The organism is Lentzea sp. NPDC037011 (assembly GCF_055607425.1).
The window spans coordinates 450,308-507,978 of record NZ_JBVJRT010000007.1 but is presented as its reverse complement, the minus strand read 5'-3'; the positions used below and the strand labels follow the sequence as shown (position 1 = coordinate 507,978).

The window sequence follows — 57,671 nt, the reverse complement described above, 5'->3', positions numbered from 1 at the left end:
CCGCGCTGGGTGGCTGGGAGGCGCCGAACTTCCCGTTCCGCACGCACAGCCAGGGCCACTTCCTCACGGCGTGGGCGCAGGCGTGGGCGGTGCTGGGCGACACGACGTGCCGTGACAAGGCGAACTACATGGTCGCGGAACTGGCCAAGTGCCAGGCGAACAACGGTGCGGCCGGGTTCAACACCGGGTACCTGGCCGGTTTCCCGGAGTCGGACTTCGACGCGATGGAGTCCGGCTCGCCGAAAGCCGTGTCGTACTACTCGATGCACAAGACCCTCGCCGGGCTGCTCGACGCGTGGCGCTACCTCGGCAACAACCAGGCGCGCGACGTGCTGCTGCGCCTGGCCGGCTGGGTGGACTGGCGCACGTCCCGGTTGTCCTACAGCGTGATGCAGCGCGTGCTGGGCACCGAGTTCGGCGGCATGAACGCCGTGCTCGCCGACCTGTACCAGCAGACCGGCGACTCCCGCTGGCTCGCCACGGCCCAGCGGTTCGACCACGCCTCGGTCTTCGACCCGCTGGCGGCCAACCAGGACCGGCTGGCCGGCCTGCACGCCAACACGCAGGTGCCGAAGTGGATCGGCGCGGCCCGCGAGTACAAGGCGACCGGCACGACCCGGTACCGCGACATCGCCTCGAACGCCTGGAACATCACCGTCGGCGCGCACACGTACGTGATCGGCGGCAACAGCCAGGCCGAGCACTTCCGCTCCCCCAACGCGATCGCCGCGTACCTCAACACCGACGCGTGCGAGGCGTGCAACACCTACAACATGCTGAAGCTGACGCGGGAGCTGTGGCTGCTCGACCCGAACAGGGCCGCGTACTTCGACTACTACGAGCGCGCCCTGATCAACCACCTGATCGGACAGCAGAACCCGGCCGACCCGCACGGCCACATCTGCTACTTCACCGGCCTCAACCCCGGTCACCGGCGCGGCAACACCGGGCCGGCGTGGGGCGGCGGCAACTGGAGCACGGACTACACCACGTTCTGGTGCTGCCAGGGCACCGGCCTGGAGAACAACACCAAGCTCGCCGACTCGATCTACTTCTACAGCGGCACCACGCTGACGGTGAACCTGTACGCGCCGTCGGTGCTGACGTGGTCAGCGCGCGGCATCACGGTCACCCAGGCCACGACCTACCCGGCGAGCGACACGACGACGTTCACCGTCACCGGCAACGTCAGCGGGTCGTGGACGATGCGGTTCCGCATCCCCGGCTGGACGTCGGGCGCGACCATCAGCGTCAACGGTGCCGCGCAGGACGTGACCGCCACGCCCGGTTCCTACGCGTCGCTGACCCGGTCGTGGACCTCCGGTGACGTGGTGGTGCTGAAGCTGCCGATGCGCGTGATCGCCCAGGCGGCCAACGACAACTCGAACGTCGTCGCGCTCACCTACGGCCCGGCGGTGCTGGCGGGCAACTACGGCAACTCCAGCCTGTCGGGGTTGCCGTCGCTCAACGTGAGCTCCGTGACGCGCACCAGCTCGTCGGCGCTGGCGTTCACCGCGACGGCGAACGGCACGCAGGTCAACCTCGGGCCGTTCCACGACGCGCACGGCTTCAACTACACCGTCTACTGGAACGCCAACGGCGGTGGTGGCACGACGAGCCACCGGTTGGTCAACGTCGCCACCGGCATGGTGCTCGGCGTGCAGAACATGTCCACTTCGGACGGTGGGCTGGCGGTGCAGTGGCACGACAGCGGCACCGCCGACCACAACTGGCAGATCGTCACCGACGGCGCCGACGTGCGGTTGCGCAACGTGCACAGCGGCAAGGTGCTGGGCGTGGAGAACATGTCCACCGCCGACAACGCCCGCGTCCTGCAGTGGTCGGACAACGGCACCGCCGACCACCGCTGGACGCTGCTGCCGCAGGGCGACGGCACCTACAAGGTCCGCAACGCCAACAGCGGCAAGCTGCTCGGCGTCCTCAACGGCTCCACCGCCGCCGGCGCCCAGATCGTGCAGGACCCGGACAACGGCAGCGCGGACAACCGCTGGCGCCTGGTGGCGAACTGACTCCCCTGCCTGCACCGGCGTCTGCAGGTACCAGCTGCAGACGCCGGTGGAGCAGGGGTCAGAGCGGACCGCCGGGGCGCCGCCCGGAGGTCAGCGCCTCGACCTGCTCGGCCGTGAACGGCGCGCCGAGCAGGTCGTCGCGCACCGCGTGGCAACGGAACATGTCGGCGATGTAGTGCATCCGGTCCGGCAGGTCGGCCCAGTCCCGCGCGGCCGTGTCGCGCAGGCTGTCCGGCGTCGGGTCGATCTGCGCGAGCAACGCCAGCAGCTCCGGGTCGGCCGGCTCCGCCAGCAGCGGAGGGAACACGGCCGGCAGGTCGTCGCTCAGGTCGAGCACTTCACCACCGGGCAACGCCAGCGTCATCAGGTGCCGGGTCACCGCACGGCGGACCACCGCACGCGCCTGGTCGGCCAGCTGCTCCGTCGCGATGCGCACGGCGGTCCGGCGGCCGAGCACGAACAACACCGCCTTGCGCAGCCACCGCACCACGCGGTTGCCGGGCAGCAGCAGCTCGAACAGCCGCCGTTCGAGCTCGCGGGGGTCGACCACGGGCGCCTGCATCGCGGCGGCGATCTCCGGCTGCAACCGCGTCTGCTCGTGCAGGCCGACCTCGATGTTGGCCAGCAGCAGCAACTCCGCGCGCTGCTTGGGGTCGCCGGTGGTCATCGCCCGGTGGTACCGGCCGAAGGCCTGGCGCAGGTACCGCTGCCCCTCCGGCGGCTCACCGGACCGCAACGAGTCGCGGAACTCCCCGATCGGCTCGTCCGCACCGCCGCTGAACCCGGCCAGGAACCGGGCGAACTCCCGCGCGACCTCCTCGAAGACCTTGAGGTTGCCCCGCGCCGCCGCGGCACTGACGTCGTCAAGCCGCGCGGTCGTCAGCACGGCCTGCCGCACCACGCCGTGCGCGTGCTCCAGCACCTCCCGCGGCACACCCCGCCGCAGCCCGCGCACCACCAGGTCCACGCCGGCGGCCACCTCGGGCGAGGCCTTGAGCAGCCGCTCGACCGTGCGCGCCAGGTCCTCCTGCCGGATCGACTGCCCCACCTGCTTGGACGCCCACACCGCGAAGGTGCACCAGTTCGCGCCCCCGCCGGTGCGCGCGGCCAGCGCCCGCGACAACCGGTGGTAGCAGTGGGTGATCTGCAGGTTGCGGACGACCGGGTCGGCGTGAGCGCAGATCCGCTCCACCTCACCGACCACCGGCGCGCTGTCGTCGCCGAGCACGTGCGCGTCCACACCGGACCGGCTCATCGTCTGACCTCTCCTCCCGGGAACCACACCTTCAGGGTGGGCCAGATCATCGCCTGACTTGCGGAAACGCTGAAGCAGGTCGTGGCGATGCTGTCGGATGCACTTGAAAGCATCTCGATCCTATTGCCTCACCTTGCCTTCTCCCAATCTCCTCCCATCGTCCTCCCATGTTCAGCCTGTACCTACCGTTGCGGGTGTCGAACGCCTGTACGCGAATCAAGTGGTCGTCGATGGTCCAGCGACGGCGTGGTGTGCGTTCGAGTCCCCGACGGGAGTACCAAAGGATGGGAACTCGGCTGACCAGCAGTTTCATCCTGGCACTCTGATAGTGGAGTCATCATTCAAGCTATCCGTGTCTGAGTAGCATCCTGGGGAAGAGTGCGCGGAGCCTATCCTCGTCTTGTTGGCCTTTGAAGCTGAGGGACGGTGGAACAAGGCTCGTCGAACTCCAGCCCGTCGCACATTAACGTCACACTGCTGAGGAGGTCGAGGAGCTGTGGCGATCTGAGCTAGATGGCCTTGCCCTGAACGGGACATCTAGCCCGTGAACCGATCTAGCTATGTGGCGTTGCAAGGGAACAATCAATGCTCGACGACGTTGAACAAGTTGAAGCTAAATCAGTACTTGGCTTCACAACTGCGCTGGTCAACGAGTGTGCTCCCCGCACGCGCGGGGGTGGTCCGACCTCGTCTATCACCTGGTGCACGAGCTCGGCGTGCTCCCCGCACGCGCGGGGGTGGTCCCGCGTGGACAGTCGAGGACGCGCGGGTCGCCGTGTGCTCCCCGCACGCGCGGGGGTGGTCCCCGTTCCTGGTGCAGCACGCTCTTCAGCACGGGGTGCTCCCCGCACGCGCGGGGGTGGTCCTGTGTGAGACGCTCGCGAAGTTGCGCGTCGCAGGTGCTCCCCGCACGCGCGGGGGTGGTCCGTCCTCATCGACTTCCTCGAGGACACCTTCGCCGTGCTCCCCGCACGCGCGGGGGTGGTCCCGCGGACACGTCCAGGGTGATCGAGGGCGTCGTGCGCTCCCCACACATGCGGGGGTGGTCCGGCGCTGGCGCGTCGACAGGTCGAGGCCGCGCAGTGCTCCCCGCACGCGCGGGGGTGGTCCGTGGACCCGCGCCGCCCGCTCCAGGTGGGCGATGTGCTCCCCGCACGCGCGGGGGTGGTCCGGCGAGCGTCAGGTTCCGGACGGTGTTCTCAGCGTGCTCCCCGCACGCGTGGGGGTGGTCCGCGAGCGCCGGACATGCGCAGGGTCGATGCCGTCGTGTTCCCCCGCCCTCGCGGGGGTGGTCCGCGGTACCACCTCGACACCTACGTGAGGATGGCGCGCTCCCCGCACGCGCGGGGGTGGTCCCTGGTTCAGCCTGTACATCCGCAAGTTCGCTTCGTGCTCCCCGCACGCGCGGGGGTGGTCCGCGCGCCATGCACGAGCTCGGCTACACCAGCCAGTGCTCCCCGCACGCGCGGGGGTGGTCTCTCAGGAAGCTCAAGCCGACCGAGTAGATCGGCGTGCTCCCCGCACGCGGGGGGTTCCATAACGTCGTCGCCGTACGAGACGACGTTGCCGTGCTCCCCGCAGACGCGGGGGTGGTCCCTCGGTCGGCGCGAGCGGCGCCAGCGCGACGTCGGTGCTCCCCGCACGCGCGGGGGTGGTTCGGAGGGAGAAGGTCTCCCCAACCTTTCCCGTTGGTGCTCCCCGCACGCACCGGGGGGTGGTCCATTCGGATTCGGGATGGTGAGCCGTCGCGGCCCGCACTCCCCGCACACGTAGGGGTGGACCCACCACGAAGGCGTTGTCCAGCTGGAGATCGATAACTCCGCATGTCACGTCGTACGCCTCTAGATTCCGAACCCGCTGAGGACCAACCGCTGATCACCGGACGGGCACTCCTGATCATAGTGGCTTTTGCGGGCATCAGCCTGATCGTCGGCGGCAGTGCCGCCACTGTCTGCTGGTTCGGAGCAATCGACCTCGCGAACCCGACTGCCGGCATTCTGGTCACAACGGCAGCCGGTCTATCAGCATCAAAATTGACCTTCATCAAGGTCATCGGCCTACTGCGTCGACTGGTCGGATTAGCCGCCGGAGTACACGGGCCAACTCGCCGCAGCGGGCGTGTTGGACCCAGCGATCACACTACGCCATTCGGGCGAACATGTGTTCGATGAGTTAACCGTGATCGTTCGGTCCGGTAAGAGATACGCCAGTACATCGCCCGCCGGCCTGTGAGAGGACGTATGCCTTACCAGATCGGCTGGTTGTCCGCATGGGCCAAGTCGCTGCGTGATGACCAGCGGCGGGTGACGCACTGGCTGCCGCTGCACCAGCATCTCGATGATTCGGCGGCGGTCGCGGGGCGGTTGGTGGATCGCTGGCTGCCGCGGCAGGTGCTGAAGCGGATCGCTCGTGATCTCCCGGATGGTCTGCAGGGTGTTCGCATTCTGGCCTGCTGGCTGGCCGCGGTGCACGATGTGGGGAAGTGCAGTCCGGCTTTTGCCGTGCAGGTGAAAGAGTTGGCCGACTGGATGCGGGAACGCGGTCTGGTCGCCCATCCGGCGCTGGCGGTCGACCCGGAGCGCCGCAGGGTCAGCCATGGCCTGGTAGGGCACCTCGCCGTGCGGGAGTGGCTTGAGCGCTGTCACGGCTTCTCCCGCAGGGGCATGGCCAACCAGCTCGGTGGCATTGTCGGCAGCCACCACGGGGTGAGCCCCGAGGACGGTCAGCTGCAGCTTGTCCGCGGCCGGCCTGACCTTCGTGGCACCGGTCGTGGGAGCAGGGCCCGGGAGTTGTTCCTGGAGCGGGCGTCTCGGGGTGTCGATCTGCAGCGGATCAGCCGGAGTTCGAGTTCTCCCCGCGCACGCGGGGGTGATCTCTGCACGGGGAACGTGAGCGGGAAGCGGATACCGTTCTCCCAGTGCATGTAGGGGTCTCCCGTCCGTCTGGTCACGCGCCATGCCCCACGTTCTCCCTGGCGGACGCGGGGGTGGTCCGTTCCGCAGCGCCAGCACCGCCTGGGCGGCCTGGTTCTCCCCGTGCACGCGGGGGTGGTCCCGTGTACGGCGTTCCGTCCGGCAGCGCGACCATGTTCTCCCCGCTCATGCGGGGGCCAAGAGGCTTGGGCAGGTCAATCGAGCGCGGCACGTTCTCCCCGGCGCATGCGGGGGCGATCCGGTCGCGCCGCGTTCTATGTGATTGATCTTGGCGTTCTCCGCGCGGGGACTGCACCGCGGGCGTGCCGCCGAGCGGTTCTCCTCGCGCACGCGGGGGTGGGTCCGTCGGTCACGAGAACCGCAGCCGCGCCAAGCTCGTGCTCCTCGCGCACGCGAGGATGGTCTTGGTCCCGACCCCGGCCTGTGGTTCACCGCATGGTGCTCCCCGCGCACGCTGGGGGTGATCCGGCATCCGCAAGTCCGACACCGGCTCTGTCCTGTTCTCCTCGCGCATGCGGGGGTTGTGTGTGAGGATCTGCAAGTTCGGCGAGCGCAAGTCGTCCTCCGCACGCACGCGAGGTGGTTCTGACCACCTCGCGCACGTCGGCGACATCGTTCCCGGCCAGCCGCGTGATCCCGTTCTCCCCGCCCACGCGGGGGTGGTGCTCAGTAGTCTGCGCTGGAGTAGACCGTCATGATGTTCTCCCCCGTACGCGCGGGGGTGTTCATCGGGACCGGCGGGGCCGGCCGCTCCACCGGTGCTCCCGCACACATGCACGGGGACGGTCTGGAGCGGCTACCACTCCGGCTTGGCTCAACGCCGTGCCGTGCGGCAAAGGGAGTCCCGCGCGAACTCACAGCGCCGGTGTCGAGCGACCTATGTGATAAGGACACAGGCCTCCGCGATGTTGCCGAGGCGTGTCCCGACGCCTGCTTGCTGACAAGTCACTGGGCGAGGCGCGGGGGCGCGATGCTGATCAGGCCGCAGCCGTAGGCTTTCGCTGGCCCGACGCCGTTGATCAGCGCGTCGGTGAACGCCTCAGTGTCGGTGACGATCAGATGTCCATCGAATCGCACGGGTTCGACCGTGATCTTGCCCTGGTCCTTCTTCTGGCCGGTGAGGGTGGGCACGGGCGAGGGTGCGACGTCGGGTTCGCCTCGGCGGGTTGTCGGGATGACGAAGCCGTGTCGTTCTCCGCGGCCGATGAGCCATTCGATCTGGGCTTCTGGTTTGCGGTGGGCGAATCGTCTGTGGACGTTGCGGCCTTGGCCGGCGTGGGTGCTCCAGGTCGGGTTGGCGAGCAGGCGGAAGGAGAACTTTCTTCCTGGGGCGATGGCGTTGAGCACTGGCTCCAACGGTCGTACTTCTGCGGGTGTCATGAGGTGCCCTGCGGGGAGCTTGTGCCAGTCGGGGACGGTGTGGCTTTGGATGTACTGGGTGTATCCGGCCTGGGTCGCGTCGAGCCGCCAGAGGATCTTGTGTTCGAGCCGTGCCGGTGTGTCACCGGTGACGTTGGGGTAGGCGCTCATGATGGTGCGGTGCATGTCGTGGACGTTGGCGTAGTCGCGGCGGAACTCGCGTGACCGCACGTTGATGGTGAGTTTGCTCAGGAACACGATGGATCTCCGGTAGTGATCATGCTGTCACGCAGGGGGACCTGGTCAACGAGCACGGTCCGGGTGGCGAAACGCCGGCGGCCCTCCGCGAGGCTGAGGGGATGGTCGTGGCGGACCTCGGCGTTGGTGGCTTGGGCCGGGCAGTCGATGACGGTGCGCAGCCCGATCCGCTCGACCTTGGCCAGTTCGTTGCCTCGCGCGGATTTCGAGGTCTCCAGCCACGGATGGCTCTCGAGTAGGTCTTTCGCGGCGAGCGTGACTGGTCCTCCGTTCGGTGAGAGCAGCGGTCGTGCGGGGACGAAGGCTCGCCGGCCGAAGAACAGAGGCCAGTATGGGCGGTCGACGACCGAGGCGATGCGGGTCAGTAGGTCTTCGTCGCCTTGCAGTACGACGAGGAATAGTGCGTCGGCGAGGTAGTAGCGTTCGCTGACGACCGTGCGTCGGCCGGTTCCCATGGTGGTGGGAACATTCTGGGTGGTGTGGTAGTCGCGTTCGAGGATGCCTTCGCGGTCGACGCGGACAGCGAGCTGCAGCTGCGCGAGCTCGGCGATGGCGTCGTCGTTTTCGCGTGAGATGCCGAGGGCGGCGGCAAGCAGGCCGACGACGCCGGATTTAGTGGGTTCGGTGGTGGTGTCTCGGATGACGCCTCGTGACCGGGTTCCCCATGACTGCATGGGTGCGTCGAAGCACAAGGCCAGTGACATCGCCATGGTCAGGCCGTTGCTCCGGTGAGGATCCGGTTGGTGAAGTCGTCGATGCTGGTGACGATGTCGGTGTCGTCGAGGTGTGGCACGTCGCCGGAGACGGAGGCCGCGGCGACGGTGCGGAGGTCGGTGGTGCCGTAGAAGGTGCGCAGCCGGTGGAAGTGCTGGGTGAGGCGGTCGGTGGAGGCGCCCATGATGTCGGGGTCTGTGACGGGTTTCTGGAAGGCGTTGGCGAGGTTCCAGGCGCCGCGGTCGCGGACGACGCCGAGGAGGGTGTCGGGCATCGTGCGGGCGGCCATGGAGTTCTGTGCGCCGCTGGGCACCGCGTGGATGAAGGAGTACAACCAGGCTCGGGCGGTGCGGGTGATCAGGTCCTGGTCGCCGGCGAGGTTATTGGCGAGTTGGTCGAGGTTGAGGTTGGCGTAGCGGTAGTAGCAGGCGGAGTTGAAGTCGATGGTGCCGATCATGTCGGCGCCGGACTCTTCCTTGGGCTTGAGGTCGTCCACTGCGGTGTAGTAGTCGAACTCGTTGACCACGGCGTGGGTGCTGATGGCGTGAGCGACCTGGGAGGCTGCTTCGACGCTGAAGTCCTTGTTGTCGGCGATCATGCGACCGAACAGGGCGACGTCGGCGACGCGGCTGGCGTCGAGGATGCGGCGTGCTTCCGCGATCGCTTCCTTGCTCGGCTTGCTCACCTTGCCGTTTATCTTCGGCTCGTCACCATCGGTTTTCCTACCTCGCTTGGCTTTCGCTGCTTCGGCATCGGCGTCGGCCTTGGCTGCGATGGCGTGCAGCGTGTCCCAGTTCGTGTCGCAGTAGCTGGTCAGGTGATCGATGGCGTGCCGGCCGACGAACAGCAGGTACTCGGTGAGGCCTTTGTTCTTGTCCACGCCGAACCCAAGCTGCTGCAGTCCGGTCGCGACGACTTTCGCCGCGACCTCGGCGTCACGCCCGCTGGTGGCCAGTGCGTCGGCGGCACGTTCGAGCAGTCGCTTGGTGCGGACCGCGGTTTCGGATTTGTCGAGGCCGTAGTCGTTGAACAGCTGGCGTGCCGCGCGCTTGAGGCACTGGCTGGAGACCCGGCCGCGGGTGTGGCCACCGAAGGTGGCGGTCTTGGGCTGGCCGACATCGTCGCGGTTGAGGTTGCTGACCGGGAACGACTGGAGCAGGTGCAGTTCGATGATCACTGGAGGTTCTCCGCGATTTTCAGTGGATGTCGGCGGGTTCGTCGGGTTGGTCGTGGTCCTCGGTGGACTCGCGGGGTGCCGGGCGGTAGTGGAATTCGCGGGCCCAGCGGAGTCGGATGCGCTGTGCGTCGTCGTCGCGGTAGCGATCCCCGAGGAGGATGACGAGGTCGGTGAGGAGCTGGTCGTAGTCGACCGGTACGTCCTCGCTGTCGAGCAGGCGGATGGTCTGGCGCAGTTGATGGGCCAGTGCGGTGCGGTCGCGGGCGAGGAGTTGGGTGAACCGGCGGTTCACCGATGCTCCGCGCTGTGTCGCGAGCTTTCCCATGGAGGCGCCGAGCGAGCGCGTGTTCCGGCGGGGCTGCGGGTGCAGGGCGAACAACCCGGCCACCAACAGCCAGATTTCTTGCTCGGACTCGGGCGGGTTGTGTGCGAAGACGATGTCGTAGGCCTCGGCCTGCTGTCGGGGTCCCGAGAAGCTGCGGCGCAGCCGGGCCAGGATCTGCCGGCACTCGGACACACGTTGAGAGTTCGACGACTGCACTCCGCGGTGCAGACTGTAGAGGTAGCTGGTGAACGCGCGGCGCCGGTCGACGATCGGGGTGCTCACGCGGCTCCTTCCGTGGTGACGTAGGCGGCGACCTCGGCGTGGAAAATGCGGGTCAGCTTGTCGAGGCGTCCGAGGAACTGACCGTGGTACTTACCCAGGACCACAAGGTCGTGCCCTTCGGCAGGACAGCCTTCCGCCCAGTGCTCGACGGCGCGCAGTGCGATCACGGCAACCCGCTTCTGCCACGTCTGCGTGGCGTCCGCCTCGGAGACGCCTGCGTCGTGCGCCCGAGCGACGTCTTTGAGGAACGTCCCGAACGGTCGGCTCAGTTTCGGCCAGTACTCGACATCGAGACTCCAAGTGGGCGTGACCCGCTTGTTCTCCCGGTTGCCCTGCTTCTCTGTCCGATAGCCGCGTTGCATCTGGCGCAGCACGGCCCCGACATCGTCGGCGTAGGCAATCGCACAGCCCAGCAGCGCGCCGAGCGTCTTGTCCTTCGCACGCAGCAAGGCGACCGGTGCGGGGACGACCTCTTCAAGCCAGGTCTCGACCACCGAGGCTTTCGAGTCCAGCTTCTGGTCGAACACGCGCAGCGTGTACTCCGCGCCGGCAGGAATGTGTCCGTGTTCGGCGAGCTCGGAGATCTGTTCCAGGGTGCGAGGTCGCTGCCGTGTTTTGCCTTCTTCCCAGAGGTTGGTCATCAGCAGTTCCACGCTGTGGCGCCACACTCCGCGTACCGGATGCAGCCGAACCGGAAGCATCGGCGCGTCCCGTTTCGGTTTGCCTTTCTGGTCGGTCGGCTTGCGGAACGCGGCCATCATCTCCTCGCTCGCGAGGTCGGCTTGCAGGCGTGTGCCTGATGTCAGGGTGACGCCGTCGACCATGACGCCGTCGTCAGTCCGCCTTGTCGACAGCAGGATGCGGCGGGCGGGCCACGTCAGGAGCTCTGTCCATCCCCGCGCCGTGCCTCTGTCGGGCCGAGGGTCTGGAGGGTCGGGCTGCTCCCACACCGGGCTGTCGTCCGCCGCCGTGTTCGGCGCTGGCTGGCCGTGCTCGGGCCGGTAAATCAGCGCGTTGAGGAGCAGCGTTTCCTTAAGTGTGTGGCCTTCCACGATGATGACGCCGAGCGAACCGCAGGGTGCGCGTTCGGAGGACTTGTCCTTCTCGAACGGTGTCTTCATACCTCCGGGATCGAAGGCTTGTGCAGTGACAAGCCAGCGCGCTGCCTCCGCGGGCGTGAGCAGGATCCGGTCGGTCGCGAGAGTTTTGTCGAACAACGTGACGTTGTTACCCACGGACCGGTAAGGCACCAGCTTGGCTGCGGTGGCGGGTGTCAGCGTGGACAGGCCTGGGCACTGCATGAACGGATGGCGATCATCGAAGAGGTTGAATCGGCTCTTCTTGTCGCGCAGGTACGTGGCCAGTGGCGCGAATGGCAACCGCGGTGCTTTCCACAGTTCGGCCCATGCGGCTTCCGAGGGCGGTCCGTAGACCCTGTGTATCAACGCGAGCAGGAGCCGGTGCAGCGCCGCGGTCATGGACGACGTCTCTCCGGCGAGACGGCGCAAGCGATGTGCGCTGGTCAGGAGACGAGCCAGGCTGACGAGTTCCTGGTGGCCGTTGAGGTCGACCACGGGTAGCCAGGGCTCGGTGCGCAGGTCGAAGGAAGCGGGTTGGGTTGTGGTCACTGGACTTCTTCGGCGTAGACGCCGATCCTCTCGTCGTAGGCGAGAACGTGGTCACCGACCTGACATCGACCGTCGACGAGGACCAGTGCTCGATGCTTGCTCAGCCAGGGCGACTGTTCGAACAACGGCGGTACCGCGGTATCCAGCAACATTTTGACCACGGCTGCCGGCACACCTGCGGGCGAGGTCAAGGTCGTGCGGGAGTCCAACAGCTCCGGGAGCACATCTGCCGGAATGGGCTCTGCCGTGGACAGCAAGACCGGCAGGCCTCCACACACCGCGACAGTACGTCCATCGTCGATGCGATGCAGCAGCACGACATCGACTCGGATTTCACGCGTCTCCTTGTCATGGTCTTCGATCACCGGTAGCGGCTTTTTCTGGTCTTGCTGGGGTTCTGAGGGCGCACGGTCATGTCGGCCAGCCGGTCCGTCGCGACCGGCAGCGGCAGATACATCAGTCGCGCATCGTGAGTGTCCTTGGCGTGCGCACGACGCAGCCGCTCGTCGGCACGCTGCCACACTTGCTCCCACCCCGGCGGACACTCAACCGCCTCGGAGGGCCCGTACACCGCGTCGATCAGCACCGGCACTTCATCAGGCGAAGTCAACTTCTTTCTGTGGCGCAGGAGGGCCCATGTCCGCAGCAGCACCATCGGCGCGTAGACGTTGGTCAGATACGGCGGGAACACCGGGCCTGCCAGCGTGTCCGTGACGCCGGTGATCGCCAGCGTGAGCGCGCCGCGTGCCTTGTCCTTGTCTCGGTCGTGGCGATGCACGCGTCCGGCACGCTGGATCAGCGAGTCGATCGGGGCCATGTCGGTAAGCATCACGTCGAAGTCCAGATCGAGACTCTGCTCCAGCACCTGTGTTCCGATTACGATCGCGCCGTGCTTGGGTCTGCTGCCGCCAGGTCCGAACGTCGCGCGCAGATCGGCTTCCACCGTCCTGCGATGACCAGCGGCAAGCTGACCGGTGATCGTGATCAACTGCGGCCGCTTCGTCGCCGGCAGCGTGGCGATCCTCTTCCTCAGCGCGTCGCTGGTTACTTTCGCCCGATTGACGAGATTGTGCACGATGGCGACGCTCTTGCCGCCGATGGCGCGTTCAAGGGCCCAGGTCACGATGTCGTCATCGTCGACCCATTCCAGCTGTACAGAGCGTTCGCGATTCAGCTCGGACACACCTGTCGGCTCGACCACGCTTGTGCCGCTGCCGACCATGGTGACCCGCGGATACGCCGTCGACGACGGCAACGCCGACACATCGCCCGGCACACAGTCCAGCATTCCGGCTCGCCACGCCGCAGTCAGCTCCTCACGTCGCCGTGACGGCAGTGTCGCCGACAGCAGCAGCACCGATACGCCCATGCGTCCCAGCCACATCAACAGCCGGTCCAGCAAGGTCGACATGTAGGTGTCGTAGGCATGTACCTCGTCGATCACCACCACTTTGTTCGACAGCGCTGCCAGCCGCACGAACACATGCCCCGACCGGATCGCCGCCTTCAACACCTGATCGACCGTGCCTACCCCCAGCGGCGAGAGCAGGCTCTTCTTGCGCGTGAACCACTCCTGAGCGGCGACATCGGAGTCCTCGGGGTGGTCCGGTCCGACTTCGGTGGGTGTGGCGGCTTTGTTGTCCAGGAACTCCTTGACGTTAGAGTGAATCAAGCGCACTGCCGTCGAGTCGCCGAGGTAGGTCAGCATCGTCTCGAACTCGGCCAGTATCTGGTGGCTCGTCGCCTGCGTCGGCATCCCCACGTAGCTGCCGACGAGGCCGAGGTCGCGGACCAAGGTCGCTATGGCTTGCAATGCCCCTTTGGACTTGCCCTCGCCGGTCGGGGCTTCGACCACGAGCATCGTGGGTTCGGTACGACCTTGGACCAGCCGCTCGATCACCGCCTGCACGGGCCGCGGGGCGGCGGTGAACAGAGCGGCAAAGCTGGTGTCCTGCGGGGGCTCCCATGGCTGCAGGTCAAGTCCATCGACAGCCTTGACCGCTCGAGCGTCGGAGACGCGGAGGTAATCCTCTAGATCGGCTTCGTGCTCGGGTGATAAGAAGTTGCGTTCGTCCGAGGCGATCCAGTCGCTGACTGTGGTCAACCCGGCCAGAGCAACAGCAGCTGCCGCGCTCAGACGCACCTCGTTCCACGGAAGCGTGCGCGGATCAGGCAGGCCGCGCGCCTTAATCACCATGTCGACCAGATCGTCACGCCAGGCCTTCCACCGTGCCCCGCCGTGATTGTTGACTTGCGCCCGCGCCTGCCCAAACTCCTGACCGGCCGGGAAATAGCCATGATGCCCGCCGAGCGCGACTGCGATCCGCTCGGCCGCGCTGCTCTCCGCGCCCCAGCCGAGAAGCATGTCTTTCATGTGTAGCGCCGTGACAAGTCCATGCGGTGTGTCCAGACGCGGGAGGCCGCGTTGCCGTTGCACTCGTCGCAGGTCGGCCTCCGCTACCTCACCGAAACGCTGTTCTGCGAGATCCACATGCAACGCCTGGAACGTCGGCGAGTACTTCCCCAGGTCATGCAGACCACAGAGCAGAGCTATCCAGCCAACGGCATCACCCAGCACCGAGAACGCATTCCGCAGCTCATCGCGGCTACGTGGCCCCAGCACCAGATCGAACAAGCGCGAAGCCACACTCGCCGTGTCCACCACGTGGCACAACAGCGGATGCGGAACACCGCGACCCGCAGACTTTCCCCAAGCCGCCCAGGTCGACGGCTTGTGACCATCAACGCTCACCGCACTCCACACCCGATCAGAAGACTCACCACCACGACAAGCGAGAGCGGCCATAAAAGCAGATCACGAAGCACCGATCGACGAGATTCGGAGGCAGTACGCCATTCGGATCAAGAATCACCCACTTGCAGTAAAGGCGCTCTGATCTCCAGGTAATTTCGACTTATCGACAGTTCAGTCGGCTGGCCCGGAGCCTCCAGAGACCGTCGGCGGTTAGGTACAGCTATCTTGTTCCACTGTCACTCGCCCCAAGGACCCCCTGGACGCCCAACCGATCTTTGACAACTCCACAACGGATAAGCAGTCGACCTTCGCTTACACCTCGGTGACTCATACGCCTGGCAGGCCTGAAGACCGGTGACGCCGGCCTGCGAGGTGCTTCCACGCACGCAGGGGTGACCCCTATGGACGCCGCCGGAATAGCCACCGTTCTCCCCGCGCACGCGGGGGTGGTCCCACCGCGCTCTGGCGGGTGCGGTTCGCGCCCGGCGTCTCCCTGGGCACGCAGGGGTGGTCCGCACAGCGGGGTGATGTCGGCCTCCGGCTTGTGGTGCTCCCCGCGCACGCGGGGTGGTCCCGTCCGCACCGCCACCGCGACGCCCACGTTGGTGTGCCCCCGCGCACGCGGGGGTAGTCCCGTGACTTCCGGCTTCTCGGTCTGGCGTGCGGTGTGCTCCCCGCGCACGCGGGGGTGGTCCGTTCCGCGTCGGCTGGCAGGTCGCGAACACCATGTGCTCCCCGCGCACGCGGGGGTGGTCCCGGCACGGTGTGGCTCACCAGGTCGGCGAGCGGGTTCTCCCCGCGCACGCGGGGGTGGTCCCAGCCTCGCCGCGTTCGCCGCGAGTTCGGCCCGTGCTCACCGCGCACGCGGGGGTGGTCCCGCCCGCGGCGACCTCACCGCGAGCATCCCGATGTGCTCCCCGCGCACGCGGGGGTGGTCCGTCGACTGCGTCGTCCCGGTGGAACTCGAACGGGTGCTCCCCGCGCACGCGGGGGTGGTCCCAGGCAGAGCAGGAACATGGCGCACCTCCTTTCGTGCTCCCCGCGCACGCGGGGGTGGTCCGCCCTCCCACATGAGCAGGATGCTTCCGCCGAGGTGCTCCCCGCGCACGCGGGGGTGGTCCGCCCTGGCAGGGCCACGAAGCGTGGATCGCGTCGTGCTCCCCGCGCACGCGGGGGTGGTCCTACCCCACTTCCACCCGATCCGGACCTACGCTCAGTGCTCCCCGCGCATGCGGGGGTGGTCCGTCGAACGACCAGCTCGCGAACAGCCTGTCGTCGTGCTCCCCGCGCACGCGGGGGTGGTCCGTGGCCGGTCTTGGTCCGAGCCTGCTCGTTCGAGTGCTCCCCGCGCACGCGGGGGTGGTCCCTCACTCGGGGCATCCGGGCCCCGAGGCTCGACGTGCTCCCCGCGCACGCGGGGGTGGTCCGTCGACGAGCGCCTGGTCGGGACCGGTCACGGCGTGCTCCCCGCGCACGCGGGGGTCCGTCATCCGCACTGCCGACATCAACCTCACCGATGTGCTCACCGCGCACGCGGGGGTGGTCCCGAACACTGACGAAGCCGGCCCGTCACCACCACGTGCTCCCCGCGCACGCGGGGGTGGTCCGTGGGATCCCGGCTACGCACCAGGCCAGACGATGTGCTCCCGCGCACGCGGGGGTGGTCGCGGTTGAGCCAACCATTGAAGGCTGCCAAGTGATCATGATGGCCACACAGCACCAAGCAACCTGAAGCTAGAACAACGCTAGACTCCACAACGCCCCTGGTCAGCAAGTGTTCTCCCCGCACGCGCGGGGATGGTCCCTCGATGGAGCGAATGGCGGCATCGGGCATGACGTTCTCCCCGCACGCACGGGGATGGTCCGTCAATGAGCTGCGGAAGGTCGTGCAACGCCTTGTTCTCCCTGCATGCGCGGGATGGTCCCCCGGCGACCTGTGCACCCGCGGGCACACAGGAGTTCTCCCCGCACGCAGGACGGTCCGTACACGGCTGCCTCCAGTTGAACCGCACGGGCGTTCTCCCCGCGCATGCAGGAGGCCCGCAAGTTCTCCCGCGCACGCGGGGGTGGTCCGTCGTTGCTCACCCGGCCCTGGATGCGGGAGTTGTGCTCCCCGCGCACGCGGGGGTGGTCCGTTCCCGCCGTCGATCTGGCGGCTGATCAGCGAGTGCTCCCCGCGCACGCGGGGGTGATCCCTTGGGCTTCGTGCTCATCCGCTCGGCCGCCCGATGCTCCCCGCGCACGTGGGGTGGTCCCTGGAAGTGGCCGAACCCGGCGCTGGACCAGTTGTTCTCCCCGCGCACGCGGGGGGTTGGTCCGTCACGAAGCTCGGACGGAACGGCGATGCCGATGTTCTCCCTGCGCACGCGGGGGTCCGCGCCTACCTGGCGTGCGGCCCCTCGCCGAGGAGTGCTCCCCGCGCACGCGGGGGTGGTCCCTGGTGCGCGAAGTGATCGCGCGGCACGGCGCCGTGCTTCCCGCGCACGCGGGGGTGGTCCCAGGTAGCCCACCTCGTTGCGGCGCACGAACATATGCTCCCCGCGCACGCGGGGGTGGTCCGCCGAGGCAGTGGTGGCGGAAAGGAACGCGATGGTGCTCCCGCGCACGCGGGGGTGGTCCCGCGGCGGCGAGCACCGTCTCCGCCGTCGTGTCGTGCTCCCCATTCCCGCGGCGGCGAACACCGTCTCCGCCGTCGTGTCGTGCTCCCCGCGCACGCGGGGGTGGTCCCATGCGCCGCACGGCGACGCCGTCCGGGCCGACGTGCTCCCCGCGCACGCGGAGGTGGTCCCCCGATCCGGAACTGATTCCCGACACGGAGTACGTGCTCCCCGCGCATGCGGGGGGTGGTCCGGACTGTGGAATCGCCTCGTCGAGCCGTTCGAGGTTCTCCCCGCGCACGCGGGGGTGGTCCCAGCGCCATTTCCATGACGCCGAATAGCAGGACGGTTCTCCCCGCGCACGCGAGAGGTCCCTCGGCCTCGTACCGGAGCACTGGGCAGCGGTGGTGCTCCTCGCGCACGCGGGGGTGGTCCCGCGCCGTGGCTGCTTTCGATCTCGATGAAGCGGTGCTCCCCGCGCGGCGGTGGTCCCGACAGGGGAAGAGTCACGCTCGGCACAACCAGGTTCTCCCCGCATGCGCGGGGGTGGACCCAAGGTCGCGTTGCGCTCCAGCGACCCGCAGCTGGTTCGCCTCGCACGCGCGGAGGTTCCGGCTGGCCGTAAGCAGATTCTTGTCCGGCGTGGCGTGCTACGGCACGAGCACAACCACCCGATCGGGGCCGCGCTGTCCGCGGTGGTGATGTCGCAGGCCAGTTGTAGTGCGTGCCGGATTCGTGGTGGATCGACAGCCGGTTCCCGATCTGGTGTAGGGCGAACGGGCGGAGGTTGGCTGTGTACCCGTTCATATGACGGGTTCCAGTCACCACGAGGAAGTCGCATGTTGTCACGAGGGACCACAGCGAGAAGCCGCGAGTTCGGGCATGCCTTGCGAGCCGCGGTCGCGGCTACCACCTTCTCCGGCCGCGAGATCGCCGCCCGGTTGGGGTGAGACCCGTCCAAAGTGTCGAACCTGATGCACGGCAAGGTCGGGGCCAGTCAGCTCGATCTGGCGTCGCTGCTGGGAGTTTGCCGGGTCGATCCCACTGAGCGTGACCGGTTGCTGGCCTTGGCCAAGAACATGTTCGACGTGAGTTGGTGGCAGCCGCACGAGGCGGGCATGCCGGCGCGCACCATCGTGGAGCATCTCGCGCGAGCCAAGAAGCTGGTCAGCTGGCAGCCGTTGCTCGTGCCGGAGTTCCTGCAGACGCCCGCGTACACCAGTGCGGTACGCGCCGCTGCGGCCGCCACGTCGATCACGGACACCCAGTCGCGTCCGCGCCTGCGGTCCGAGCACCGTTCGAATCCTGTGTGGAGGGACATGGAGTACGTGTGTTTTCTTCACGAGTCGGTGTTGCGGCTGAACGTGAGTGGATCCGATGTTCACAGCGAGCAGCTCCATCACCTTCTTCGGATGGCCGTGCGTCCCCAGGTCGACCTGCGGGTGCTGCCCGCCGCGACGGGTGCGCACGCGGGCATGCGCGGGCCGTTCACCATGCTGACCTTTGCCGGGTGCGCACCGCTGGTGTACGTGGAGTGCGAAGGTTCAACCTCATTATCGAAGGCGAGACGGCCACCCGTGGCTACGAGCCGGTCATCCGCGCGCTCGATCGAGCCAGCCTCGACACGGAGCGGTCCACGGCGCTCATCGCGCTGCTCGGCCGGGAGTTGGCCGGGCGCAACCTCGCCGGCGATCACAGCACACTGTAGGCAGCGTGGTGATCCAGGGCCCAGAAGCCGGTGTGCTCGATCTAGGGTCGCGGTCGTAGCACGTGAAAGGGAACCAGTTGGTCGATCAAGTGCACTTTGCCCGGTCTGCCGTCGGCGTAGCCGATCTCGTAGTCCACCACACCCAGCCAGTCGCCCTCGGCGCTCGGGAAGCGTCCGTGCAGACGGCCTTGCACCTCGCCCGTCAAATCCAAGCCGGTCTCGATGACGTGCCACGGCGCACCTGGCACGCGGGCGAACAGCCGGACCAGCCGGATGCCGACGCCGGTGAGCACAGGTCTGCAGCCGTGCACGTAGTCACCTTCCCAGGTGGTGAACGGGCTGTTGAGCGTCATGGCTGCCTCAGCGGGACGATGGCCTTGCGGCCGCGGCGCAGAACGAGGTCGAAGTAAAGCTTCTCGGACAGTTCGGCGCGGCCGGGAGCCGACGCGGAGGTGATCAGCGTCCAGGTGTGGTCCACGCCGTCGGCGGCGCAGGCCAGACAGCTGATATGAGCGTGGCCGGAGTGCACGACCGCGCGGAACTCGAAGTGGCGGAGCGTGTGCCGTCCGAGAGTGCATCGCGCGGGCAGGACAGCCACAGGCTGGCCGGTGGAGTCGTACCTGACGGTGAGAGAACCGTCCACGTGAGACGGTTCGAGATGCGGCCGGTCCATGATGGAAGAACCTACCAGCACGATCGCACGTATGTTCGATTCGATGCGTGCAGCGTCGGATCGGTCATCCTGCGTGCGGTTTTGCAGTGACGTCGACTTGCGCGCTGAGCGTATGCGTTTGGCGCGGTCCAGCACTCGATCATGGTGCCGACGGTGACCAGGCGGGCGTGTAGCGCTGAGCTTCCTTGATCAGTTCGATACCGTGATCATCGGCCGCAAGTCTCTGAAGCCGGGGGGTCGTCGACGTGCAACGAGTTGGCCTGGACGCTCTCGATGGTGTGCGGCTCGACGCCGCGTTTCACCGGTCCGCCGTGAACTCGCGCGGGGCGGTGATCTTGGCGCATGGCATCACCGTCGACATGGACGAGGGTGGCATGTTCGTGCGGCTTGCCGAGCAGTTGGTGGCGAACGGTTTCGACGTGCTCAGGTTCAGTTTCCGCGGGCACGGTGAGAGCGGTGGCGCCCAGGAGGGCGTCACGATCGCCGGGGAAGTTTTGGACCTGCAGGCAGCGGTCGAGTACGCCCGGCAGGAACTGCCCGCGCCCCTGTCGGTCGTCGCCGGCAGCTTCGGCGCGGTGTCGACTGCGGTTTCCTTGACGTGGTGGCGGCATGTTGTGGCGCGCATCGTGTTGTGGAACCCGGTACTCGATCTTCGACGGACTTTCGTGGCACCCGAGCTACCGTGGGGCATCGAGAACTTCAACCACGATCAGCAGGAGTTTCTGCACGCCCACGGCTACCTGCTCATCGACGGCGAGTTCCGGCTCGGTCGCGTCATGTTCGACGAGTTCAGCAGGTACGAACCAGTCGAGGACTTCATCCGTGACATCCGCCCGGCGCTGGTTGTTCACGGTGATCAAGACAGTTATGTCTCCTATGACGTGGCACGGGAGGCTGCGGCTGCGCGCGTGAACTGCGACTTCCACACGGTCGCGGGATCTGACCACGGCTTCGACACACGAGAGCGTGAAGCCGAGGCGATCCTGGTAACCGTTGACTGGCTGGTACATGGCATGTCGGAGGAGTCGTGAACTGTGAGTCCCTGTACGCGCCGGTCATCGTCGGCACGACGTCCGTGATCGGTATGCACTGCACGCTCGGCTAACCCCAAGGAAGCGCGGATCCGCGCCGAGCAGCAGACCCATCCTCACTGGACGGCATGCGCTTGGAGCTTCTCCAACTTCAATTTGCATTAGACCAAGCTGGTTACAGTCTAGCGCTCGCTTCACTCACATGGATGAGGCACGCAGCCAAAATCGGTACTCGATCGCCCGACTGTTCAGCAGCAAGCGCGATACATCACCACGAGCGATCAGCGTCGCGGTCGCCATACATCCAGGTGTGTTCAGCTTCCGATCAAGGCGTCGTGGATGTGGTCGTCGAGTTCGACCAGGAAGCTCTCGGTCCGCCAGGGCCGGAGACTGCGCCGAGCCAGTCGGATCCGCTGTGCTGCAACCCGACCACCAGTGGTCGCAGTGATGTCGACGGCCTCGTGAAGGAGGTCGACACAGGCGGCGGGATCACCGAGACGCAACCGCGCGAGCGCCAGATCGGTGCTGACGATGCCGCGCTGGACGGCGTCCCGTGATGACCGCAGAGTTGACACCGACCGGTTGAGGCTGTCGTGTGCGTGGTCCGCGTCGCCTGCGTGAAGAGCGCACAGGCCGTCAAACCCGTGCAAGCGGTCACCGTTGAACCCGCCGTGCGGGTCATCGACGGTCAGCTGCTCGACGGTCTTCCACGCTCGCTCCAAGGCGGAAGCTGCCTCGTCGGCTTGGCCAAACCGAGCACAAATCTCGGCATGCACTGCGTGAGCGCGAGCCCGAACCGCGTAACTGGAACTATGGTGAGCGTCAAGGGTTGCGGTACGAGCGATCTTCCGCGCCGCCGCCAGGTCGTCAGTCGCGTGCAAGATCACCATGGTGCGGCTCGTCTGGATCGCGGCTCGATGGCTTCGGTCCGCCAGATGACCAGCCGCGCGGACGGCCTCGTCGTACAGCGCCATCGCCGCCTCATCGTCGCGAGTCTCGAAGGCCAAGCGACCGGCCAGCGAATAGGCATTGGCTGCAAGCAAAGTCAGCTCTTGTCGTGTGCCATCTTTATCGTGCTTCAGCAACCGACGGCAGGACTCGACGATGGGGGCGAGCTGAAGTTGGAGGCGGACGAACGGAACCGCGCCGACCTGACCGTTGATCGCCGTGACCGACTCGTGCAACCGGCTGATGACCTCATGGTCGAGCTTCGAAGGATCGCGCTCGATCATGGCGATGCTCGACCGCGTCGCGGGTGAGAGCAGCGTGATCACTTCGCCGCCATTGCGTTCTGTGCCACGGGTGACGAGCTCGATCAGCTCGCGTACTCGCTGCGGCGACGTTCCGAAATGGCGAAGAGCATCCAGAAGCGTGTCGAAGTCAGATCCAGGGCCGAGCGCCAGGTCACCAGTTGAGGTCCGCGCGTAGAGATGCGCCAGAAGGAGCTGGTAGCGATCGCCAGGGCTGGTGCGGTCCGAAACGCTTTCCCATCGCGCAACGGTGCGTTGGATGCTGGCGACCTGCCTGTTCGTCAACGGGGTGACCGCAAGCAGGCGCGCGGTGTCCCGTAGTCCTCGAGCCAGATCGGCCCAAGACCAGCCACGCCCCTCGCGCAGCAACCGCAGCAAGCGCGCCCCTGATTCCCGATCGGTAGTGGTCACAACGTCCAGTACACCATCCGCGTCCAGCAAATCGTCCGAGTGCGGTCAGATAGGAATGATCATTCGCGGTTTCCCCAGCTCGGCGGCGTAGTTCAGGGTGTACCAGGTGCCGCTTGTCGATTCGTTGCCGTGGGGGAAACCGACCACGAAGCCGCTTCGATCGACCATCCAGCGATTGCGCGCGTGGTAAGCCTCAGTGCCCAACCGGTCAGCGCCCAACTCCACGACATCAGCGAGCCGGGCAGCTGCCTGCAAGCGGCGGATGGAAGCAGCAGCCTCCGCCGGCTGGTCGGCCACTCCGCAGGGCACCACGACGGTCAACGATGCCTCGCTGTGGTCAGCGAGCCAGTTCAAGGTGACTGTGTCGATGCCGACGGCGCCCCCGATGTAGAAGTGGGCTTCTGCGTGGGCGAACGGCTTGAGGTAGTCATCAAACAAGCCGGGAAGCTTGCGCTCATCGAGGATCGTGCGGCTACCGGTGATCGTCAGGTGTCGAACCATCTTCGCTAGTTCCTCCGCGGATGTCATCGAATGTCATCTGCCCCGTTGTGTCTGGTCACGATCTCATGGAACCCGTCGGCTGCGGTGGTGGGTTTGCCCTGCTTCAGCAGTCGGCCGCCCGTCCGATGACAACCACGGTGATCACGATGAACTTATAGAGCAGGGCGGAACTCTCAGCGATCAACCACGGCAGACGCGCCCACGCTTGTGGGTCAGCGCCGCACGGGCCCTGTTGAGGAGGGAAGACTCGCATGGCGCAGCCCGTCAGGGTAGTTCGGGTCGTTGTCGAATTGACTCTTGCTGAGGCTCAGGTGCTGGCGCGGGCAGCAGTGGCCGTCACGTCGGCGTTGGACTGCAAAGAAGTCAATACTGCGGACAAAGGCCTTTGCGTCTTCCGCAGAGCCGTGGCAGGTGCCTTGCCGAAGGACGTTGTCCGCGGCGTAGTCGATCAGCCGGATGTGACGGCTCAGCCGTCGCTTCGAGCCAGCTAGCCGCGGAGGGATCACGATGAGCAACCTCGTCCTGTTCGGCGAGCTCCGACGACGTTTCGACGATCACCTCGACCGTGTGTCGTGCGTCGCGGCCGATGGTGACGCCGCGTCCGCTCTGTCGGTGATGCGACTGGATGTTCCAGGTCTGGTCGCCGCGCTGCGTGTGTTGGCTGCTGAGCATCTACCGGACGAGAACGGGCGTTGCAGGAAGTGCAGGAGCGGGCCGTTCTGGCGCAGGGTGTCAGCGCCGTGCCGGATGTTGCTGAACGTCCACCTTGCTGTGGATGCAGCGAAGGAAACGACACGGGACCGCACATGCTGGAGCCCGCGACGCCACAGGCTACGTGAGTCCTCTATGGACTGACCTAGATGTTCACGTGTGGTATCAACGCAAGGAATTGTTATGCCAACAAGGGTTTCTAGCGCTCGCGGACGTGAATTCGGTGCAGGTATGCGAGCAGCCGTCGCTGCCGCGAAGTCAGGGGTGTGCGAACTCGCCAAGCAGCTCTGCTGGGATGCGTCCAAGGTCTCCAACGTGCTGACCGGCAGAGGTGGAGTTACGGCCATCGAGGTCGCGCTGATGCTGGGCGCGTTGAAGGTCAACGCTGTGGAGCGCGAGCGCTTGCTCGAGCTGTTCTCGGAACGAGCTGTGGAGAACTGGCATCAGTCGCATGGGATGCGTGCGCCGATCTGGCCACGCACCGCAATCGCTCACCTCGCCACGGCAGACAGCTTGACCAGTTGGCAGCCGGACGTGGTGCCGCTTTTGATTCGGACGCAGGACTACATGCGTGCGGCGCTGGCCGCGTCCGCCACCGTGCCACCGACCGAGGTCGAGGAACGGCTGTGCGCGTTGCTGGAGATGCAGAAGATCTTTGACCGCGGTGCAGATTGTGCCTTCTACGTCCACGAGTTCGCGCTTCACCTGCCGGTGGGTGCGCCACAGGTGTGCGCCGATCAGGACCACCACCTGATGCTGATGGCGAACCGGGCCAACGTCAGTATCCGGATCGTCCCCGCGACAGCAGGTGCACACGCGGGTCTGGCTGGCTCGTTCACGCGAATGGGGTTTAAGAAGCACAGGCCGCTGATCTGGCTGACGCAGGAGAACTCCAGTCTCTTCGTCGAGGAGAGAAAGGCGGTCGAGAGCTACGACGCGATTCTGCGTCAGCTCGACAGTGTGAGCTTGGATGAGAGCGCTTCGCTCGCGCTGTTGGTCAGCCGGTGCGTCGGCTCACAGGACGCTGCTCGTGCGCATGCGTCGGCGCACAACGAAAAGATCGAAGCTTTCCCGCCGTCGTAGGCGAGCTCGATACAGCCCCTAAACCGTAGACACGTTCGAGATACGAGAAGCACATGATGAAAACCAAGGACCCTACGCGGCCGACCGAGCCTGGCCGGATCATCGCGCCATACGTTACGGCATGGTCGACTGAACAAGCCGTGCCGCGCGATCTGGTGATGCGCCCTGATGGCCTGGGCGTCGGCTACACCGACGAACTCTCTTGCGACCGCGACAAGAACGGTGTTCTGTGGGCTCAGGAAGAGGATCGTCACGGTGAAGGCACGCCGGAGTTCGGCAGGGTGCACTCCATCCGGCAGCGTCGTGCGATGCGCAAGCTGCTGTGCCAGGTGTGCGCGGCACCCGCAGATCGGACGCGGAGCGGCGTCCTGTGGCTGATGAAGGATCACCGGGACGACTGGCCTGGCTGGCCGGACGGAATGGGGTCGGCAGAGCCGCCGGTCTGTGCCCGCTGTGTCCCGCTCGCGATGCGGTGGTGTCCGGCACTTCGACGCGGTGCTGTAGCCGTCCGGGTCCGTAAATGCGCGATTGCGGGCGTGTGGGGAACGCTGTACCGCCCGAGCAGGCTGGGGCCTGTTCCGGTCCGGGGTGTCCAGGTTGCCTACGGTGATCCGCTGACTCGCTGGATGGTCGCGGTGACGCTGGTTCGTGAGCTGCAAGGCTGCAGCTTCGTCCCGCTGGACGAGCTGTACGACGCGACGGATGTGGGTCGACGCGAGGATGCCTAAGAACTTCCACGCCACGACGCTCGAACGCGCTATCGGGCGACAGCTGGCCCAGTGGCGCGACGCCCGTCACCTCAGCCTTGCTGAGGCAGGACAACGAGTGGGGTTCAGCAGCGCCAAGCTGTCGACAATGGAAAACGCTGTGCAACCGTCGGTGCCGCTCGACATCATGGCGCTCGGATACGTCTACCAGGTGCCCACTCCCGAGTGGCAGGCCGTCGTGCAGCGGGCGTATGAGGCCGAGCAGGTGCGGGCTGTCGGCGGCTCGGAGAGGTTGTTCGATCCGGCTGCGGACTTCCCGCAACTGGTGTTCGAGGCCGTGATGGTGCGCACGTTCACCACGGACTTCGTACCATCGCTGCTCCAGCTCCCCGATTACGCAAAGATCACCTTGCACAGCGATGATCTGGCCCGCCTCGAACAACAGGCTGCGGTCAGGGACTCGTGGTCACGTCGATTCGACAGTAAGGATCCGCTCACCGTCCACGCGGTGTTCCCGGAGGCCGTGCTGCGACTGGTCGTCGGCGGCCGGCTGGTGATGAGGGCACAGCTGCTGCATCTGATGGAGATGAGCGAGCAGCCCAGGGTCTCCATCCAGATCATTCCTCGCAGCGCCGGTGCGTATCCGGCGATGGGCGTGCCGTTCACGTTGCTCAGCTTCGCGCATCGCCTGCACAACGACGTCGCGTACTTCGAAACCTTCCTCAAAGGCGACTACGACGAAGACCCAAGCCTGACCGAGCGATGTATGCAGCGGTTCACGAAGCTGAGCGAGATGGCGCTGAGCGATGGTGAGTCGTTGGAGCTCATCGCCGAGGCTGCCGCCGAGCTGCAACACATCCGGTAGTCCGCACCCAGACCACCACCTGGCCCGCCGCGACCGCGCACGCCGACGGCCTGACCGACTGGCAGCCGCAGGCGGTGCAGAGCCTGTTGTCCTGCAGTACGACGAGGGCAAGACCTAGTACGTCAACGGGGCAGCACCGCGGTCGTGCGATGACCTCGCACCCAGTTGCGCTTGATCAGCACGGACAGAAGTCGCGATCGCAGGGTGGTATCTCGATCGGGTGAGGCCCTCGGTCGACACCATGTCGTCATGACCTCTACGACCACGGCGGAAGTCGATCACGGTCGCCCTGCGGCTGGCGACATCGATATTCACCTCACCTGGCTGCATTGGCTCGTCAGCGCCGGCTTGGTTGCCGGGCAGTTCGCCGGCCGGGCCGGTGAGTTCATGCGTAAACAGCTGCGCTCGGTCCCGCGCATCGGCGGCAAGAAGGACATCGTCATCCTGACTGACCTGCACGGGAGGCAGGCGTGAGTGAGCGGTCGCTGGGTGCGCTGGCGGCCCGGCACGATCTCGGTGAGGCCACCACCCTGGAGGGTGTGGTGCGCGCGCATCTCGGCCCGACCGCCGGTGTTCACGACGTCGAAGCGATCGTGGGCGACTACCTGGCGGCGTTGAACAGGGTGCTCGACCCGGTCGGGCTGTACATCGAGGACGACGAGGTGTTCGCGGACGGGTGGGTCGACGCCGAGGTGGATGTGGCGATCGACGACGCGTTCTTCCGCGTCGACCTGACGGCCATAGCGGCAAACCACCGGCGCTGAGGCCCTTTCGCTCAATCGAGGCACGGCGCGATTCGTATTAGTCGCTACATCAAGCACGGCAACTGCGCCCGCCAGGCCGTGCGTCTGGCGGGGTCCCTGCTTTGTCGGTGCCTCGTGCGAGCATCGATGCCGATCGGAGGGGCGCGATGGCAACGATCGGCGAGGTCGGGGACGGACTCAACGGGGCACTCAACAAAATCGAAGAAGCGATCAGTGCGGCACACGCGGCGGCGGATCTCGCCGAGGAGGCTTACGAACTTCTGGGGGCTGCTGGGACGGGTTCGCTTCAAGCGGATGTTGAAGAAACACGTGCCATGTTCACGAAGGCAGTCGAGGGCATACGCGAGCCCGAGGGGTTGACGTCGGGTCTCGGCTCGGCGGCGGACGCGATCAAGAGCATGGTCAGTCGGTTGCAACTCGACGGCGGCCCGCCAACTTCGCCTTCACCCGCGCCTCCCGCATCTCCGGCGCGTTCTGGTGGTCCGAAGCCGGGCTCACCCGAGCACGTTCAGAAGCTTCGCGATCAGCTTCCCCCGCCCGTCGAGGCGAGCACGGGTCAGAAGACGCACGGGCGGTGGTTCGCGGACGGGGTCGATGACACGGAGATCGTGAGCGGGCAAGGCGCCGACGCCGCTGACGTCGCGGAGTGTCTGAAGTCGCTCCAGCTTCCGCGTCCCGGGCTGCCGTTCTCCGCGTGGCACGTGGAAACGAAGCTCGCGGTGCACATGCGCAACAACGACATCCGGCACGCTACGGTTCTGATCAACAACGTTCCGTGTCCCGGTGACTTCGGGTGCGAGGTGCTCGTCGGGGCGATCCTGCCCGCCGGCTCCACGCTCACGATCTACGGTTCGGACGGGTACAAGCAGACGATCGCAGGAGGGACACGGGCACCGTGGCAACGCTGAAGGCCGTTTTTGATCGCGAGTCGGCGAAATCTCCCGTACTGGTCAACTCAGAGGAAGAGTTGTCCGCGTTGATCGATCGCGTGATCGCGCTGCCCGGCGACAAGCCGGTTCCCGCGATCGTCGAGCTCGCGATCAACGACGACCCGTATGGCTTCCCTCACCTGTATGCGGGCATCGGCGCAGAGTCCGGTTTCGTGCACGAGCTGTGGGAACCGGCCCGCGCGACGCTCAGCGAACAAAACGCCGCAGGAACGGAGCTGTTCGACTTCGCGGCCAACACCCAAGAGATCCCCGCCGAGCAGGTAGTACCCCTGAAGACGGTGCGGAGAGTCCTCACCGCGTACTTCGAGCACGGCGGCAACATCCCCGCGGACTTCGCGGATCTCCACCGACTTGCTGCTGATCAAGGTTGATCGTTCGGCCCCGTCGTCCGGCGGTAGGTGCAGGTGCAACAGCAGCTCCACCGCCTTGCCTTCCGCCTTCGTGCCGGGCACGGCTTCAAGCAGCCCGGCGACGTCAAGCATGAAGTAGCAACCGACGCGGTCGAAGAACTCCACGACACTCTCCACGTGCAAGCCGGGCTCGACGCGCAGAAGGATGGGGCCGTCTTCCATACGACCGTCGACAACGACCGTCGCACCATTCGCGCACGGCCACCTTGAGGTGGGGTGAGCAGTTGGCCGGACGCCGGAGGACGTTGGCGCCGTCCTCGTAAGTCTCGCGTTGAAGTGCGGTCATGTGACCCATGCGTCGCAGAAGCGCACACGCGTTCAAACCCCTGCCAAGACGAGGGCCCCACCGTGACGCAAGTGGCGGGGGCGCCAATGCCTGAACCAGAGGCTCGCAATCGACCAGGTCAGAGATCTGGAGTGCTCGTCTTGCTGCCTGCGGGTAGTTGCTGAGGCCGGCCCAGCTCGCGCAGCCTATGGACAAGCCGCGGAACTCATCGATCCGGCTGTCGTGGAATCCTTCGCGCAGCAGCCGTCTGCTCCACGAGCTCTGAGTGGTGCAGGGAAGGCCCGGCGTCGTCCGTACCATGATCGAGCAGAACGCGCGACATTCTCAACAACCGCATCGCGGTGTCGAGGTCGAGGCCGCTCCACGGTGACTCGTGCAGCCAGTAGGCCGACAGCACGTAGTGCGCGATGGGTGTGTCCGAGCCGGTCCGCTGGCGCAGCCACTCGGTTGCCCACTGCCGGGTCTCCCGGTAGGTCTGCCGACGCCCCATCGCCAGGCCGGCGATGTTCGGCACGCTCAGCTCTTCCGCCAGGTGGAAGACCGCGACACCCCAGGGGAACGCGTACAACTCGCAGCGACCGGCGGTTCGCCGCACCCGCGTCGAGGGTGCCGAACAGCTCATGCGGTGTGGCCTCGAACGCGGCGCAGTACAGGCGGATGTAGATCTCGTCCCGTACCGCGGCCCTGTCGGTCTCGTGCCGGTAGATCGCCTTGGCCATGGCGCCCAGCTCAGGTGTTGTGAGCTCCGGTTGACGACCGAGTCGCTCGAACTCCCTGGCGAGTCGGTCTCGTCCCCATCCCCTGGCCTGCCGTCGGGCGATCAGCACGAGGTTCGGCGTCGGACGCTCCCCTCGCCGTCGCAGCGGCGTCGCTGGACATGATCGATGTCCTCCGGTGTCCCTGCCTGTCGTCTGCCGTGTGGTCGCCGTCCACACGATATTTGAATCGTCCCGAACGACTGTTACCTGCTCGAACGGCACCTGAAGCAGAAAATGACGCCTCAGGTGGCCTCAGCGATCGCGGACGGCATCACCGCGTCGTAGGAGCCGGCCGAGGTGGTGTGGCATGGCGGCGAGCCGTTGGCGGTCGGGCTCGAGCGGTTCGTGGAGTTGCTGCAGCCCTTCGACTCCATGCGCTTGGCGGGCGCGTGCGGCACAAAGTCCAGACCGGCGGCGGCAGGTCGATCACCGGCACCTGGTGCGACGTGTTCGAGCAGTACGAGATCGGCGTGGGCGTGAGCATCGATGGACCTCGGGAACTCAACCACCACCGCGTCGACCGCGGTGGCCGGCCGATGTTCGACCGGACCGTGGCAGGCATCGAGACGCTGAACCGACGCGGCATCCCTTTCACCGTTCTGGCGGTCGTCAGCCAGGACGGCACCGGGCAGGCCGCGCAGGTTTTGGACTTCATGCGAGAGCTGGGCACCTCATGGGTCGGGTTCAACGTCGAAGCCAAGGAAGGCGCGAACGCCGACGGGCAGACTCCCCCGATCGAGCACGCTTCGAACACGGCACCTTCGCCGCGACCGAGACCGACCACTGCCGAAATGCGGTTCAAGCGCCTGTCCTGGCGCTTGCCGAACTACTCCAGGCGGAGGGAAGCGATGACGGTCTTGGAGCACATGGTGCGTATGGTGTCGAACGGCGACACTGAGTGGGCACAGTTGGTGGCCGTGAGCACCATGGCGAGCGCGAACGCCAGCGGCGTGGACTGGGGTCGCAAGGGCGGCAGTTGGGGCAAAGAAGGCGAGTTCCACAAGAAGTGAGCATGGACGCCCTGGAGGTCGAGAGGGCCGTCGAGCGACGACGGGTCTGGCTCGACAAGCAGCTCGACGTGGCAGAGACGACGCTGGACGTGAGCGTGGCCGGCGAGCCGGTGAACACCTTCGACATGCGCTCAGCCGGCGCAGTCGCCCGCGACCAGGACGGTGACGTCTGGCTGAGGGTCGTGGTGGAGGACGCCGACTACGAGCCCGTCTGCCGCTGGGACGGCAACGTCGCCGCCAACTCGATCCGTGGCGTCGCCAAACCTGCGGTTCTCCGGTGGCACGACTGGCAGAACAACGACGAATACCTGCGGGGCCGTCGTCTCCGGGGCGAGGTGATGACCCTCGCCCCAGGGACGACGGTCGCCCCCGGCGGCGTACTGCACGACGACCCCCAGCTGCCCGGCACCTGGTGGCAGGACCTGCGCCGGTCACTGACCGCGCTGGCGACGCACCCGCTGGAATGGCACAACGAACTGGGTGCGGTGGCCTCCACGATCCGCGGCGTCGAGCACCACTTCGGCATCGTGTTGTCCGAGGATGTTTTCAGGGATGTCAGCTGGACGACCGCACACGCGGACTTGCACTGGGCGAATCTGCGTCGGCCGCAGATGTACATCCTCGACTGGGAGAGCTGGCGTCCCATGTTCGCCGGGTACGACCTCGCCACGCTCTACTGCAACAGCCTTCTCCACCCGGCAACCGCCCGCCGGATCCGCGACATGCCCGAACTGCACACCCGCAGCGGCAACCTGGCTCTCCTGTCCGCGATCTGCCACTACCTCTGGATCGTGGGCGAGGGCAGCGACTGGGACCTGCTCGAACCACACCTCCGAACCGAAGCCGAGCCGATTCTGTCCAGCGTGACGCGCAGGAGTTAGGTGAAGTCGGCGCGTCGCGCCTAACCGTGTCCACCACGATGACCGCCAACACGCACGGATCTCCGACATGGCACCCAGATCAGGTGCCGCAGACCTGGTGAGCGGCGTTTGGCACCGCCGGTTGCCACCTCGCAGACCACCTCCAGGATGTGTCCGGCGCCGGCGGCAGCGTTGCCCCGAGGAACTGCGAGCGCTGTGCCTGCCGACAACTCCATCCATGCAGGTTGAAGCCGCGCGTAGTGTAAGGGATCGAAGAGCTCCTGGGTACGGCCGCAGATCCGCAGCGCCCTCGGGTGACGCGGCATGATGACCGGCCATGCTGCTCCGACTGGTTTGCGTGGGCATGACCAATGCGTTCGCGCTACTGCGACTGCTGCCCATGAGCGACCGGTACAAAGACACGGAGATCCTGGCGCTACGGCATCAGATCACCGTCCTGGAACGCCAACTGGGGCCAGACCCGGCCGCGGTTCTCTCCCGGAGATCGCGCGTTCCTCGCGGTGCTGCTGCACCGATGCCCGGTCGCCACGCTTCGTCGGCTCCGACTGCTGGTGCGCCCGGAAACAGTCCTGCGCTGGCACAGGGACCTGCTTGCCCGCCGCCACGCAGCCAGATCCCGTCCCAAGCGTCCCGGCCGACCACGAACCATCCGATCAATCCGACTCCTGGTGCTGCGCCTGACACGGGAGAACCCCACCTGGGGCTACCGCCGCATCCACGGCGAGCTGCTCGTGCTCGGCATCACGGTCGCCGCGTCCACGGTGTGGCAGATCCTCAAAGACGCCGGGATCGACCCTGCTCCCGAGCGCACCTCGACGACCTGGTCGGCCTTCCTCCGCTCGCAGGCCGACGCTCTACTGGCCTGCGACTTCTTCGAGACCCGCACGGTGAACGGCACCAGCCTGTACGTACTCGCGGTGATTGAGCACGCCAGCCGCCGGATCCGCGTCCTGGGCGCCACCGCGCACCCGACCGCCTCCTGGGTCACCCAAGCCGCCAGGAACCTCGTCATGGACCTCGAAGACGCGGGCAGCCCCGCACGCTTCCTGATCCGCGACCGCGACGGGAAGTACTCCGCCCTGTTCGACACCATCCTCGCCGACGCCGGCATCCAGATTGTCCTCAGCGGCGTCCGCATCCCGCGGATGAACGCGATCATGGAACGCTGGATCCGCAGCTGCCGTCGCGAACTCCTCGACCGCACCCTCATATGGAACCAACCACACCTACTCCACGCCCTGCGCGAACACGAGCAGTTCTACAACACCCACCGACCCCACCAAGGCATCAACAACGCACGACCACTACACGCCCTGCCACAACCCATCACCGACCAAGCAGCGGTCACCCACCTCGACATCCGCCAACGACAGCGACTGGGCGGCATCCTTAACGAGTACTACCACGCAGCCTGACCTGCACGGACGACGTTTTCGGCAGACACAACGTCGGGGGGCGACTCTTTACCTGGTCTCCTGGTCCGCGCCGTCGCTGATGATGCCACCACGTTCGATGAGCAGCTGAGCCAGTTCCGAACTCACCTGCGTGACCGTGTCGCCGGGCGACCCCACTTCGTCCGAGGGAACCACACATCGGCCAGCACGGTGTCACTGCTCCTTGCGTAAGTACCGCTCAGCACGGGTCTGAGCTGCCTGTCAGCTGTTGTCGCATTGCGACCTCAATCGCCGAGTAAGACACACGTTCCTGTTCGAGGCGAATGGCAGTGCCGAACGTGTCCTCGACAAGATCGGTATACAGCGCGGCCTCGTCCGGACGAAGCGACTCCAGATGGGTGTTGACCGGGGTGGATTCGTGCACCCACTGCTGCTCGTGCGCCAGAAGTGTTGCCCGGTCCATGAGCATCGAGCGAACGTGTCCGAACCTGGCCCGCAGCCGATCCAGGATGGCGAACCCGTGGGTATCGATGTCACCCCAATACACCAGTTTCCGCTCAGACAGCCAGGTCAGCGGCTCCAACCGAGACAGTGCGTATCCGCCTCCGAAAACCACAACGGATTCCTCGACCGGCGGGAACGCCAGGTACGTGACCTCGTTCTCCACCACGAATACGGTGGAAGCCGGGAGAGATTGCGTGGCAAGTTCGTCGACACGAACGGTCAGTTCACTGAACCCCCCGTAGCCGCCTAGCCAACGGAACCGCACATAACCGGGTTTTCTGCGGAAGCGATACCGGCTGGCGAACTCCGAGTACGGATGGGCGGAGTCGATCCGATGTGGTGGAAGCTGATGGTCCAGCAGGAGGCCGAGGATCTTGCGGTGGCCTTCGATGAACTTAGTGTCGACACCAGGAACGTCCACCTGGCGAACGTACATGTCGCTAGTTGCGTGGTCGTCGATCCAGAGCACGGTGGCGATCAGTTTGTCCCAGACGCGGCCGAAACTGAGTACCTCAAGGGGTTTTGCGATCATCCATCCGGCAGGTCCGGGCGCCAGTGCTTGTGTCGCATGCAGCAGTGTGGTGAAGCGCCGTACGTCCGCTGTGCGGCGCAGCAGCGACCAGAGCTGGTCGTAGGAGTCGATCCATACCCGGTCCGGCACCTCGTTCGTGCCGATGATCCTGCCGCCCACTGTCTTCGTCTCGACACGCTGCAAGCGCTGATCTACCTCGTGCCACTGGAAGATCCACTCCTGGGCTTCGCCGAAGCGGGTGGACAGGTCGTTGGCGGTGGGGCTGCGCAATGGGATGCCGAGCGGAACCCAATCCTCACCGGCGGCGAACATCCTCAGGAACTCGCCGGTTTCCCAACGGCGTTCCAGCCTCCTCACCACGTCGGTTGGTGTCGACCAGGTACGCGGCGACACCATCAGTCGCCTCGCGCGGGTGTGTCCTGCATTGCGTGCGCGAGCTGCCGCTGCTTGTACTCCCCGATCGTGAGGCTCTGCAAGCGCGAGTAGCTACCGGTCTTGTTGTCCACGAAACCCACCGCGGACACGTGCGGCTCAATCACGTGGATCTTCTGCAGCGGCGTGACAATCAGCAGCTGAAGCCCCAGCTGTGCGAACAGGTTCAGCGCGAACCGCGTAGACTCGTCGGACCCGCGGCCGAACGCTTCGTCGATCACGACGAAGCGGAAGGTCTTTGACCTCCCTCGGCCGTGGTCGAGCTTGAACTGGTACGCGAGCGATGCCGCCAGGATCGTGTAGGCGAGCTTCTCCTTCTGCCCTCCCGACTTCCCGCCAGAATCGGTGTAGTTTTCGTGCTCGGAGTCGTCGGAGTGCCAGCGTTCGGAAGCCGAGAACATGAACCAGTTGCGGACGTCCGTGACACGCCTCGTCCACGCGCGATCCGCCTCGGTCTGACCCTCGCGTCCCTTGAACCGTTCGATGATCTTCTTGACCTGCAGGAATTTGTGCTCGGAGTACTGATCCGACTCGTCACCGCCCAGCGTGCCGGTCGTGCAGTCTCGCAATTCGGTGCGGAAGTCTAGGATCTCGACATTGATTGTGGACTGCAGGTCCAGACGGATGTACCGCCCGGGGTTGTAGTCAATGCCGACCAGCGACTCGTTGATGGTCTCGACGCGTCGCTTGATCAAGTCAACCTGTTTGTTCAGCTGGGAGTTGAACCCGGCGATGTCGCGGATGGTATTGGTATTCAAGTAGGTTTTGAAATCCGTCTCGAACCTGGGCAGGTCGTCGTTGACGAGGCGGTCGTGGAACGCCCGGTACTCACCGGCCGCGAGCATCGAGTCATCGGCCTCCTCCATCTCCCGCGGGTACTTCCTGCGGAAGGTGCTCATCTTGGCGACCGCCTTGTTCCCGATAGCGGTCTGGCGGCCAGTTCGGTTCTCCACGAGGTTGGTGAGCTTCCCACTGACATCTGCCTGGCAACGATCACAATCCGTCGGCGTCGACAGGACCTGCGGGTGCAGATGTCCTTCGACAGCCTGGAAATGTACTTGTGCGTGCTGATACCCCGGCTCCGCCAGCTTTTCTTTCGCCGTGTCCAGGTCCTTCTGCGCGGCATCGCGGGCAGCGATGAGTTTGCCGATCCTGGTCGTGAGCGTCTCCTGGAAGTCCGCCGCTGTCCCGATCGTCGTCCCAACGAGTTCGAGCTCAGCCGTCACACGCTGCAGCTCGTCGGACGACTGCTCAAGACGCCGCTTCTCGTCGCTGAGCGCCGTAATGCCGTTGACCACCGACTGCCAGTCGATGTCCGCGTACGAGCCGAACTCCGTGAGCTTGGCGATTACGCCTTGCAGTTCGTTCGTCCTGCGGAAGTCTCCACTCAACCCCTGCCTCTTGCCGACGAGATCGTTTCGCTCGGCCTGCACCCTGCCGGCTTGGTCGAGCAGCGCGTCGATCTTCTGCTCGTTGCTCCAGCCCAGGACGTAGGTGCGTCTGTCGTCGATGCGCCGGGCGTCGTTCTTTTCGTGCCAGCCACGCGCACCCTTGATTTGGCCTTCACGGGTGACCGCCTTGGCCGCGCGCCGGAACTCGTCCATGGTGTCAACGCATTCGCAGTCGGCGCGGTGCCGCAGTTCCCGCTCCACCCATGCCGTGAACGGGGAGTCCTTGATCTCCAACATGGTGGCGAGTGTGCGACCGCTGGTCGCGGTGTCGGCATCGCTGCCGAACCGATCAGGTACTAGACGATCGGGCACCCGGTAGTAGACCAGTCTCGTGCCCAGGTAGTGGCCGTTGATCCAGGTCGACGCCGCGGTGTAGTGCTCGCTGGACACGAGCAGCGACAGGCCGAAGCTGTGCAGCAGCCGTTCGGCGGCTCCCTCCCATTCGGCGCAGTCCGGCCGGACCTGGATGAGCTCACCAGCGAACGGCAGGTCCTCCTCGTCCAGTCCCAGCTCGTCGCACAGCTGGGCGCGCAAGTCCAGGCTTCGCTTTGGGATGTTGGTGCGCCGGTTCCGCAGACTGACCAGCTCCTCGTTGAGCTCCTTGCCCTCGATCTCCAGTGCGTTGAACCGGACGCCGATCTCGGTGAGCTTGTTCTGTAGATCGGCCTGCGTCCCGTCGAGATCGCTCGCCACAGCAGTGATGTCGCGATGCCGGATCGAGAACTGTTCGGCGTTCTCCACCGGCCGAAGCCCCGCCTCGCCCAGGAGTTGATGGAAGCGCTGAGACCTTTCCTGGCGCCTGTCCCGCTCGGCGGCGTCGGTCTTGAGCTGCTTCTCGATCTCGGACAGCCTCCCGCCTCCGAACCCCGCCCGCGCCACGCTCAGCTCGGTTTCCCTGCCACGCATCCGGTCCAGCTCCGCCTTGGTCTGACGAAGCTCGTCCACGCGGGTGCGAATGTCCGTAGTCAGCGTGACGATCTGCTCTTGAAGCAGACGGGACCTACGGTCCGCGAAGTAGTGCGGCAGTGCGTCACGCTGCTCCCTGAGCGACTTGATCTCGATCGCGAGCTGGTCGTACACGTCGTACTCGGCCAGCAGCGGGCGAAGCTCGGCCAGCTGCTCACGAGCCTTGCGCACCGCGGCGTGGGCCTTCGCCAGGTCCTCGAAGTGTTCGACCAGTCTCTTGGTCCAGTCGCTTGCGTCGAAGGGCTCCAGCATGTGGTTGCGGACGAACTCGTTAAGATTGCCAACGGATTTCATCGAAACGGTCTGGTGGAACAACTCCATCGCCTGCTCTGATGGGATGTCCAGCCGTCGTCTGAAATCCTTGCTGTACTGGGGGAAGTGATCGTGCAGGCCGACACCGCCCTTGCGGAGCCGCCGCTTGAGCGTGGCGATGTCGCCGCCAAAGTCCGAAAATTCACCGGCGATCGTCAGGTCTCGCTCAGCGGTCACGAAGAAGCGGTCTGGCTGGCCCTCGGCGGCGCTGCCGAACCAGAAGACTTGTGCGAGCGTGACCCTGGAGTCATAGCCGAGGTTGGCGAACACACCCAAGATGACCGAGAACGAACGCCGGTCACGCAAACCAACCGGCTTGGACGAACCGGTCGCCTCGCTTCGCTCCGACTTATGATAGCCGAGAACGTACGACCGCAGGCTGCGTTCCTTGGCCTCGGCACCCGCCGCCTTGTTGTACGAGATGCGATGTGCCGGCAGCAAGAGGGTCGTGATCGCGTCGACCATCGTCGACTTTCCCGAACCGATATCGCCGGTCAGCAGGGCGTTCTCACCGCGCACCCCGAATGCCCACACCCGCTGGTCGAACGTGCCCCAGTTGTATACCTCGAGACGCTCCAGCCGATGGCCGGCCAACTCGGCGGGCACCTCACTCATCGATCCTCCTGGGCATCAACGGGAACTAGCTGACGCGCGTACTCGGCAAGGCGCTGGTCGAACTCCGACAGCCACTGCCCATCGACGAACGCCTTCAAGATCCGGCGGACTTCGAACGTCGCGTCCTGCCCCTTGATCCTCCGGAGAAACCCGAGCTCGACGACCTTGTTGATCTGAATGTCGATCTGGTCGACCAGCCTGGCCTCGTTGTTGCTCGCTGGCATGAACAGCCGCACCATTTCCACGATCTGATCATGGGTGAGGATCAGTCTCGTGTCACTGTCGCCTGCGTCGAACTCGGCGAGCTTCTTCCGCAACAACGCCAGCAACAAACTGACCGGGAACGACAGCGAACGCCGCGGAATCAGTCGGGGCACAGCGGCGTCCTCGTCGTCCACGTCGGGCTTCGACCGCAGAAACGCGTATCCCTCCGCCTCGTCGATGACCACCGTGAGCCCCATGACGCCGACGTAGTCACGTGCCTGCGCCTGCAGTGGCAACAGGTGCCGCCACACCTTCTCGTGTATGTCGCGGTAGACCACACCCTTCACCAGGTGCGTCACGACCAACGACAGATCAACATCATCCCCGGCGGATGTCATGGCTCCCCACCTCGCTGAGCATCTGCGTGAACGTGACCCGCGGAACCGTGGCCACCCGGTCAGTTCCGTCGAGATCACGCCAGCGCACCCGTTCCCTCACCTGCTCGTCGAACACCACGCGGAACGCCGGATCGTTCAGCGACAGGTACGTCACCAACTCGGCCAGACCCTGCTCCAGCGGTTGCTCGTCGAGCAGTTCCGCAAGGCCGATCTGCCCCCGCGTTCGCAACATCCGGTGGACTCTCTCGCTCAAGCGTTCCGGGTCGACGTAGATCTGCTCGAACAACAAGGACGAATCAATGTCTTCCTCGGCGGCGGCGATGCCGGCGCTGTGCAACGCAACCTTCTCCGGCGGCGTGTACAACGGGCGTTCCATCGGCAACGCAACTACCGGAGCGGTTCCCTCGATCTGGGACACAACATCTACATCGCGGCGCTCACGCAACTTCAACGCGCTCGACTCGATACCACGCAGAATGTCCATCACCCTTCGGTTCTCCAACCAGACCTGGTCATCGAGGAACCGGCGCAACTGCTCGGACAGCAGCCGGACCGTCGCCTGCGTACGTTCCGCCGCATCCATCCAGTCGTAATGGATATGCCGCATCCTCGGGTCGGCCTCCCCGACGGCATCGAGTGCCTGCACACGTTCGAGCAGCTCACTCAGCTCCGTCTGCTTGTCATAGGAGAGCAGGAAGTCGTAGAACGCCTGGAAACTTTTGCCCTGATCGGAGTCTGCGATGCTGCTGCGGCTGCCCAACACCTCATCGAGCAGGGCACCTTTGGCTCCGTCCCAGGAAGCGATCCGTTCCCGCAGGTCCCGGTCCAGCGCCCGGAAGTTGGCCTCGACCTCACGGAAGTCGGCGAGCAACTCACGCGCGATCGCCGCGAACTGCTGGTAGCGGTCTTTCTGCGCCGGCGAGTCGAGCAACTCGAAGTCACCCCGCTCGACCTGGGCGATCTCGACATCGATCTCGTGCCGGCGCCTGTGCAGTTCAGCCAGCCTGACCTCGGGGTCGGTCTCCGCGCCGAACACCATCTGCCGCAGCAGCTCGAACACCGTGTTCAACCGCGATTCGGCACCGACGAACGACCGTGCGCGGAGCGCGTTGGCCCACGCCAAGGCCTTCTCGACCGCCGATGTCGCGTCGTAGTGCGCCTCCTCGGCACCAACCGGGTAGTACTTGCGCAACCACCCCTTGTCCGGGGCCGTCCAGTCGTCCAGATACGCCCAGGCCGACTTCGGGAACCTGTGATCGAGCCGCTCGTTCAGCGCGCGAAGCTCGTCATCGAGCCTGCCTGCCAACTCACCTCGCGAGATGGACCGAACGTTGTCCTCGACGAACACCTTGCCCAGAAAGCTGAGGATGAACGGCGCATTGTCCGCGAGCAGTAGTTTCCAGGCAGGGCTGTTCTTACGCAGCGATTCGAGATCCTCGAACTTCACGACACCTGCCCCTTCGCCCTGTCACGGCGTCAGCCTCCTTGAGGGTAAGGGCAAACACCGACAGAACCGCGATCCCTCGATCACACATGTCGGCCTCGAAACCGAGATCGTTACACTCCGTAGCTCCATATTCTGATCAAGCAACCGCGCCTAGACGGTCGGCCGACCAGGGCGCGCGACCAGGGTGAGGACGACCGATCGTGGGACATGTTCGCGAGGAGCCAGCACAGCGTGACGGTCGTGGTGGTGCCAGACATCGCCGTGTGCGTGATCGTCCGACCATCGAAGCTGAAGGCGACGCTGACGGGTGTCGCCCGCGTGGCCGGTCAGCGTCGCTGATCTTGCGAGTCTCGGCCTAATTAACCCTCCCCTTACACATGATTGCCATTAGCTACAAAATCAACTGAGCCCGATCCGGTAGGGGTTCAATCCATCAGCCATCAGGTTCGCCGCTCGCCAATGGCAGATAGCACCGATGGTCGGCGTAACGTAGATCAGAATAAGCGCAATCCTACGGGATTTCAAACACGGCCCAATAGGCCTTAATTGCTCGGTATCCAATCATCGGACGACCGTGAAGTAACGTGGCACTGAGCCTGCTAGGTGCCCGATTCCCAGGCATGGTCTTTCATGCGATGTAAGTACTGAGCCTTTTCTATCCTCATGATCGGGTGCGTTGTTCGAGGGTGAGGATGGCGCGGGCGTAGGCGGTGACTCGTTCCGGACTGGCGCGAACCTGGCTGAGGACCTGCCAGCTCTTCACCGTGGCGATGCCGCGTTCAACGCGGCAGCGCACGGCGGAGTGGGCGCGGTTGGCGGCCCGCCGGCCGGGGGTGAACTCGTTTTTGTAGCGGCGGTAGGGCACGTGGACGCCCTCGCCGGCGCCGATGTAGCCGCGGTCGGCGATCAGCTGCAGCCCGGCCTGACGGCAGGCGTCGAAGACGCCGTGGACGCGGGCGGCGGTGAGGTCGTAGACCGAACCCGGCAACCCATCGGAGACCCAGGCCAGCCGCCCGTAAGGGTCGGTGAGCACCTGCACGGTAATCCCATGGTGGCGGACTTTCACGCTGTAGTAGGCCGTGCGGCGGTCGCGGTCACCGACGCGGTCGATGCCGATGACGGTGCCGTCGAGCAGCGCGTAATTGGAAAACGAGCCCGCCAGCTTGGCAACGGCTTCGGTGAGGGTGGGCGCTTGTGCGGCGAGCAGGTCGGTGGTCTCGCGGAGGTAGCGGTAGGCGGTGGCCAGGCCGATGCCGAACCCGCTGGCCAGGCGCTGGTAGGTGTCGCCGTTGCGCAGGTGCGCCAGCACCAGCAGGGCCTGGCGGTTGCTGGACAGGCGCCGCCACCGCGATCCGATGCTCACCCGGTGACGGCGGATCAGGCGTGCGACGTAGTCCAGGGTCTGCGTGGACAACGTGATCGTGGACAGATAGAACAGCATGCGAAGCTCCTGGTCGGCATCGGTGGATCTTGGTCGTGATGCCAGTGCTATCAGGAGCTTCGCCATGTTCAAGGCCGTGGGCTACACCGATCCGATCCTGTGACCAGCAAGATCAGGATGGAAAAGGCCCACTACACCGGCACGCCAAGGACTGGACACAGGCGCGTCCCACACAACAAAGCCCGTCAATGACACTGCGCTATGGCGACGCCTTCGAGACTCACACGATCAAACACGGCACCACACCACCATTCGTTGTCAGGTCAAGACCTCAACCCGGAGGCCAGCTCATCCTCCAACAGCTCGTCGCGCTCCTCCGCCGATAGCCACCTGGCGCTGCTGCCCCTTGGCGACTTCTCCACCATGAGGATGTTGTCGAAATTGTCCGCCACGTCACGCATATGACTGATCACCGCCACCAACCGGCCATCACCCGCGTTGCGGTGCAACTCTCCCAGCGCCTGATGGAGCGCGTTCGTGTCGAGAGTCCCGAACCCCTCGTCCAGGAACAGCGCTTCGACACGACCGGCGCCCCGCGAGGTGACCTCCACGAGCGCCAGCGCGAGCGCGAGGCTGGCCAGGAACGTCTCGCCGCCGGAAAGCGTCTTGACGTCGCGGACCTGCCCGGTGGCCGTGTCGACGATCCTGAATTTCGCGGCGAAGCCGAACCGCCCGTCCGTCATTGACTCGAAGATTTGGCTGGCCGTGCCGAGCAAGGTTCCTTGCCGACGCTGCATGACGCTGTCGACGAACTTCCCGTCCGCGAGCAGCTTCACGAGCTCCTGGAGTCCCTCCAACACTGGACGCGCCGCGGCGAGCCGGGCGTCAAGCTCCTGGCAGACGGGAAGAGCCCGTTCCGCCTCCCGGCGCTCGCGTCTGGCGGTCTCGACCTCGACGTTCGTGCTGCGGACGAGCGTCTCGAGGTGACCCTCGTCAGATGCCTCGACACCTGCGTACGCGAACGCGATCTGTTGTCGCAGTTCCGCGACCTCGGTCTGGCAGGCGTCCGCCTGCTGAAGGCACGCTTCGTGAGCGGATGCGACCGCCACGACCGTGTCACTGGCCCACGCCGAGTCGTCCGCGAGAGTGGGTTCCGTGCCTCGTCCGGGAATCCCCTCGCGATTCAGCGCGGCAAGCACCACCGAGGCGCGCTCCACGAGCACGCTCAGCTCCTCGACCAGCGCCGCTCTCGGTTTCTCGATCTGCTCGTTACGCCGCTGGCGAAGTTTCTCCGCCTTCTTTCGCGATGCCCCGGCGGCGGTCTCCGCTTGCTCCTGCCGGTCACGGAGGTGGCCAAGTGCGATCTCCTGAGCCTGAGCCCTCTCGGCAGCAGCCTGGATGGCCGCTGGGGTGATCTCCGCCTCACGGTAGAACGGAAGCTTCCGGAGGCTGTCCTCGATCGTCTTCCACCTCGAATTTAGACTGTGGACGGCGTTCCTCTCGTTCTGTGCCCGTTGCCTGATCAAGGGCTTGGCCGCGTCGATGCCTCCGCGGAGATCGTCGTGTTCCTTGCGCACCTCGCTCAACCCGGTCGCCGTAGTCTCGGCGACCGTGCAGGCGGCACTCGCTGCAGCAATGACGGCGGCGAGCAGGACGTCGTCGGCGACCTTTAGGTCCACCGCCCCCAGACGGGCCCTTGCTTCGCCGAGAGCATCCTCACGCGCGACAGCAGCGAGTCGAGCTGCCTCGACCTCTCGTTCGAGCTCGCCCTCCGCCTTGTGCAACAACTCTTGTGCTTTTTGCACCGCCTTGTCCGTGGTAACGCGCGCCTTCTTCGCGTCGTCCACGGCTTTCTCTGCGGCGGAGATGTCGGCCCCCATCGGCGGCTGGTAGTTCTCGGGCAGGCTGCGGGCGCACACCGGGCAATCGTCACCGGCGCTGACCCCAGCAGCCGCATGGGCGACCGCGTCAGCCTGGTAGGCCGCGCGCAGGAAGTCCTGGGCGGCTTCCAGAGTCGCGGTTGCTCCCTGATGTTCTTCGCCGCGCGCAAGGGCTCGGTCTGCCAGCTGCTTGACCTTCTCGCGCTTGGTCTTCACACCTCCGTCCGCAGTGTCGGCGAGCTTCGCGAAGGTTCGCGCCTTATCGAGCAGCAACCGGCACTCGGTGACATCGGCCGTCGCGATGCTCGACTCGTCAGCCGCAAGCTCGGCCGCCTTCCGCGCCGTCTCTGTCTTCGCCGCGAGCACTGGGAGTAGTCGCTCGCTCGACTCCAGCTCGGCGAGCGACTCCGCGATGGCTGCGCTTTCGGCTGCGAGGCGTATCCGTTCCTCGTGCCAGGCCGGAACCTGCTCGGCCGTTGTGGCGAGAACGGTCAAGGCGGAAGCCGTCGAGGCCACGCCGATCCCGCGTTCCTCAGCGTCTTCCAGCTCGTCCTTCAGCTGTCGTACCTCGGCCTCGTACTGGTCGAGCTCCTGCCGCAGTGCGACCTCGTCCTCGGCGAAGCGCGTGTCCGCGATGATCAGGCCCGCGAAGCCCTCCTGCAGACCGGCACGGAATTTGTCCCCTAACCGCTTTCCGATGCGACGAAGTTCCTCCTCCCGGCGACCCGCTTTCTCTGCCCGCACACGTGCTTCGCCGATACGCTCCTGAACGCCTTCGAGCCGTTCGAGCGCCTCGGAGAACTGGGTGAGACGACGTGATGCGTCAGCGATGCCGGCTACGGGGTCGACGGGAAGCTCTCGACGCCGGAGCTCGGTCTCATGCAGAGGACGTGTGAGCCGTTCGATCATCGCCTTGGCGCGCTTGCGCATCTCCGAGAGCGAGTCGAGGTCCAGAACGCTCTTCAGCAGGGCGTTGCGCTCCGAGTCGCTGCTCTGCAGGAGTTCCTGGAACTTGCCCTGTGGCAGCATCACCGCCCGGAGGAAGGTCTTGGAGTCGAGACCGATCAGAGCGGTGATCCGCTCGGTGACTTTCCTCGACCCGTCGACCTCCTCCCCCGTGTCGAGGCACTCGAGGTGGTGGGGCGGCGTCACACCGCGGGAAGCAGCTGTACGAGTGACCTTCCACGTCTCGTTCTTGACGCGAAACGTGAACTCGACGCGCATCAGGCCGTCACCGCTGGACGCGATCAGAGGGCCACCACCGCCGCCCTGAACGGGCCAGGTGCACACGCCGTAGAGAGCGAAGCAGATGGCTTCCAGCAGCGAGGACTTGCCTGCGCCGGTGTCGCCGATGATCGCCATCATGTCGATTCCGGTGAAGTCGATCACCTGCTCCCCGCGGTACGAGCGCAGCCCGAACACCTTCAGCTCGACGGGCCTCATGCGATGTCCTCCTCGTCCACTTCTGCGGTCATGGGCTTGGCGAGCAACTCCTCGATCTGAGCCACCGCGGGAATCGTTGTGTCGTCCGTCTCGCCCAGCTCCAAGAGCGCAGCGAACAACGGCGGCATGTTCTCCGCGGCGGTCCCGGACGTTCCGTTCTCCTCCAGGTACTCGACGAAGAGGTTCTGAAGGGACGGTTCAGCGCCGGGTTCCCGTTCCTTTTCCACCACCTGCAACCGGCGGTCTTCTGGGTTCTCGGCGATGTCCAGGATCGTGGCGCTCGGGAGGAGCGCGTACACCTTCTCGGACAATGTCGGGTCCGGCGTCGGCGTCATCACCTCCAGGCGGCACAACTGGTCCGTGATCGTCGGTGCCACTGCCCGAAGCTCGTCCATCGTGCCCTTGAAGCGCCACAGACGGCGTCCGGCGGTCAACGGAACGAGCCGGATCTCCGCCTCCGCCCCAGGCACCAGGTTGACGATCACGACGCTCTTTTGTTCGCCCAGCTCGCCGAAGTCCAGCTGGAGCGAGGATCCTGCGTACCGGCCGACCACTCCGGCACCGGGAAGCCTCTGGGGTTTGTGGATGTCGCCGAACGCCGCGTACCCAACCTTCGGGATGTCACCGGCCTCGGTCGCGTAGCGGTCACGCACGTGAGAAGACGCCGAGTGGCGGGCGAGATCCGCCCCGCTGAGGTACTGGTGGCCCGCGAACGCGGTGACGTGGCGCTGCGGATCCAGGTCGCGGAACAACTCTTCCGCAAGCGCTTGCTGCATCGCGCTGACCCGTTCCGCGTACCGCTTTCTCAGGTCGTTCGCGTCCTCGTAGGCGTGCATGATCCTGTTGGGGTGCACGTACGGCAGCACCGCAAGCCTCAACTCGACTCCGTCGGCACCGACGAAGTTCAGGATGCCGCCGTCGGCCGCCGCGACCGGCCGGTCGACGAAACGGATGCGGCTGTCCGGGCCAAGCCAGCTCGCGATGAAGCGGAACAGGTCGGGCGAGTCGTGGTTGCCGCAGATCACCACCACAGGGGCGGTCTGCGCGAGCTCGCGCAGTACCTCGCTCGCCTTCACCATGTCCTTGTAGGACGGTCGTGGATGATCGAACAGATCACCGGAGTGGATGATGACGTCCGGTGCTTCATTCCTCGCGATGGCGACAATCTCGGCGAGAACCGCGACGTGATCGGCGAACCGCGGCTCCTTGTCGGTGATCCGGCCAAGGTGCCAGTCGGAGGTGTGGAGGATTCTCATCGTCTCTCTCAGGCCGCCGGATTTCGGTGGCGTCGCAGGTGTTCGAGCATGGAGTGGTTGGCGGCCCAGCCGTCGGGGAACTTCGCCGGCACGTCGATGTGCATGGGCTCGCTCGTGGGGTGCGCGTCGAGGAGTTCCTGGATTCCGGCCCTGGCGACGACGATGCAGGCGTGGCGGTGGCGCGAGGTCAGCACACAGAGCCGGCCGGACTCAAGGTGGAATGCCGTGGCGTCCCTCCGTCCGGACAGCGGATGCAGCACGATGACGACGTCGAACTCGGCGCCCTGCAATCGGTTCGCCGTGTCGACCGTGATGTCGGCGCCGCCGCGGGTGGTGAGCTCGCGCTCGATCGCGGCGACCTGGTCTCGGTGTGCGGCGCCGATCGCGATGCGGTTCGCGGTCACCGGCTGCTCGACGTGATCGGGCGCCGAGGTCACGACGGTGCCGCGTTCGAGCAGCCTCAGCGCAATCGTCACGATCGCCTCGACTGCCTCCGCGTCGGTGCGCATGGTGTGCTGACGTGGAAGTTCGTGCAATGCCCAGCCGGTCGTCGCGGCCATCTCGAGCGTGTCGTCGACCGCACCGCGACGGAGCGGGCGGGTGGTGAAACCCATCTGACGTTGTCCAGGTCCGGTTCCGGCGTTGAACGGCGTGAACGGGTAGAACGCCGTCGACACGACCGGCGCCGCCTCCGCCGACAATCTCCAGGACACCGGGAGCTGGTGGACGGGCAACTCCGGGTTGCTGCGCTGCATCGCCGCCACCGCGCTCTGCATCGGATCCCACGGCAGGCCTGCCCAGCGGTCGAGCTCCATGGTGGAGAAGGGGTCCAGCTGCCCGGGATCGCCGACGAAGAGAGCCTCGTCGAACAGCCTCGCGACCTGGAGAAGGGCGTCCGACCTCATCTGGTAGGCCTCGTCGATGATCGCCCTCTGCCAACTGACGTCTCTGACGTAGGACCACTTCTTCGCCGTGGCGATGGTGATCTGGGGCCGTCCCAGCTCGTCGAGCTTGCGGCTGTGGGCCACATTGGGATGTGCGATCCGGCGGTCTGGCACGTAGTCGGTGCCGTCCAATCGGCCGATCGTCACGCCGGGCGCGTGTCGGGCCATCCGGTCGATCAGGTCGTCGACCTGCGCGTTGGTCTGAGCGACTACCATCACGGTCTCACCGTCGGCCGCCATTTCGGTGCTCGCGCGGACGACCAGGGTCGACTTTCCCGCGCCGGGAGGTGAGTCGACCACGACTCCTCGATGATCGGTCTCGAGGAAATCGTGCAATGCGTCGGCCACGACTCGGTCCGCCGCGGCGGAAGGGTCCACTGTGGTCACGACCAGTCCTCCTTCACGTCCTCGTTCGTCACCCGCACCGGCACCGGCGGCCCGCCATGGGTCCACGGCGTCTCCTCAAGGCTCGGGAAGTCCCCATCTCGCTTGAACTCGTCGCTCAACGCGCTGTAACAGACTTCCTCGCCCTCCGCCGGCAGACTTCGGGGAGGAGGTGGTTCCTTCGTCTTGTTCCCCATCCCACCCGCGAGCTCCAAAGAGATGATCAGGGCGCCGGCGTCCTGCTCCACCTCCAGGATCTCGGCCTTCTGACGTTCCCGGCGTGGGTCGAGGAGCGTTCCGGAGATGAGCGACACGGGGTCGTCGGTCCGCACCTTGATCAGCGGTCGTCGCGCCTTCCCCGCGAAGCGGTCCACCTCGACCTCGACGACGGTGCCGACGAAGGCGTTGCCGGCCAGGCGGTGCTCGGCCATGACCAGTGGGTCGTCGAACGCCCGCTGCGCCTCGTAATTGGCCTGCGTCCGTTCAAGCCGACTCAGCCTCCTGGCCGCGGCCACCGCGCCGTCACGCTTCGGCTGAGGAGGACTGCCGTCGTTGAGACGGGCGTAGAAGGTCTGGTTCGACCGGACATCACGAACCCATCTCTTGACCACCCGCTGGCCCGGTGGCAGCTGCCTCATCAGGTCGATCGCCTGCCAGACGAGGTCCCACGTCGGTGCGAGCTGTCCTCGCAACGCGGACTCGAGCCGTTCCTTGGCGGTGCGGAGCGCGACCGGGGTGCTCGCGGCGTCGTAGGCCGCCATCGCCGGTGCCAGCACCTCTCGGTCGAAGGTCGGGTCGGTCGCGGGCCCCGCAGGCGGATGGGTCACCGGGTCCTCGGCCGCGAGCGCGGCCGCCCGGCCGTTCATGCCATCCGGCGGCAGCAGCCACGCCATCAGGGCGGGGAGGTGCGCGTCCTCCACCGCGCTCTGCCCGGTGGCCCAGTGCTGAGTCAGCACCGTCGTCGCCTCCAGCAGCATCGACTGGCCTGAGTACTCCGCCTCGTGGACGAACTGCGTGAGCCACCGGCCGAGCCGCGGCACCGTCTCCTCGACGGGATACGGGCCGTCCACCGAGCGGTACCGGGTCGAACGGCCGAACAGCTTCAGGAACGCGGTCGACCTCGGGTTGGGCACCCACAGCTGTGGTCCGTTCACCGGCCTGGTGGACTCGTGTACCCGTTCTTGGACGACCGACGGAAACCTCGCGATGTAGCCCTGGAACAGCTGCCCCATGCGGTGTGCAAACTCGAATCGCTGGTCGCGGTCACGCGGCTGGTGGACGACGAGCAGTCGAGGGCGCTCACGCTCGTCGCCGACCAGTGCGGCCAGTGGTGCGTTCGCCTCACCGGCGAGCGCGAACGGCACGCATACGAAGGGCCGGTCGGCGACGTGGACGTGCCGCACCGTGGTGATGGGCTGTGCACAACCGGATTCCACCGCGTGCGCCCGCGCCAAGGCGGTCAATGTGGTCATGCGGTCTCTCCCAGGCATTGGCTGCGGAGGCGGTGAGCGGCACGGAGCATGCGCGCGGCCTCTTCCTCGTGGACGGACGGCGTCCGCGTGCCCGCGGCCAACGACAGCACTTCGGAGACGAACTCGATCCCGCCGAGCTGTTCCTGGACGGACCGGCCCAGCGCCTCAGTCCGCCCCTGGGACTCCTCACGGCACCGCAACGACATCTCGCACGCCGAGAGGCACTCGGGTGCGTAACGGGGCTCGAGGTGCTTCAGCGCCTCGTCCAGCTCGCCGACCGGACGCGTCGGCGCGCCCGTGCTGTCGGGCCGCAGTTCCAGCGTCAGTCCTGGCGGGAGCACTCCCAGGATCGAGTCGAGATCCTCCAGGCGGTCGAGCTGGCGCCGGAGAGTGGTGAGCTGCTTGCGCACGTCGATCAGGGCTGCGGTCGGGGTGTTCGAAAAGTCCTTCGGGCACACCAGGACCACATCATGCGAGACGATCTCCGGGTCGCGACCGAGGCTGGCGACGAAGTCGCGCATCGCCATGACGTAGACCGCCGACTGGATCGCCGCAGCCGCCACCTTCCCGGGTTCCGCGCACCGGTCGATCACCGGGAACGACTTGATCTCCACGACGTGGAAGCGGCCCGCGATCTGAAACGCGATGAGGTCGGGCTCGAGGTACACGGCCCGGCCACCGATGTCCAAGCGCAACAAAGGGTGGGCGAACAACGTGCCGGAGTCCTCAGCGGACCGCGCGGCGTCGCGCAGCAGCTGGACCGAACGGCGGTGACGGGTGTCGAGCGACTCACGCCCGGCGACGTTGTCCAGGGCGTGGTAGGCGACCTCGGGCAATGACAGGCCGAGCATCTCCCGCAGAAGCCGGATCAGCTCTGCGGCGCCATTGGCCTTAACGATGGACTCGAACACGTTGCCGCGAGCGAGCGCGAACGGGGAATCGCCGAAAGGTGCGGGGGCACCGAGGTGCTCGGCGAGGGCTTTCTTGTCGACGCCCGCGGCGTCGAGGACTCGCCTGCGCGCACAGCCGGGGTTGCTGGTCAGCGCTGCGATCGTCCTGGCGTTGTGCTTCGTCGGCTCGGCCGGCCCCCGAATGCCGTCCAAGCGCGAGTTCGGTTCAGTCACCGTGCTTCTTTCTCGGGGTGCTCCGTGCGGAGGGGGTGGTTCAGGAGTCGGTCGCGGTACGATGTACGACCTTCAGGCTGGAGCCGAACAGCTGATGGGTCTCATCGAGCTGGGTTCGGGCTCGCTCGGCCGCGTCCTCGCGATGCGCGAGGTCCGCGTCCTCGTGCACGCTCAACTCCGCAGCCGCAGCGGCAGCGACCACCGCGGGTTGCATCGCGTCGAACGTGGGTGCGGCATCCGGGATGTTCGCCGCGTACTGCCAGAGCAGCCGCAGCACCGGTGCGGTCGGAGCGCTCATGCGCTCGACCTGGTGCGCGAGCGCGATGCCCACGCGGAGGAAGTCGACCCGCGCGCTCAACGGCCCGACCACCCGTCGTACCAACGGCCAAGTGGAGACGGCCACGAGACCGCGGGCGGGAACGAGTCTGTCGTAGGTCAGCGCGTTGCAGAGGTAGTACGGCCGGGCGTGGGGTGACGACCGGAACGATCGCTCTTCGTCGCGCTTCAGACTGGTGAGCTTGACACTGGTGAGGTCACCGCCGAACACAGCGGTGTGCACGGAGACGACCAGCTTGGGTGCTGACGGGACCGTCAGGAGCACGAGCGCCTGATGGACCTGTTCCCGCGCGGGGAGGATGGACCCGGTCTGCGCCGGTTCGCCCACTTCCGCGACAGGAGCGGTCAGCGCGGCAAGGGCGTTCTCCCACGCCTGTTCCACCCTGCGCAGATCAGCGCGCAACTCACGCGCCCGAACCGGATCACCCGCGGTCGCCGCGCGGCGCACCTGGGCACGCAACTCGTCGATCTGTCGCTCAAGGTTCTCCAGTGCCTCCGTCATGAACAGGACCGTACCATCATCTACCCAGTATCTCCCAGTATCCACCAGCATTGCATTTGCAATCACTGACGGGTAACGCTTTCTACCTGCTCTGACTAGATCAGTTCGATGTCGTCAACCACTTGGTCGAGCGACAGATCATTCGTTGGAGTGTTGGTCGAGCAGACCACTGAACGCGTTACAGAGAACCGTTGGGACTCCCTGAGTCAGCCAACGGACAGGCCTCCCACAAGCGCGTTCCATCAGACGGCCGACGGCATCGCCGCTACGTCGAAGAGGACGTCGACCGCGCGCCGTACCTGCAACGGCCCTACCTCGCACGGCTGAGCAGCCAGACGATTCTCGCCCTGCTTCCCTGGTGCTCGAGCACCCACCACCGACGACACCGATGCCGCCTTCACCTGCTGAGCGGGAAACGGGAAAGCTCGATAACCACATCGCCGAGCTCTCCCACCGTTGATTCGCTCGGCGAGCTGATCGCCGACAACCGCGCCTTACGGAGTCGCACACCTGGCGACCGAAGTGGACTCGCGCGACACCGGCTGACAACCGTGCTGAGCCCCTGGGCTCCTTGCTCAGCCAACTCCCGACAGCGAAGCCGATTGGTTAGCCTCCGGTCACCCGTGCTGGCTCTACGACACCCGCAACGCCGCGGGCTGGTATCAAGGGCACTTGTGAAAAAGACCGCCTTACCCGAACTTCGGCCGATGTCGTGGTGGTGGATCGCGCTCGCACTACTCAGCATGGCGGCGATCGGCATCGGCGTCCACGTCTGGGCGAGCAGCTACGTCCGAGCGACAGACCCCGCATCGGTGCGAGTCGACGTCCTGCGGTTGAGCTTGACGACTGCCGCCGGCACCGGCGGAGGTCTCGCACTCTGGCTCGCGTTCCGCCGTCAACAGTCGTCCGAGATCACCGATCGGCACACCATTCACGATGCCACCGAACGCCGGATCACCGAGCTGTACACGAGTGCTGCAGAACAACTCGGCTCCGATCAAGCAGCCGTGCGACTTGCAGGGCTGTACGCACTCGAACGGCTGGGTCGGAATTCGAACGACCGGACATTGCGGCAGTCGATCATCGATGTCGTGTGCGCATACCTCCGCATGCCGCTCCGCGAGGACGCCTCTTCTCTGGGGGCCAGCCGGCAATCCGAGCTTGAGGTCCGCCGTGTCGCTCAAAGGCTGATCATCCGACACGTCTACACGGTCGGGATATCGGATCGGGATGGCGAGGAGATCTTGAGCGAGGACTTCTGGCCTAACCTGGACATCGACCTGTCCGGTGCCTCGCTTGACGAGTTCGAACTGGTGTTCTGCGAGTGCCGATCTCTGACGTTGGACAGAGCGACGATCGCAAGGAGGATGGCACTCGACGGCACGAAGGTTCAAGAGAAGGTCAGCTGTGAGGGAACTAGGTTCCATGGCCAGGTTGTCGTCTCCGGGTTTGAGGCAAGGTTCACCAGTTTCAAAGGTGCGACGTTCGAATCGGGCATCTTCATGGAAGATTCAAAACCCGGTGCCGTGCTGAGCTTCTCCAGAGCGGAGGTACGCAGAAAGGCCGCATTTCAAGAGTGCTCGTTCGGTTGGGTGAATTTCTCGGATTGGACGCGCGAGGACGCCGATGTCAAGTTCAAAGACTGTACCGTAGTGGTGGACCCAGACCGTGACAGCGGCCTCCCGGAGGGATGGACGGTCGGCGCGGTGATTCAACCTTCACCGTTCGGGTCAGAACCGTGGCTCATAAGGCGAATTGAAGCCGCAAGGGAATGACTACCGGAAGAGTATCCGTTGCGCTTCCTTCTATCCGAAGCACCAAGTTGCGCACCGCAGCTCAAACCGAACAGCAATGACGGTGCTCGCCCGCCACTGAATCGACGTCCGCTCATAAAGCTGAGCGTGCACGTCGGCCTTAGGCGATCATCAGGTCCAACCCCGCATCAACCGCGGAGCGCGCACGCCTTAGACGAGACAGAGCCGATGGGCCTTGGGAGCACGGAGTGGGAGCAGATTGGGAGCAACCCTGTGCGTTGAACGTACCGGAACGGTCCTCAATGGACATTAACGGACCCACGCTGACCTGCGGGAATCATGTTTTCGCAGGTCAGCGTGGTCTCGGTGCCATAGTTCACACATATGTAGTCCTCGGACTGACCGAGTTGCGCTCGGTAGAGCCAAGCCGCAGGTCAAAGCGTTGAACGGCTTCCGGTCCTTGACCCCCAGTCATGGCTTAACCTGCGGAGAAACCGAACCGGCAGGTCATCACGGTGCAGTTGGACGTGCTTGAGTGCAGCTCGTTCCTGTTGCCACACCTTGACTTCTCCCAATTTCCTCCCATCTTCCTCCCACGACAGATTCGTGTCAGCCCCGGCGTGCATCGAACACCTGTTCGCGAACAAGATGTCCGTCGTTGCAGACGGGCGATCGTGTCCGGCCGTCAAGATCACCGCCGCCGATCACTTGGTCTTGCTGGAGCTCCTGAGATCTTCGAGAATCTGGACCGCGGCACCCTCCACCTCATCGTTCATCGGCACCCCGGAGACCGAGATCTTCACCTCCCAACGCCCAGCCACGCCACGCACCAAGAAACCCTCGCCGTCGCGCGTCGCGACCTTGCACGACTGATCCGGCCCTTCGAACCCGTTGCCAGGGCACAGCATGTCCACGGACTGCGCTGCCAACTCCTTGCTCGGGTAGCCGATCAGGCCGACGAAGAGCACCTCGCGACCGCCCTGCACCGAGACCGTGCAGGTGTCGTCAACAGGTCCACGGGCGACTTCCGCGACCTCGAAGCCCTTGGCGACAACCGCGACCGGCTCCGGCTTGATCAGGTCGGCACAACCCGACTTGACCTTGTCCACGAGTCCAGCGGGCATCTCCACCACAGACGCCTTGTCCGCCGGCGTGTCGACGTTGCCGCACGCGGCGATGGTCATGAGCGCGAGAGCCGCCGTGGCCTGCGCGAACGCGGTCTTCATCTATTCCCCATCGGTTCGGCACGAACGCCACGAAGCACTCGCGATCCTGGTCTTCATCAACTTTCCGGCACGCCTCATACGCCATGTCATGCAAAGATCGACCGGCAATCCAGATGCACCGCGGAGCTGATCGATCATTTCACGCACTGCCCACCTTGCCGACCAGATGCTCCGCGACCAGCCCCACCAGCCACACCGCCGAGCGCGCCTCCGGCCAGCAGCAGGGAGTAGCCCGTCGGGCCGAGGTCCAGCAGGTCGATCAAGAACAGCACGAACACGGCCACCTGGCCGAGGTAGACGGCGTTGATGACCCCCGCGGCCGCGTCAGCGTCGCCAGCAACCTGTCCCGCACGATGTACCGCGCGCCAGCTCGTCGACCTCGATGGCGAGCGCGTTCTTCTCGACCATCACCAGTTGCTGGCTCCACGCGTCACCGCACAACGAGCACTGGTGCAGGCAACCGTGGCTCGCGTTCAGTCGCAGCAACGGGATCTGGCCCCAGTAGCCGTTGAGGTGGCGGTGGTCGGGCGCCCACGTGATTAGCTCGTCGGACTTGTCGCGCCGCACCTCCTTCTCGAGCTCGCTGCCGATCTCGGCCAGCTGGATCGGCTTGCGCACTAGCACGGCGTCGAGCTGGCCGCGGTGGACCAGGTGCGCGTCGCCCGCCTTGGCGAGCCGGGCCATGTTGCCGCCCAGCACGACGCGGCGGCCCGCCTTCTCGAGCGACCGGGCGACCTCCAGCGTGAGCCGGAAGTTCTGGGCCAGCGGGGACATCAGGACGAGGTCGCCGGGCACCGTGGCATTGTGGATCCGCTCGAGGCACGCCCCGGCCTCGACGAGCACCTTCGACAGGGTCGCAGACTGGGACTCCAGGCCGGCGGAGCGCACGAGCGACGTCAGGTGCGCCACCCAGAGCGGCATCTCCCGGAGACCGTCCTGCGGAATGAAGTACTCCGGGAAAGCGGTGCGGAAGAACCGGTCGTAGTCGGTGTACGCGGACATCTTCTCGTCCGGATCACGCGTAGTAGGAATGAAAGTTAAACGATCACAACGCAAATCACAGGCCCCTAAGATGCGCCGGAACCGATACTCCAAGTACCGACGCGCAGCGGAGCTCGATTCTTCAGGTATCCCCATACATTCACACGACAGCGACCAGAAAGGCGCCGCCCGACTTCCATCGACAACCACGCCCATTCGAGCACGTCAACCACACCCGAAAGACCGACCAACGAGAAGATTCTTCGGCCTGTAGACCCAAGAAGAACGCAGGTGAGCAACTCGGGAACAGTTGAACGCATTCAACTGTTCCGGCGTCCTGTTCAACTGTCCAGGCAGGCCGGCGGCGGCCATTGCGCCGCTCCTGGAAGACTCGGGTGCCATGAGGGGCGAGCACACTCCGAGGTGGATCGACAGCAGCCGGTTGCCGGACGACGTCATCGCGAAGATCGAGGCGCTGCGGCCCGGCGAGGACCTCTTCGTCGTCCGCGACGGCGTGCCGATCGCGAAGATCGCCGGGGCCACCAGGCAGACGCGGGCGGGAACAACCGGCTCCCCAGCGGGTTCCCTGGAGGCATATGACGACGTCACGGTCGTGGCGAGCGCGATGAAGCTGTCGTCTTCGGCGCGCAACACGCTGTCGAGCCAGCTCGGCCCGGACTACATCGTGCTCGACATGCACTCCGCTCCCCGGACCGCCGAAGTGCTGCTGATCCCACCGCTGAGCCCGCAGCTGATCGGATCGCTGCGCGAATCGTTCCCGAACGCGCGAGTGGTCATCGCGGAGGTCGAGGACCGCGAACTCGGTATCGTCTACGAAGGCCCGGTCCGCCGTCTCCTGGACGCCGGTGCGGACGTTTACTTCCCGCCTAGCACGATCCCGAAGCTGGCGCAGCAACTCGACCGCGCGGTGACCTATTTCAACCAGCTCGAAGCTGCTTCCGACATTGCGGTGCCGTTGATCATCGAATCGGCGAAGAACGACGAATAATGACGAGAACAACGGCTTCTGCCAGCTGTTAGCCCCCTCGGCCGCGAGCACGGGCAAGCTGCCCGAGAACCTCGTCGACGTTGCGCTCGGCGAGACAGCCGGCGACCCGGCTGCTCGAGTTCACCGAGGCGGCCGAACGGGCTGAGCGCGACGCCGACGAACGTAGGCGGTCACGTCGACATCGTTGACGACGAGGCGCTCGAAGTAGCCACCGAGGTAGATGTCGCTGCCGTAGCAGTCGACGATCTTCAGACCAGTCACCTCGCAATCGCGGATCTCGAGACCATCGAGGTTGCACAGGTGGATACGAGCACCGCGGAATTGATCACTCTGGGCGTATTCGGAAACCATCGAGGCAGTCTCGCTCAGTCATCACGCCCGCGCCAGGTTCGGCAGTGGCCTGAAGCGGGCCCGCCACGGAAGGTGAAGTACGGCGTCAAGATCGTGGCCACGGTGGCGTCATGAGGTGCGGTGGCGCTCACGCCCGCACACCGCCCCGGCTTCATACGCCCCGACCGGCCTACACCTGCAATGACGTTCCTTCGTCAGCTGGAACGTACTCTCCTGCCGCTGGTCGAGTGCCGAACAGGTCCGCGCTCATGCCGATGAGCGGACGTTGTGGTGCAACACGCCGGAGTATCCCGACGATGTGGGTGTGACGGTGTACTGAGCGTGGGGGTGTTGTGGTGGGTGGGTCGGCTCGGCGGGTGTTTCTGAGCCATACCTCCGAGCTGCGGAGGTATCCCGTGGGCGGGTCATTCGTGGATGCGGCAGAGCGGGCTGTGTTGCGGTTGCGGGATGCGCCAGTGGACATGGCGCATTTCCCAGCAGATGTACGGACCCCCGCGGCGTTGTGCTGGCAGCAGGTTGCCGACTGCGATGTGTATGTGCTGGTGGCGGGATTCCGGTATGGGTCGCCGGTGGTGGATCGGCCGTCGTTGTCGTACACGGAGTTGGAGTTCGAGGCGGCGACGGAGTTGGGTAAGCCGCGGCTGGTGTTCGTGCTGGATGAGGAGGCGGAAGGGCCGGGGCTGTTGTTCCGGGATCTGGAGTTCGGGGACCGTCAGGAAGCGTTTCGGCGGCGACTGCTGCTCGACAGCGGCCTCACGGTGAAGATCGTGAGAACCCCGGCGGAGTTGGACGCTGCTGTCGTGCATGCACTGACAAAACTGCAGGCCGTCACGGCGGCGGACACGGCTGATCTCCCGGACGTCGCGGTCAACGATCGAGGCGCGGTTCCGGCTGGTGTACGGGTGTGGAAGGTGCCCGCTCGAGTGCAGGGTTTCACCGGCCGCGAGGGGCTGCTGACGGAGTTGGCGGAGGCCTTCGGTGAAGGTCCGGTGGTGGTGCGGGCTATCGAGGGCATGGGCGGTGTGGGCAAGAGCAGCGCGGTGATCGAGTACGCCCACCGGCACGCCGCCGGCTACGACGTGGTGTGGTGGATCACCGCCGAAAATCCTGACCTGATCGCTCAGCAGGTCGCCGAACTCGGCCAAGCGTTGCGTGTGACTGAGCCCGGCGAGCCGGTAGCCGCGGTCGTGCCGCGGGTATGGGGGGCATTACGGGAGCGGGAGCGTGTGCTCGTCGTGTTCGACAACGCCGAGTATCCCAGCGCCCTGGCCCCGTACCTGCCGGGCGGACGAGTGCACGTGTTGATCACTTCCCGCTATCCGTTCTGGACGGGGGTGGCGGTGGCGGTGTCGATCGACGTATTCACCCCGGAGGAGTCCGCCCGGTTCCTGGCCCTCAAGGCGCCGTGTCTGACCGCTGGTGAGATCACAGAGGTCGCCGAGAGGCTGGGGCATCTGCCCTCGGCGTTGGATCAGGCTGCGGCCCTGCTCTGCGACGGCACCTTCACCCTGGCCGGCTATCTGGAGCTGCTGGATTCGCGGGGCCGCGAGTTGCTGGACCGCGGCGTCACCGTCGCCGCCACCGGTGACGCACCGACAGCGGTGGCAGCATCCTGGATGGTGGCCTTCGACGCGCTGCAGCCGCATGATCCCGCCGCTCTGCAGCTGCTGACCCTGCTGGCCTGGTTCGCCCCCGAACCCGTCCCCCTTACCCTGATCACCAGCCACCCCGACCTGCTTCCCAAACCACTCGCCACGACCGTCGCCGATCCCCTGGCCGTGGCCGACAGCATGCGGCTGCTGCGTGAACGCGCGCTCGTACGGGTCGAGGCCGACAACCTGCTGCTTCACCGCATCCCCGCCGCGCTACTCCGCACCATCCCCACACGCAACCCGGACCCGCACACCGCAACCACGAACGACTGGCCAGTCACTGCGGCGTTGCTGCTGCACCGCGGCCAGCCCGAGGATCCGTGGAAAAACCCCGCCGTGTGGCCGCAGTGGCAGCGACTACTGCCCCACCTGCTCACCACCACCGCACCCGACCGGCACGATCTCCTCA

The 57,671-nt window shown here is 65.8% G+C and carries 46 protein-coding genes, 1 pseudogene and 2 CRISPR repeat arrays (2 of these 49 running past the window's edge); of the genes and pseudogenes, 20 read left to right on the top strand and 27 right to left on the bottom strand.

Annotation, left to right across the window (positions count from 1 at the left end):
- A protein-coding gene (locus ACZ7CH_RS24535) for a beta-L-arabinofuranosidase domain-containing protein (RefSeq protein ID WP_470374983.1) crosses the window boundary here: on the top strand, positions 1-2,030 show its 3' portion. Its footprint begins 289 nt before the window's first position; the window shows 2,030 of its 2,319 coding nt (coding positions 290-2,319); its start codon lies off the left edge, out of view; its stop codon occupies positions 2,028-2,030.
- Positions 2,031-2,088: 58 nt separating this feature from the next.
- Here ACZ7CH_RS24535 and ACZ7CH_RS24530 read toward each other — a convergent pair whose 3' ends face one another.
- Entirely contained in the window at positions 2,089-3,285 is a 1,197-nt protein-coding gene (locus ACZ7CH_RS24530; RefSeq protein ID WP_470374982.1) for a hypothetical protein, read from the bottom strand.
- 655 nt (positions 3,286-3,940) lie between these two features.
- Positions 3,941-4,517: direct repeats of the CRISPR family, unit length 28 nt; unit sequence GTGCTCCCCGCACGCGCGGGGGTGGTCC.
- A 1,008-nt stretch (positions 4,518-5,525) separates the two neighbouring features.
- Between ACZ7CH_RS24530 and ACZ7CH_RS24525 the strand changes: the two genes are divergently transcribed.
- On the top strand, positions 5,526-6,212 hold the full coding sequence (locus ACZ7CH_RS24525; RefSeq protein ID WP_470374981.1) for a CRISPR-associated endonuclease Cas3'': 687 nt from the start codon (positions 5,526-5,528) through the stop codon (positions 6,210-6,212).
- A gap of 951 nt (positions 6,213-7,163) precedes the next feature.
- Here the strand turns inward: ACZ7CH_RS24525 and cas6e are convergent.
- From cas6e to cas3, 7 genes are read right to left on the bottom strand one after another with little or no spacing between them, the layout of a single operon-like run.
- On the bottom strand, positions 7,164-7,835 hold the full coding sequence (gene cas6e, locus ACZ7CH_RS24520) for a type I-E CRISPR-associated protein Cas6/Cse3/CasE (RefSeq protein WP_470374980.1): 672 nt from the start codon (positions 7,833-7,835) through the stop codon (positions 7,164-7,166).
- Complete coding sequence (cas5e, locus tag ACZ7CH_RS24515) at positions 7,826-8,545, bottom strand: type I-E CRISPR-associated protein Cas5/CasD (RefSeq protein ID WP_470374979.1); 720 nt, start codon at positions 8,543-8,545, stop codon at positions 7,826-7,828. The genes cas6e and cas5e overlap by 10 nt, the downstream gene beginning before the upstream one ends.
- Positions 8,546-8,547: 2 nt before the next feature.
- Positions 8,548-9,726: a type I-E CRISPR-associated protein Cas7/Cse4/CasC gene (gene cas7e / locus ACZ7CH_RS24510; protein WP_470374978.1), complete on the bottom strand. Its 1,179-nt coding sequence runs from the start codon at positions 9,724-9,726 to the stop codon at positions 8,548-8,550.
- A 19-nt stretch (positions 9,727-9,745) separates the two neighbouring features.
- Positions 9,746-10,333, bottom strand: a complete 588-nt coding sequence (casB, locus tag ACZ7CH_RS24505; RefSeq protein ID WP_470374977.1) for a type I-E CRISPR-associated protein Cse2/CasB — start codon at positions 10,331-10,333, stop codon at positions 9,746-9,748.
- Entirely contained in the window at positions 10,330-11,961 is a 1,632-nt protein-coding gene (gene casA / locus ACZ7CH_RS24500; RefSeq protein ID WP_470374976.1) for a type I-E CRISPR-associated protein Cse1/CasA, read from the bottom strand. Before casA ends, casB begins: the two co-directional genes overlap by 4 nt.
- A complete protein-coding gene (locus ACZ7CH_RS24495; protein ID WP_470374975.1) occupies positions 11,958-12,326 on the bottom strand; it encodes a hypothetical protein in 369 nt (122 codons plus the stop codon). The genes casA and ACZ7CH_RS24495 overlap by 4 nt, the downstream gene beginning before the upstream one ends.
- Positions 12,323-14,767: a CRISPR-associated helicase Cas3' gene (gene cas3, locus ACZ7CH_RS24490; RefSeq protein ID WP_470374974.1), complete on the bottom strand. Its 2,445-nt coding sequence runs from the start codon at positions 14,765-14,767 to the stop codon at positions 12,323-12,325. The genes ACZ7CH_RS24495 and cas3 overlap by 4 nt, the downstream gene beginning before the upstream one ends.
- Before the next feature lie 616 nt (positions 14,768-15,383).
- Positions 15,384-16,323: a CRISPR direct-repeat array (repeat unit 28 nt; unit sequence GTGCTCCCCGCGCACGCGGGGGTGGTCC).
- A 1,964-nt stretch (positions 16,324-18,287) separates the two neighbouring features.
- On the opposite strand from cas3, the pseudogene ACZ7CH_RS24485 reads away from it, so the two are divergent.
- Positions 18,288-18,815: pseudogene (locus ACZ7CH_RS24485) on the top strand (DUF5753 domain-containing protein); the annotation flags it as partial.
- 32 nt (positions 18,816-18,847) lie between these two features.
- A complete protein-coding gene (locus tag ACZ7CH_RS24480) occupies positions 18,848-19,021 on the top strand; it encodes a hypothetical protein (RefSeq protein ID WP_470375009.1) in 174 nt (57 codons plus the stop codon).
- 41 nt (positions 19,022-19,062) lie between these two features.
- Here ACZ7CH_RS24480 and ACZ7CH_RS24475 read toward each other — a convergent pair whose 3' ends face one another.
- Both ACZ7CH_RS24475 and ACZ7CH_RS24470 read right to left on the bottom strand, forming a co-directional pair.
- Positions 19,063-19,374, bottom strand: a complete 312-nt coding sequence (locus ACZ7CH_RS24475; RefSeq protein ID WP_470374973.1) for a hypothetical protein — start codon at positions 19,372-19,374, stop codon at positions 19,063-19,065.
- Positions 19,371-19,829, bottom strand: coding sequence for a hypothetical protein (locus ACZ7CH_RS24470; protein ID WP_470374972.1), 459 nt, complete (start codon positions 19,827-19,829; stop codon positions 19,371-19,373). The genes ACZ7CH_RS24475 and ACZ7CH_RS24470 overlap by 4 nt, the downstream gene beginning before the upstream one ends.
- A 110-nt stretch (positions 19,830-19,939) precedes the next feature.
- Between ACZ7CH_RS24470 and ACZ7CH_RS24465 the strand changes: the two genes are divergently transcribed.
- Positions 19,940-20,725 (top strand): alpha/beta hydrolase, encoded by a 786-nt coding sequence (locus ACZ7CH_RS24465; protein ID WP_470374971.1) that lies wholly within the window; start codon positions 19,940-19,942, stop codon positions 20,723-20,725.
- A gap of 314 nt (positions 20,726-21,039) precedes the next feature.
- Here the strand turns inward: ACZ7CH_RS24465 and ACZ7CH_RS24460 are convergent, their stop codons facing one another.
- Both ACZ7CH_RS24460 and ACZ7CH_RS24455 read right to left on the bottom strand, forming a co-directional pair.
- Positions 21,040-22,353 (bottom strand): tetratricopeptide repeat protein, encoded by a 1,314-nt coding sequence (locus ACZ7CH_RS24460; RefSeq protein WP_470374970.1) that lies wholly within the window; start codon positions 22,351-22,353, stop codon positions 21,040-21,042.
- Between the two features lie 78 nt (positions 22,354-22,431).
- Positions 22,432-22,887 (bottom strand): hypothetical protein, encoded by a 456-nt coding sequence (locus tag ACZ7CH_RS24455; protein WP_470374969.1) that lies wholly within the window; start codon positions 22,885-22,887, stop codon positions 22,432-22,434.
- 507 nt (positions 22,888-23,394) lie between these two features.
- On the opposite strand from ACZ7CH_RS24455, the gene ACZ7CH_RS24450 reads away from it, so the two are divergent.
- The 9 genes from ACZ7CH_RS24450 to ACZ7CH_RS24410 all read left to right on the top strand — a co-directional run bounded on the left by ACZ7CH_RS24450 (position 23,395) and on the right by ACZ7CH_RS24410 (position 28,587).
- Positions 23,395-23,742 (top strand): hypothetical protein, encoded by a 348-nt coding sequence (locus ACZ7CH_RS24450; RefSeq protein ID WP_470374968.1) that lies wholly within the window; start codon positions 23,395-23,397, stop codon positions 23,740-23,742.
- A gap of 87 nt (positions 23,743-23,829) precedes the next feature.
- Complete coding sequence (locus ACZ7CH_RS24445; protein ID WP_470374967.1) at positions 23,830-24,681, top strand: DUF5753 domain-containing protein; 852 nt, start codon at positions 23,830-23,832, stop codon at positions 24,679-24,681.
- 53 nt (positions 24,682-24,734) lie between these two features.
- Positions 24,735-25,409, top strand: a complete 675-nt coding sequence (locus ACZ7CH_RS24440; protein WP_470374966.1) for a hypothetical protein — start codon at positions 24,735-24,737, stop codon at positions 25,407-25,409.
- The gene (locus ACZ7CH_RS24435; RefSeq protein ID WP_470374965.1) at positions 25,384-26,253 is read left to right on the top strand and encodes a helix-turn-helix domain-containing protein; all 870 of its coding nucleotides are present in this window, start codon (positions 25,384-25,386) and stop codon (positions 26,251-26,253) included. Before ACZ7CH_RS24440 ends, ACZ7CH_RS24435 begins: the two co-directional genes overlap by 26 nt.
- A 249-nt stretch (positions 26,254-26,502) precedes the next feature.
- Entirely contained in the window at positions 26,503-26,727 is a 225-nt protein-coding gene (locus ACZ7CH_RS24430) for a hypothetical protein (RefSeq protein ID WP_470374964.1), read from the top strand.
- Positions 26,724-27,017 (top strand): hypothetical protein, encoded by a 294-nt coding sequence (locus tag ACZ7CH_RS24425; protein WP_470374963.1) that lies wholly within the window; start codon positions 26,724-26,726, stop codon positions 27,015-27,017. Before ACZ7CH_RS24430 ends, ACZ7CH_RS24425 begins: the two co-directional genes overlap by 4 nt.
- Positions 27,018-27,163: 146 nt before the next feature.
- Entirely contained in the window at positions 27,164-27,925 is a 762-nt protein-coding gene (locus tag ACZ7CH_RS24420; RefSeq protein WP_470374962.1) for a DddA-like double-stranded DNA deaminase toxin, read from the top strand.
- Positions 27,913-28,338 (top strand): Imm1 family immunity protein, encoded by a 426-nt coding sequence (locus tag ACZ7CH_RS24415; RefSeq protein WP_470374961.1) that lies wholly within the window; start codon positions 27,913-27,915, stop codon positions 28,336-28,338. The genes ACZ7CH_RS24420 and ACZ7CH_RS24415 overlap by 13 nt, the downstream gene beginning before the upstream one ends.
- A 33-nt stretch (positions 28,339-28,371) precedes the next feature.
- Entirely contained in the window at positions 28,372-28,587 is a 216-nt protein-coding gene (locus ACZ7CH_RS24410) for a hypothetical protein (RefSeq protein WP_470374960.1), read from the top strand.
- A 281-nt stretch (positions 28,588-28,868) separates the two neighbouring features.
- Here ACZ7CH_RS24410 and ACZ7CH_RS24405 read toward each other — a convergent pair whose 3' ends face one another.
- Complete coding sequence (locus tag ACZ7CH_RS24405; protein ID WP_470374959.1) at positions 28,869-29,258, bottom strand: hypothetical protein; 390 nt, start codon at positions 29,256-29,258, stop codon at positions 28,869-28,871.
- Between the two features lie 552 nt (positions 29,259-29,810).
- Here ACZ7CH_RS24405 and amcA point away from each other — a divergent pair.
- From amcA to ACZ7CH_RS24390, 3 genes are all read left to right on the top strand, one after another.
- Positions 29,811-30,431, top strand: a complete 621-nt coding sequence (gene amcA, locus ACZ7CH_RS24400) for a multiple cyclophane-containing RiPP AmcA (RefSeq protein ID WP_470374958.1) — start codon at positions 29,811-29,813, stop codon at positions 30,429-30,431.
- Between the two features lie 2 nt (positions 30,432-30,433).
- Positions 30,434-31,312 carry a hypothetical protein gene (locus tag ACZ7CH_RS24395; RefSeq protein ID WP_470374957.1) on the top strand — a complete coding sequence of 293 codons (879 nt, stop codon included), beginning with the start codon at positions 30,434-30,436 and terminating at the stop codon, positions 31,310-31,312.
- Positions 31,313-31,980: 668 nt separating this feature from the next.
- Complete coding sequence (locus ACZ7CH_RS24390) at positions 31,981-32,727, top strand: integrase core domain-containing protein (protein WP_470374956.1); 747 nt, start codon at positions 31,981-31,983, stop codon at positions 32,725-32,727.
- A gap of 217 nt (positions 32,728-32,944) precedes the next feature.
- On the opposite strand, the gene ACZ7CH_RS24385 is transcribed toward ACZ7CH_RS24390, so the two are convergent.
- The 11 genes from ACZ7CH_RS24385 to ACZ7CH_RS24335 all read right to left on the bottom strand — a co-directional run bounded on the left by ACZ7CH_RS24385 (position 32,945) and on the right by ACZ7CH_RS24335 (position 50,340).
- Positions 32,945-34,099 (bottom strand): Wadjet anti-phage system protein JetD domain-containing protein, encoded by a 1,155-nt coding sequence (locus ACZ7CH_RS24385; RefSeq protein WP_470374955.1) that lies wholly within the window; start codon positions 34,097-34,099, stop codon positions 32,945-32,947.
- 38 nt (positions 34,100-34,137) lie between these two features.
- Complete coding sequence (locus tag ACZ7CH_RS24380) at positions 34,138-37,518, bottom strand: ATP-binding protein (RefSeq protein WP_470374954.1); 3,381 nt, start codon at positions 37,516-37,518, stop codon at positions 34,138-34,140.
- Positions 37,515-38,120 carry a DUF4194 domain-containing protein gene (locus ACZ7CH_RS24375; protein WP_470374953.1) on the bottom strand — a complete coding sequence of 202 codons (606 nt, stop codon included), beginning with the start codon at positions 38,118-38,120 and terminating at the stop codon, positions 37,515-37,517. Before ACZ7CH_RS24375 ends, ACZ7CH_RS24380 begins: the two co-directional genes overlap by 4 nt.
- On the bottom strand, positions 38,101-39,567 hold the full coding sequence (locus ACZ7CH_RS24370; protein ID WP_470374952.1) for a DUF3375 domain-containing protein: 1,467 nt from the start codon (positions 39,565-39,567) through the stop codon (positions 38,101-38,103). The genes ACZ7CH_RS24375 and ACZ7CH_RS24370 overlap by 20 nt, the downstream gene beginning before the upstream one ends.
- Before the next feature lie 661 nt (positions 39,568-40,228).
- Positions 40,229-41,008: a transposase family protein gene (locus ACZ7CH_RS24365; RefSeq protein ID WP_470374951.1), complete on the bottom strand. Its 780-nt coding sequence runs from the start codon at positions 41,006-41,008 to the stop codon at positions 40,229-40,231.
- Positions 41,009-41,271: 263 nt separating this feature from the next.
- Positions 41,272-44,271 (bottom strand): AAA family ATPase, encoded by a 3,000-nt coding sequence (locus ACZ7CH_RS24360; RefSeq protein WP_470374950.1) that lies wholly within the window; start codon positions 44,269-44,271, stop codon positions 41,272-41,274.
- Positions 44,268-45,527 carry a metallophosphoesterase family protein gene (locus ACZ7CH_RS24355; protein ID WP_470374949.1) on the bottom strand — a complete coding sequence of 420 codons (1,260 nt, stop codon included), beginning with the start codon at positions 45,525-45,527 and terminating at the stop codon, positions 44,268-44,270. The genes ACZ7CH_RS24360 and ACZ7CH_RS24355 overlap by 4 nt, the downstream gene beginning before the upstream one ends.
- A gap of 8 nt (positions 45,528-45,535) precedes the next feature.
- On the bottom strand, positions 45,536-46,858 hold the full coding sequence (locus ACZ7CH_RS24350) for an AAA domain-containing protein (RefSeq protein ID WP_470374948.1): 1,323 nt from the start codon (positions 46,856-46,858) through the stop codon (positions 45,536-45,538).
- Positions 46,855-48,327, bottom strand: coding sequence for a hypothetical protein (locus ACZ7CH_RS24345; RefSeq protein ID WP_470374947.1), 1,473 nt, complete (start codon positions 48,325-48,327; stop codon positions 46,855-46,857). Before ACZ7CH_RS24345 ends, ACZ7CH_RS24350 begins: the two co-directional genes overlap by 4 nt.
- Positions 48,324-49,451, bottom strand: coding sequence for a hypothetical protein (locus tag ACZ7CH_RS24340; RefSeq protein ID WP_470374946.1), 1,128 nt, complete (start codon positions 49,449-49,451; stop codon positions 48,324-48,326). The genes ACZ7CH_RS24345 and ACZ7CH_RS24340 overlap by 4 nt, the downstream gene beginning before the upstream one ends.
- A gap of 40 nt (positions 49,452-49,491) precedes the next feature.
- The gene (locus ACZ7CH_RS24335; protein ID WP_470374945.1) at positions 49,492-50,340 is read right to left on the bottom strand and encodes a hypothetical protein; all 849 of its coding nucleotides are present in this window, start codon (positions 50,338-50,340) and stop codon (positions 49,492-49,494) included.
- 623 nt (positions 50,341-50,963) lie between these two features.
- Between ACZ7CH_RS24335 and ACZ7CH_RS24330 the strand changes: the two genes are divergently transcribed.
- On the top strand, positions 50,964-52,064 hold the full coding sequence (locus ACZ7CH_RS24330; protein WP_470374944.1) for a pentapeptide repeat-containing protein: 1,101 nt from the start codon (positions 50,964-50,966) through the stop codon (positions 52,062-52,064).
- A gap of 683 nt (positions 52,065-52,747) precedes the next feature.
- Here the strand turns inward: ACZ7CH_RS24330 and ACZ7CH_RS24325 are convergent.
- Together ACZ7CH_RS24325 and ACZ7CH_RS24320 are read right to left on the bottom strand one after the other, a co-directional pair.
- Positions 52,748-53,269 (bottom strand): hypothetical protein, encoded by a 522-nt coding sequence (locus tag ACZ7CH_RS24325; protein WP_470374943.1) that lies wholly within the window; start codon positions 53,267-53,269, stop codon positions 52,748-52,750.
- 324 nt (positions 53,270-53,593) lie between these two features.
- On the bottom strand, positions 53,594-54,271 hold the full coding sequence (locus ACZ7CH_RS24320; RefSeq protein ID WP_470374942.1) for a radical SAM protein: 678 nt from the start codon (positions 54,269-54,271) through the stop codon (positions 53,594-53,596).
- Positions 54,272-54,692: 421 nt separating this feature from the next.
- Between ACZ7CH_RS24320 and ACZ7CH_RS24315 the strand changes: the two genes are divergently transcribed.
- Positions 54,693-55,259, top strand: a complete 567-nt coding sequence (locus tag ACZ7CH_RS24315) for a response regulator (protein WP_470374941.1) — start codon at positions 54,693-54,695, stop codon at positions 55,257-55,259.
- 120 nt (positions 55,260-55,379) lie between these two features.
- On the opposite strand, the gene ACZ7CH_RS24310 is transcribed toward ACZ7CH_RS24315, so the two are convergent.
- Entirely contained in the window at positions 55,380-55,610 is a 231-nt protein-coding gene (locus ACZ7CH_RS24310) for a hypothetical protein (protein ID WP_470374940.1), read from the bottom strand.
- Between the two features lie 332 nt (positions 55,611-55,942).
- Between ACZ7CH_RS24310 and fxsT the strand changes: the two genes are divergently transcribed.
- On the top strand, positions 55,943-57,671 hold the 5' portion of the coding sequence (fxsT, locus tag ACZ7CH_RS24305; protein WP_470374939.1) for an FxSxx-COOH system tetratricopeptide repeat protein. 314 nt of this gene lie beyond the right edge of the window; only the first 1,729 of its 2,043 coding nucleotides appear in the window; the start codon lies at positions 55,943-55,945; the stop codon falls past the right edge of the window.

Bases quoted from the DNA above. Each gene is read 5' to 3' on its own strand.
- ACZ7CH_RS24435 (WP_470374965.1), top strand. From the start codon at position 25,384: ATGTGGGTCGACGCGAGGATGCCTAAGAACTTCCACGCCACGACGCTC.
- ACZ7CH_RS24380 (WP_470374954.1), bottom strand. From the start codon at position 37,518: ATGAGTGAGGTGCCCGCCGAGTTGGCCGGCCATCGGCTGGAGCGTCTC.
- ACZ7CH_RS24445 (WP_470374967.1), top strand. From the start codon at position 23,830: ATGCGAGCAGCCGTCGCTGCCGCGAAGTCAGGGGTGTGCGAACTCGCC.
- ACZ7CH_RS24430 (WP_470374964.1), top strand. From the start codon at position 26,503: ATGACCTCTACGACCACGGCGGAAGTCGATCACGGTCGCCCTGCGGCT.
- ACZ7CH_RS24530 (WP_470374982.1), bottom strand. From the start codon at position 3,285: ATGAGCCGGTCCGGTGTGGACGCGCACGTGCTCGGCGACGACAGCGCG.
- cas3 (WP_470374974.1), bottom strand. From the start codon at position 14,767: ATGGCCGCTCTCGCTTGTCGTGGTGGTGAGTCTTCTGATCGGGTGTGG.
- ACZ7CH_RS24310 (WP_470374940.1), bottom strand. From the start codon at position 55,610: ATGGTTTCCGAATACGCCCAGAGTGATCAATTCCGCGGTGCTCGTATC.
- ACZ7CH_RS24375 (WP_470374953.1), bottom strand. From the start codon at position 38,120: ATGACATCCGCCGGGGATGATGTTGATCTGTCGTTGGTCGTGACGCAC.
- ACZ7CH_RS24450 (WP_470374968.1), top strand. From the start codon at position 23,395: ATGAGCAACCTCGTCCTGTTCGGCGAGCTCCGACGACGTTTCGACGAT.
- ACZ7CH_RS24335 (WP_470374945.1), bottom strand. From the start codon at position 50,340: ATGCTGGTGGATACTGGGAGATACTGGGTAGATGATGGTACGGTCCTG.
- ACZ7CH_RS24475 (WP_470374973.1), bottom strand. From the start codon at position 19,374: ATGACGCTCAACAGCCCGTTCACCACCTGGGAAGGTGACTACGTGCAC.
- ACZ7CH_RS24325 (WP_470374943.1), bottom strand. From the start codon at position 53,269: ATGAAGACCGCGTTCGCGCAGGCCACGGCGGCTCTCGCGCTCATGACC.
- ACZ7CH_RS24440 (WP_470374966.1), top strand. From the start codon at position 24,735: ATGATGAAAACCAAGGACCCTACGCGGCCGACCGAGCCTGGCCGGATC.
- ACZ7CH_RS24455 (WP_470374969.1), bottom strand. From the start codon at position 22,887: ATGGTTCGACACCTGACGATCACCGGTAGCCGCACGATCCTCGATGAG.
- cas5e (WP_470374979.1), bottom strand. From the start codon at position 8,545: ATGGCGATGTCACTGGCCTTGTGCTTCGACGCACCCATGCAGTCATGG.
- ACZ7CH_RS24360 (WP_470374950.1), bottom strand. From the start codon at position 44,271: ATGAGGCCCGTCGAGCTGAAGGTGTTCGGGCTGCGCTCGTACCGCGGG.
- ACZ7CH_RS24345 (WP_470374947.1), bottom strand. From the start codon at position 48,327: ATGACCACATTGACCGCCTTGGCGCGGGCGCACGCGGTGGAATCCGGT.
- ACZ7CH_RS24355 (WP_470374949.1), bottom strand. From the start codon at position 45,527: ATGAGAATCCTCCACACCTCCGACTGGCACCTTGGCCGGATCACCGAC.
- ACZ7CH_RS24365 (WP_470374951.1), bottom strand. From the start codon at position 41,008: ATGCTGTTCTATCTGTCCACGATCACGTTGTCCACGCAGACCCTGGAC.
- ACZ7CH_RS24525 (WP_470374981.1), top strand. From the start codon at position 5,526: ATGCCTTACCAGATCGGCTGGTTGTCCGCATGGGCCAAGTCGCTGCGT.
- ACZ7CH_RS24420 (WP_470374962.1), top strand. From the start codon at position 27,164: ATGGCAACGATCGGCGAGGTCGGGGACGGACTCAACGGGGCACTCAAC.
- ACZ7CH_RS24320 (WP_470374942.1), bottom strand. From the start codon at position 54,271: ATGTCCGCGTACACCGACTACGACCGGTTCTTCCGCACCGCTTTCCCG.
- ACZ7CH_RS24395 (WP_470374957.1), top strand. From the start codon at position 30,434: ATGGACGCCCTGGAGGTCGAGAGGGCCGTCGAGCGACGACGGGTCTGG.